Annotated in this window: 52 protein-coding genes (2 of these 52 only partly in view); 31 read left to right on the forward strand and 21 right to left on the reverse strand. The window is 61.0% G+C overall.

Annotated features, from left to right (window positions below):
- The 6 genes from ACI77H_RS21055 to pedF form a co-directional block, all read right to left on the reverse strand.
- Positions 1–1464, reverse strand: the 5' portion of a protein-coding gene (locus tag ACI77H_RS21055; protein WP_407013645.1) for an aldehyde dehydrogenase family protein. 57 nt of this gene lie to the left of the window's left edge; 1464 of the gene's 1521 nt are visible here — the first part of the coding sequence; its start codon is at positions 1462–1464; the stop codon falls past the left edge of the window.
- Positions 1465–1625: 161 nt separating this feature from the next.
- Positions 1626–3401 (reverse strand): PQQ-dependent methanol/ethanol family dehydrogenase, encoded by a 1776-nt coding sequence (locus tag ACI77H_RS21060; RefSeq protein WP_407013646.1) that lies wholly within the window; start codon positions 3399–3401, stop codon positions 1626–1628.
- A gap of 250 nt (positions 3402–3651) precedes the next feature.
- Complete coding sequence (locus ACI77H_RS21065; protein ID WP_407013647.1) at positions 3652–4590, reverse strand: quinoprotein relay system zinc metallohydrolase 1; 939 nt, start codon at positions 4588–4590, stop codon at positions 3652–3654.
- A 16-nt stretch (positions 4591–4606) separates the two neighbouring features.
- Positions 4607–5368 (reverse strand): quinoprotein dehydrogenase-associated SoxYZ-like carrier, encoded by a 762-nt coding sequence (locus ACI77H_RS21070; protein ID WP_407013648.1) that lies wholly within the window; start codon positions 5366–5368, stop codon positions 4607–4609.
- Positions 5365–6243, reverse strand: coding sequence for a substrate-binding periplasmic protein (locus tag ACI77H_RS21075; RefSeq protein WP_407013649.1), 879 nt, complete (start codon positions 6241–6243; stop codon positions 5365–5367). Before ACI77H_RS21075 ends, ACI77H_RS21070 begins: the two co-directional genes overlap by 4 nt.
- 3 nt (positions 6244–6246) lie before the next feature.
- A complete protein-coding gene (gene pedF / locus ACI77H_RS21080; RefSeq protein ID WP_407013650.1) occupies positions 6247–6708 on the reverse strand; it encodes a cytochrome c-550 PedF in 462 nt (153 codons plus the stop codon).
- 254 nt (positions 6709–6962) lie between these two features.
- On the opposite strand from pedF, the gene exaA reads away from it, so the two are divergent.
- Together exaA and ACI77H_RS21090 are read left to right on the forward strand one after the other, a co-directional pair.
- Positions 6963–8855 carry a quinoprotein ethanol dehydrogenase gene (gene exaA / locus ACI77H_RS21085; protein ID WP_407013651.1) on the forward strand — a complete coding sequence of 631 codons (1893 nt, stop codon included), beginning with the start codon at positions 6963–6965 and terminating at the stop codon, positions 8853–8855.
- Between the two features lie 98 nt (positions 8856–8953).
- Positions 8954–9604: a pentapeptide repeat-containing protein gene (locus ACI77H_RS21090; protein WP_407013652.1), complete on the forward strand. Its 651-nt coding sequence runs from the start codon at positions 8954–8956 to the stop codon at positions 9602–9604.
- A gap of 65 nt (positions 9605–9669) precedes the next feature.
- Here ACI77H_RS21090 and ACI77H_RS21095 read toward each other — a convergent pair whose 3' ends face one another.
- The 3 genes from ACI77H_RS21095 to ACI77H_RS21105 are packed head-to-tail and all read right to left on the reverse strand — an operon-like array spanning position 9670 to position 11692.
- Positions 9670–10308, reverse strand: a complete 639-nt coding sequence (locus ACI77H_RS21095; RefSeq protein ID WP_407013653.1) for a response regulator — start codon at positions 10306–10308, stop codon at positions 9670–9672.
- Positions 10305–11567 (reverse strand): histidine kinase, encoded by a 1263-nt coding sequence (locus ACI77H_RS21100; RefSeq protein WP_407013654.1) that lies wholly within the window; start codon positions 11565–11567, stop codon positions 10305–10307. Before ACI77H_RS21100 ends, ACI77H_RS21095 begins: the two co-directional genes overlap by 4 nt.
- Before the next feature lie 2 nt (positions 11568–11569).
- Positions 11570–11692, reverse strand: coding sequence for a hypothetical protein (locus tag ACI77H_RS21105; protein ID WP_263596733.1), 123 nt, complete (start codon positions 11690–11692; stop codon positions 11570–11572).
- Positions 11693–11849: 157 nt separating this feature from the next.
- On the opposite strand from ACI77H_RS21105, the gene ACI77H_RS21110 reads away from it, so the two are divergent.
- From ACI77H_RS21110 to ACI77H_RS21135, 6 genes are all read left to right on the forward strand, one after another.
- Positions 11850–13034, forward strand: a complete 1185-nt coding sequence (locus tag ACI77H_RS21110; protein WP_407013655.1) for an ABC transporter substrate-binding protein — start codon at positions 11850–11852, stop codon at positions 13032–13034.
- A gap of 35 nt (positions 13035–13069) precedes the next feature.
- Positions 13070–14029, forward strand: coding sequence for a YVTN family beta-propeller repeat protein (locus ACI77H_RS21115; protein ID WP_407013656.1), 960 nt, complete (start codon positions 13070–13072; stop codon positions 14027–14029).
- Positions 14026–14757, forward strand: a complete 732-nt coding sequence (locus ACI77H_RS21120; RefSeq protein WP_407013657.1) for an ABC transporter ATP-binding protein — start codon at positions 14026–14028, stop codon at positions 14755–14757. Before ACI77H_RS21115 ends, ACI77H_RS21120 begins: the two co-directional genes overlap by 4 nt.
- Entirely contained in the window at positions 14754–15545 is a 792-nt protein-coding gene (locus ACI77H_RS21125; protein ID WP_407013658.1) for an ABC transporter permease, read from the forward strand. The genes ACI77H_RS21120 and ACI77H_RS21125 overlap by 4 nt, the downstream gene beginning before the upstream one ends.
- A 242-nt stretch (positions 15546–15787) precedes the next feature.
- A complete protein-coding gene (locus tag ACI77H_RS21130) occupies positions 15788–16345 on the forward strand; it encodes a PQQ-dependent catabolism-associated CXXCW motif protein (RefSeq protein WP_407013659.1) in 558 nt (185 codons plus the stop codon).
- A gap of 56 nt (positions 16346–16401) precedes the next feature.
- Positions 16402–17067 carry a response regulator gene (locus ACI77H_RS21135; RefSeq protein WP_407013660.1) on the forward strand — a complete coding sequence of 222 codons (666 nt, stop codon included), beginning with the start codon at positions 16402–16404 and terminating at the stop codon, positions 17065–17067.
- A gap of 139 nt (positions 17068–17206) precedes the next feature.
- On the opposite strand, the gene nahK is transcribed toward ACI77H_RS21135, so the two are convergent.
- From nahK to ACI77H_RS21155, 4 genes are all read right to left on the reverse strand, one after another.
- Positions 17207–19840, reverse strand: a complete 2634-nt coding sequence (nahK, locus tag ACI77H_RS21140; protein WP_407013661.1) for a hybrid sensor histidine kinase/response regulator NahK/ErcS' — start codon at positions 19838–19840, stop codon at positions 17207–17209.
- A complete protein-coding gene (gene nosP, locus ACI77H_RS21145; RefSeq protein ID WP_407013662.1) occupies positions 19770–20933 on the reverse strand; it encodes a nitric oxide-sensing protein NosP in 1164 nt (387 codons plus the stop codon). The genes nahK and nosP overlap by 71 nt, the downstream gene beginning before the upstream one ends.
- A 251-nt stretch (positions 20934–21184) precedes the next feature.
- Positions 21185–22369, reverse strand: coding sequence for a porin (locus ACI77H_RS21150; protein WP_407013663.1), 1185 nt, complete (start codon positions 22367–22369; stop codon positions 21185–21187).
- A 175-nt stretch (positions 22370–22544) separates the two neighbouring features.
- Positions 22545–23351, reverse strand: coding sequence for a sulfite exporter TauE/SafE family protein (locus tag ACI77H_RS21155; protein ID WP_407013664.1), 807 nt, complete (start codon positions 23349–23351; stop codon positions 22545–22547).
- A 160-nt stretch (positions 23352–23511) separates the two neighbouring features.
- Here ACI77H_RS21155 and ACI77H_RS21160 point away from each other — a divergent pair, with 160 nt between their 5' ends.
- Positions 23512–24375, forward strand: coding sequence for an MBL fold metallo-hydrolase (locus tag ACI77H_RS21160; protein ID WP_407013665.1), 864 nt, complete (start codon positions 23512–23514; stop codon positions 24373–24375).
- Between the two features lie 33 nt (positions 24376–24408).
- Here ACI77H_RS21160 and bkdR read toward each other — a convergent pair whose 3' ends face one another.
- Positions 24409–24897, reverse strand: a complete 489-nt coding sequence (gene bkdR, locus ACI77H_RS21165) for a Bkd operon transcriptional regulator BkdR (protein ID WP_083376506.1) — start codon at positions 24895–24897, stop codon at positions 24409–24411.
- Positions 24898–25083: 186 nt separating this feature from the next.
- Here bkdR and ACI77H_RS21170 point away from each other — a divergent pair, with 186 nt between their 5' ends.
- The 5 genes from ACI77H_RS21170 to ACI77H_RS21190 all read left to right on the forward strand — a co-directional run bounded on the left by ACI77H_RS21170 (position 25084) and on the right by ACI77H_RS21190 (position 31282).
- Positions 25084–26319 carry a 3-methyl-2-oxobutanoate dehydrogenase (2-methylpropanoyl-transferring) subunit alpha gene (locus ACI77H_RS21170; RefSeq protein ID WP_407013666.1) on the forward strand — a complete coding sequence of 412 codons (1236 nt, stop codon included), beginning with the start codon at positions 25084–25086 and terminating at the stop codon, positions 26317–26319.
- A 1-nt stretch (position 26320) separates the two neighbouring features.
- The gene (locus ACI77H_RS21175) at positions 26321–27379 is read left to right on the forward strand and encodes an alpha-ketoacid dehydrogenase subunit beta (RefSeq protein ID WP_407013667.1); all 1059 of its coding nucleotides are present in this window, start codon (positions 26321–26323) and stop codon (positions 27377–27379) included.
- Complete coding sequence (locus ACI77H_RS21180; protein ID WP_407013668.1) at positions 27380–28651, forward strand: dihydrolipoamide acetyltransferase family protein; 1272 nt, start codon at positions 27380–27382, stop codon at positions 28649–28651. It begins immediately after the preceding gene.
- Between the two features lie 17 nt (positions 28652–28668).
- Positions 28669–30051 carry a dihydrolipoyl dehydrogenase gene (gene lpdA, locus ACI77H_RS21185; protein ID WP_407013669.1) on the forward strand — a complete coding sequence of 461 codons (1383 nt, stop codon included), beginning with the start codon at positions 28669–28671 and terminating at the stop codon, positions 30049–30051.
- Between the two features lie 211 nt (positions 30052–30262).
- Positions 30263–31282: a branched-chain amino acid aminotransferase gene (locus ACI77H_RS21190; protein WP_407013670.1), complete on the forward strand. Its 1020-nt coding sequence runs from the start codon at positions 30263–30265 to the stop codon at positions 31280–31282.
- A gap of 75 nt (positions 31283–31357) precedes the next feature.
- On the opposite strand, the gene ACI77H_RS21195 is transcribed toward ACI77H_RS21190, so the two are convergent.
- Positions 31358–32296: a LysR substrate-binding domain-containing protein gene (locus ACI77H_RS21195; protein ID WP_407013671.1), complete on the reverse strand. Its 939-nt coding sequence runs from the start codon at positions 32294–32296 to the stop codon at positions 31358–31360.
- A gap of 105 nt (positions 32297–32401) precedes the next feature.
- On the opposite strand from ACI77H_RS21195, the gene ACI77H_RS21200 reads away from it, so the two are divergent.
- Complete coding sequence (locus tag ACI77H_RS21200) at positions 32402–33010, forward strand: LysE family translocator (RefSeq protein ID WP_407013672.1); 609 nt, start codon at positions 32402–32404, stop codon at positions 33008–33010.
- Here ACI77H_RS21200 and ACI77H_RS21205 read toward each other — a convergent pair.
- Positions 33007–33771, reverse strand: a complete 765-nt coding sequence (locus tag ACI77H_RS21205) for an ArsR/SmtB family transcription factor (protein WP_407013673.1) — start codon at positions 33769–33771, stop codon at positions 33007–33009. The genes ACI77H_RS21200 and ACI77H_RS21205 overlap by 4 nt on opposite strands.
- An 82-nt stretch (positions 33772–33853) precedes the next feature.
- Here ACI77H_RS21205 and ACI77H_RS21210 point away from each other — a divergent pair, with 82 nt between their 5' ends.
- Positions 33854–34966: a cytochrome P450 gene (locus tag ACI77H_RS21210; RefSeq protein ID WP_407013674.1), complete on the forward strand. Its 1113-nt coding sequence runs from the start codon at positions 33854–33856 to the stop codon at positions 34964–34966.
- A gap of 116 nt (positions 34967–35082) precedes the next feature.
- On the forward strand, positions 35083–36114 hold the full coding sequence (locus ACI77H_RS21215; protein ID WP_407013675.1) for a D-cysteine desulfhydrase family protein: 1032 nt from the start codon (positions 35083–35085) through the stop codon (positions 36112–36114).
- Between the two features lie 131 nt (positions 36115–36245).
- Here the strand turns inward: ACI77H_RS21215 and ACI77H_RS21220 are convergent, their stop codons facing one another.
- Positions 36246–36584: an FKBP-type peptidyl-prolyl cis-trans isomerase gene (locus ACI77H_RS21220; protein ID WP_407013676.1), complete on the reverse strand. Its 339-nt coding sequence runs from the start codon at positions 36582–36584 to the stop codon at positions 36246–36248.
- Between the two features lie 164 nt (positions 36585–36748).
- On the opposite strand from ACI77H_RS21220, the gene ACI77H_RS21225 reads away from it, so the two are divergent.
- A complete protein-coding gene (locus ACI77H_RS21225) occupies positions 36749–37822 on the forward strand; it encodes a diguanylate cyclase domain-containing protein (protein WP_407013677.1) in 1074 nt (357 codons plus the stop codon).
- A gap of 24 nt (positions 37823–37846) precedes the next feature.
- Here the strand turns inward: ACI77H_RS21225 and ACI77H_RS21230 are convergent, their stop codons facing one another.
- Positions 37847–38152 (reverse strand): RcnB family protein, encoded by a 306-nt coding sequence (locus tag ACI77H_RS21230; protein WP_407013678.1) that lies wholly within the window; start codon positions 38150–38152, stop codon positions 37847–37849.
- A gap of 183 nt (positions 38153–38335) precedes the next feature.
- Between ACI77H_RS21230 and ACI77H_RS21235 the strand changes: the two genes are divergently transcribed.
- Together ACI77H_RS21235 and ACI77H_RS21240 are read left to right on the forward strand one after the other, a co-directional pair.
- The gene (locus tag ACI77H_RS21235; protein ID WP_407013679.1) at positions 38336–40144 is read left to right on the forward strand and encodes a monovalent cation:proton antiporter-2 (CPA2) family protein; all 1809 of its coding nucleotides are present in this window, start codon (positions 38336–38338) and stop codon (positions 40142–40144) included.
- A 173-nt stretch (positions 40145–40317) separates the two neighbouring features.
- On the forward strand, positions 40318–41427 hold the full coding sequence (locus tag ACI77H_RS21240) for a DNA alkylation repair protein (RefSeq protein ID WP_407013680.1): 1110 nt from the start codon (positions 40318–40320) through the stop codon (positions 41425–41427).
- Here ACI77H_RS21240 and ACI77H_RS21245 read toward each other — a convergent pair.
- The gene (locus tag ACI77H_RS21245; protein WP_407013681.1) at positions 41408–41980 is read right to left on the reverse strand and encodes a cytochrome b; all 573 of its coding nucleotides are present in this window, start codon (positions 41978–41980) and stop codon (positions 41408–41410) included. The genes ACI77H_RS21240 and ACI77H_RS21245 overlap by 20 nt on opposite strands.
- 204 nt (positions 41981–42184) lie before the next feature.
- On the opposite strand from ACI77H_RS21245, the gene ACI77H_RS21250 reads away from it, so the two are divergent.
- The 7 genes from ACI77H_RS21250 to ACI77H_RS21280 are packed head-to-tail and all read left to right on the forward strand — an operon-like array spanning position 42185 to position 48530.
- Positions 42185–42862, forward strand: coding sequence for a thermostable hemolysin (locus ACI77H_RS21250; RefSeq protein WP_407013682.1), 678 nt, complete (start codon positions 42185–42187; stop codon positions 42860–42862).
- On the forward strand, positions 42852–44333 hold the full coding sequence (locus tag ACI77H_RS21255; RefSeq protein ID WP_407013683.1) for an AMP-binding protein: 1482 nt from the start codon (positions 42852–42854) through the stop codon (positions 44331–44333). The genes ACI77H_RS21250 and ACI77H_RS21255 overlap by 11 nt, the downstream gene beginning before the upstream one ends.
- The gene (locus ACI77H_RS21260; RefSeq protein ID WP_407013684.1) at positions 44330–45004 is read left to right on the forward strand and encodes a TenA family transcriptional regulator; all 675 of its coding nucleotides are present in this window, start codon (positions 44330–44332) and stop codon (positions 45002–45004) included. The genes ACI77H_RS21255 and ACI77H_RS21260 overlap by 4 nt, the downstream gene beginning before the upstream one ends.
- Complete coding sequence (locus ACI77H_RS21265) at positions 44991–45800, forward strand: SDR family oxidoreductase (protein WP_407013685.1); 810 nt, start codon at positions 44991–44993, stop codon at positions 45798–45800. Before ACI77H_RS21260 ends, ACI77H_RS21265 begins: the two co-directional genes overlap by 14 nt.
- Positions 45797–46441 (forward strand): tetratricopeptide repeat protein, encoded by a 645-nt coding sequence (locus ACI77H_RS21270; protein WP_407013686.1) that lies wholly within the window; start codon positions 45797–45799, stop codon positions 46439–46441. Before ACI77H_RS21265 ends, ACI77H_RS21270 begins: the two co-directional genes overlap by 4 nt.
- Positions 46442–46452: 11 nt before the next feature.
- Complete coding sequence (locus tag ACI77H_RS21275; protein WP_407013687.1) at positions 46453–47115, forward strand: response regulator; 663 nt, start codon at positions 46453–46455, stop codon at positions 47113–47115.
- Positions 47112–48530, forward strand: a complete 1419-nt coding sequence (locus ACI77H_RS21280) for an ATP-binding protein (protein WP_407013688.1) — start codon at positions 47112–47114, stop codon at positions 48528–48530. Before ACI77H_RS21275 ends, ACI77H_RS21280 begins: the two co-directional genes overlap by 4 nt.
- 59 nt (positions 48531–48589) lie before the next feature.
- Here the strand turns inward: ACI77H_RS21280 and ACI77H_RS21285 are convergent, their stop codons facing one another.
- Positions 48590–49486 carry a LysR family transcriptional regulator gene (locus ACI77H_RS21285; protein ID WP_207284451.1) on the reverse strand — a complete coding sequence of 299 codons (897 nt, stop codon included), beginning with the start codon at positions 49484–49486 and terminating at the stop codon, positions 48590–48592.
- A 121-nt stretch (positions 49487–49607) separates the two neighbouring features.
- Between ACI77H_RS21285 and ACI77H_RS21290 the strand changes: the two genes are divergently transcribed.
- The 3 genes from ACI77H_RS21290 (at position 49608) to lldD (ending at position 54318) form a co-directional block, all read left to right on the forward strand.
- On the forward strand, positions 49608–51254 hold the full coding sequence (locus tag ACI77H_RS21290) for a GMC family oxidoreductase (RefSeq protein WP_407013689.1): 1647 nt from the start codon (positions 49608–49610) through the stop codon (positions 51252–51254).
- Positions 51255–51461: 207 nt separating this feature from the next.
- A complete protein-coding gene (locus ACI77H_RS21295) occupies positions 51462–53084 on the forward strand; it encodes an MFS transporter (RefSeq protein ID WP_407013690.1) in 1623 nt (540 codons plus the stop codon).
- A gap of 79 nt (positions 53085–53163) precedes the next feature.
- The gene (lldD, locus tag ACI77H_RS21300; protein WP_407013691.1) at positions 53164–54318 is read left to right on the forward strand and encodes an FMN-dependent L-lactate dehydrogenase LldD; all 1155 of its coding nucleotides are present in this window, start codon (positions 53164–53166) and stop codon (positions 54316–54318) included.
- A gap of 37 nt (positions 54319–54355) precedes the next feature.
- Here lldD and ACI77H_RS21305 read toward each other — a convergent pair whose 3' ends face one another.
- A complete protein-coding gene (locus ACI77H_RS21305; RefSeq protein WP_407013692.1) occupies positions 54356–54724 on the reverse strand; it encodes a DUF427 domain-containing protein in 369 nt (122 codons plus the stop codon).
- Between the two features lie 339 nt (positions 54725–55063).
- Here ACI77H_RS21305 and ACI77H_RS21310 point away from each other — a divergent pair, with 339 nt between their 5' ends.
- Positions 55064–56463 carry the 5' portion of a C1 family peptidase gene (locus ACI77H_RS21310; protein WP_407013693.1) on the forward strand. 829 nt of this gene lie beyond the right edge of the window, so 1400 of the gene's 2229 nt are visible here — the first part of the coding sequence; it begins with the start codon at positions 55064–55066; its stop codon lies off the right edge, out of view.

Raw genomic sequence — 56463 nt, forward strand, 5'->3', positions numbered from 1 at the left:
ATAATGGTCGAGCATCATCTTGTGGTTTTCACGGCCGACACCGGATTTCTTGTAGCCACCGAACGCGGCATGCGCCGGGTACAGGTGGTAGCAGTTGGTCCACACGCGACCGGCCTTGATCGCCCGGCCCATGCGGTACGCGCGGTTGATGTCGCGAGTCCACAGGCCGGCACCGAGGCCGAACTCGCTGTCGTTGGCAATCGCCAGGGCTTCGGCTTCGTCCTTGAACGTGGTGATGCCCACCACCGGACCGAAGATTTCTTCCTGGAACACGCGCATCTTGTTGTGGCCCTTGAGCAGGGTCGGCTGGATGTAGTAACCCGTCGACAAGTCGCCCTCCAGACGTTCCGCCGCGCCGCCGGTGAGCAGCTCGGCGCCCTCCTCCTGGGCGATCTTCAGGTACGAGAGAATCTTGTCGTATTGCTGCTCCGACGCCTGGGCGCCGACCATGGTTTCCGTGTCCAGCGGGTCGCCGCGCTTGATCTTGGCGATCTTCTTCATCACCACTTTCATGAAGTCGTCGTAGATCGATTCCTGCACCAGCGCTCGTGATGGGCAGGTGCAGACTTCGCCCTGGTTAAAGAAGGCGAGCACCAGGCCTTCGGCGGCTTTCTCGATGAACTGCGGCTCGGCGTTCATGATGTCTTCGAAGAAGATGTTCGGCGACTTGCCGCCCAGTTCAACGGTGCTTGGAATGATGTTCTCGGCCGCGCATTTCATGATGTGCGCACCAATCGGGGTGGAACCGGTGAAGGCGATCTTGGCGATGCGTTTGCTGGTGGCCAGCGCCTCACCGGCTTCGCGACCGAAACCTTGCACGATGTTCAGCACGCCGGCCGGCAGCAAGTCGGCGATCAGTTCGGCGAAAATCATGATCGACAACGGCGTCTGTTCGGCCGGTTTGAGCACGACGCAGTTACCGGCCGCCAGGGCTGGCGCGAGTTTCCACGCGGCCATCAGCAACGGGAAGTTCCACGGAATGATCTGCCCGACCACGCCCAATGGCTCATGGAAATGGTAGGCGGTGGTCAGCTCGTTGATCTCGGCGGCGCCGCCTTCCTGCGCGCGGATGCAGCCGGCGAAGTAGCGGAAATGGTCGGCGGCCAGCGGCACGTCGGCGTTCAGGGTTTCGCGCACGGCTTTGCCGTTGTCCCAGGTTTCGGTGACAGCGAGAATTTCGAGGTTTTGTTCAATGCGATCAGCGATTTTCAGCAACACCAACGAGCGGTCCTGCGCCGAGGTTTTGCCCCAGGCATCGGCAGCGGCGTGGGCGGCGTCGAGGGCCTTGTCGATGTCGGCGGCGCTGGAGCGCGGGAACTCAGCGATCACTTCACCGTTCACCGGCGAGGTGTTGGTGAAGTACTCGCCATTGACCGGCGCGACGAACTCGCCGCCGATGAAGTTGCCGTAGCGCGCCTTGAACGTCACGACGGCGCCAGGTGTTCCGGGTTGTGCGTAGATCATGGTGAGCCTCTGTCTGGGTCGATGCCTGTCGGGCAAACAGGCGATGAACCGATAGTAGAGAGCCCCGCGTGCCGAACGAATGCGCCGTTGGCAGGGGGGTTCTCGTTATTTGGTCGTAGGTTTGCGCGAATCCCCCTGTCGGAGGGGCGGTGGGCTGAAGGTCAGTGTTTGGCGACCAGGTCTTTCGGCAACTTGAAGGTCCAGAGCATGCCGCCCTGGTTGAAGTCCTTGATGCGCTTGGCCACTTCGCCGCCCCACAGCGGCACGGCGCCACCCCAACCGGACAGCACCGAGACGTACTGCTCGCCGTCCATTTCCCAGGTCACGGGCGAACCGAGCACACCGGAGCCGGTCTGGAATTCCCAGACTTTCTCGCCGGTTTTGGCATTGAACGCCTGGAGGAAACCTTCCGGCGTGCCGGTGAACACCAGGTTGCCTTTGGTGGTCAGCACCCCGCCCCACAGCGGCGCGTAGTTCTTGTGGCGCCAGACTTCCTTGCCGGTTTTCGGGTCGATGGCGCGCAGCACGCCGATGTAGTCTTCGTTCAAGGGCTTGATGGTGAAACCGGCACCGAGGAACGCCGCGCCTTTCTTGTAGGCGATGCCTTCGTTCCAGATGTCCATGCCCCACTCGTTGGACGGTACGTAGAACAACCCGGTGTCCTTGTTGTAGGCCATCGGCATCCAGTTTTTCGCGCCGAGGAACGCCGGGGCGACGAACACCGAACTGCCCTTGGCTTCGGTGCCCGGTGCGCCCGGACGGCTGGCTTCGTTGTAGATCGGCCGGCCGTCTTTATCCAGCCCGGTGGCCCAGGTGATCTTGTCCACGAACGGGAAGCCGCGAATGAATTTGCCGTTGGTGCGGTCCAGCACATAGAAGAAACCGTTACGGTCGGCGGTCGCGGCGGCTTTGATTTCTTTACCGCCTTCGGTGTAGTTGAACGACACCAGTTCGTTCACGCCGTCATAGTCCCAGCCGTCGTGGGGTGTGCTCTGGAAGTGCCATTTGATCGTGCCGTCGTCCGGGTTCAGCGCCAGACGCGAGGATGAGTAAAGGTTGTCGCCAGGACGCAGGTGCGAGTTCCATGGCGCCGGGTTGCCGGTGCCGAACAGCAGCAGATTGGTTTCCGGATCGTAGTAACCGCCAAGCCACGGTGCCGCGCCGCCGGTTTTCCACAGATCCCCGGGCCAGGTCTTGCCCGCTTCGCCACCGGAAATACCGTTCTCTACGGCTTTGCCGTCCTTGTAGACGTAGCCCATGTGGCCTTCGACGGTCGGGCGGGTCCACAGCAGATCACCATTTTTCGGGTCATAGGCTTCGATCTTGCCCACCACGCCGAACTCGCCACCGGCCACGCCGGTAATCAGTTTGCCGTTGATCACCAGCGGCGCGGCGCTGATGGAATAGCCTTCCTTGTGGTCGGCGACTTTCTTGCTCCACACCACCTTGCCGGTGTCTTTGTTCAGGGCCACGAGTTTGGCGTCGAGGGTGCCGAAGAACACCAGGTCGCCGTACAGTGCCACGCCCCGGTTGATCACGTCGCAGCACGGGCGGATGTCATCGGGCAGCCGCGCATCGTATTGCCAGAGTTTCTTGCCAGTGCGCGCGTCCACCGCAAACACCCGCGAGTAGGAGCCGGTCATGTACATCACGCCGTCCTTGATCATCGGCTGTGCTTGCTGACCGCGTTGTTTTTCGCCGCCGAAGGAGAAGGCCCAGACCGGCCGCAAGTCCTTCACGTTGTTGACGTTGAGGGTGTCGAGCGGGCTGTAGCGCTGGCCCTGGACGCCCAGACCATTGGTGACGATCTGCTCCGGGTTTTTGGGGTCCTGGAGAATGTCCTGGTCGGTGACGCCGGCCAATGCCGAGCCGGACAACAGCATGGCACTGAGCAACAGGCTCAAGACGAAGGGTTGGCGACGTGCGGGTTGGGTCATGACGGCTGCCTCTGCGGTTTTTGTTGTACCCGGGAAATTTTCCCGGTCTGGTGCAGATTCTTGGGCGCAGCCGCCGTTGCAACAATTGCCCGCAGTGCTGAGATTGCTAGTTCCTTAGTATCGGGTCGGACATCGAATGTGTGATTCACACAACCCTGTAGGAGCCAGCTTGCTGGCGATGGCGGTGTGACTGATACACCGCGTCGCCTGGATCGCCAGCAAGCTGGCTCCTACAGGGGATGGGTGTTGGTCATTTGTTTGCGGCGGAGTCGATTCGGGTCATCTGTGATCGCTCATAGTGCGGGTACAAATGACTGACGCTGCGGATCAGCTCATAGCGACTCAGGCTGATCCCGGCGAACCGTTCGGGAATGGGGCTGCGGATCATCTCGGCCATGTCACTGCCGTTGGCAGCGCCGTCGCGCATGAGTTGGTCGAGCCAGCTGAGGTAATCACGCATTTGTTCGAGCGGTTTTGTGTCCGTAGCAACCGGGCCGTGGCCGGGGACGATGAGCGTCCACGGCAAACCTTGCAGCGTGGCAATGTCCGCCAGCCACACCGACAATCCCGGACTGTTGGGCGTGGTCAGCGCCCGCTGATAAAACACCAGATCCCCGGCAAACAGCACGCCGGTTGTCTGGTCGAGAATAGCCAGATCCGCGCCCGTGTGCCCACCCAGGCTCAGCAGGCGCAGATCGTGATTCCCAAAAGTTCGCACGCCCGGCGTCAGCGTCTCGGTCGGCAACACCACCTCAGTGCCACGCATCCAGTCGCCCACCAGCCGGTACATGTTCTCGGCCATGGCGTCGCCCTGCTGCTTCAACAGCTCGGCTGTACCGCCCAACGCGCCGATCGGCACGTCGCGGAAGGCCTGATTGCCCAGCACATGATCGGGATGATGATGGGTCAGCAGCACCTCGATCACCGGTTTGTCGGTGGTCGCGGCAATTGCTTTGCGCATCGCTTCGCCGTATCGCCTGGACGGCCCGGTGTCGATCACCACCACACCGCGTTCGGTGACGATGAACGCGGTGTTGACGATGTTGCCCCCGTTGCCCTTGGCAAAATTGTCGGTGCTGCCTTCCAGCAGCCAGGTGTCTGCGGCGATCTGCCGGGGCTTGAGTGAATAGTCGAGATCGGCCAGCGCAGGAAGGCTCAGGCTCATGAACAACAGCAGCATCCAGCGCATCGCGCGCTCCTTTGAGTCAGGGTATGGCCGCATCGAATTCGTTGCCGCTGTTGTCGCGCAGCAACAAGCGCGTCTGCCCTGCCCCTTCGATGTCGAACGCCAGGCTGGGGTTTTCGCTGACGGCGGGAAACAGTTCGAGCCGGGCCAGCAACTGATCGTTGTGATCGCGCAGCTCGGCATGGTTGATGAAGAATTCCGGGATGCCGCCGACCATGCCGTTGTCCATCGGGTGGGCGACCTGCAAGCGCAAGCGGCTGAATTCACCACGGGGATAACGCCCGCCGAGGACTTCGCCAATGTGCTCTTCCCAGCCCGGTTGAGTGCGCACCACGCTGGGCGCCGTGCATCCACTGCCCGCCGCATCGATCAGGGTCGAGCCGACATGCCACAGCCCATCGCGGGTCAGGACCGCTGCACGCAACGGCGTGGCTTGTTCGATACGAATGCGGATCGACAGCCACGGCAGCACGCGATCCAGCGGCTGAAAATCGACAATTTTCGGTAACGGATTGAGCTCGGCCCACGCAAGAATTTTCACCACTTCGCCCTTGAACGCCCGGGCGTCGATTTCCAGCGGCACTTGCCGGGCGTCTTCAGCGAACGGCGGCGCCAGCAGCTTGACCCGCTCGTCGAACACGAACGGCGCATCGCCGAGCATTTGCTTGTGATAGAAGGCCCACATCACCGACGGCACCGGGTCTTTGCCCGGTTCGATGGCTGCCGCGTGCGCGGCCAAGGGTAGCCAGCAGGCCAACAGGCAACATGCGCTCCAGTTCACTGTTGATACATCTCCGGGACGTCATAGCGCAGGCCGTATCGGGCATAAATAGCTTTGACCGAGCCTTCACGGATCAGGGTTTCCAGGGCTTCTTCCACGGCATAGGACAATTGACGATTGCTCTCGTGCACCGCCATGCCGATCTCCCAGAGTTGCTTGCCCATGTTCGGATAGGCGTTTTCCGCCAGCGCGAGTTGCGGGTCCGCCGCCTCGTGAACCTGCCAGTCGATCTCGCCGCGCATGGCCATGACCGCGTCGACTTCACCGGCCTTCATGGCCGCAAACGCCTGAGGCACGCCGGGGTAGTGGCGGGTTTTGCCGGCGAGCATGCCGTTGAATACCGAGGTCAGGTAGAACGACGGTACGCTGTCCACCTCGACGCCGATCGGGTGGTGCTCGAACACCGCGACGCTGGCCACCGATTCCAGCCGACGGCGGTCATAGGCGACTTGCCATTGTTCGTTCTGGTACGGACCGAACATCACCACGTGGCCGTTTTCCAGTTCACCCAGTTCGTTGCGCTTGCGCGCGTAATCCTGGTCATAGGGCACGCGCATCATCAGGTCGGCCAGTTGCAGATCGTGCAACTGGCTGGCGCGCCAGATGTAGTCGCGCAGGTCGTCGTCGAGCTTCTCGCCGGCAGGCGCCCAGATCAGTTTCAAGTGCACGCCAAGGGCTTTGGCCAAGGCTTCGGCCAGTTCGACATCGACGCCACGAGGCTGGCCGGCGCCTTCGAAACTGTAGGGAGCGAAGTCTTTGTAGACCGCCACTTTCAGCTCCCCGGCGGCGATCATTTCGTCATAGGTACGGACCTGCGCCTGCACCGCCTGGCAGCACAGCAACACAGCGCTGATCAACACAGCGAGCAGGCGCATGGATTACTCCTCGACGTGAACGCTGTCCAGGTAAGAGCGCACGGCCCACAAGGCTTCCTGGCTCAGGTAATCAGCCATTTTCGGCATGTACACCCGACCGTCCCTTACGGCGCCGTGGCGGACCCGTTCGACGAACCATTCGTCACCGGCCTCGCCGACGTCGAGCATGCGCAAATCGGGGGCGATGCCGCCCGATTTGGCTTCCAGGCCATGACAGGCCGCGCAGTTCTGGTTGTAGGCCGATGAGCCGATCTCGACGGCTTTATCGTGCTCCGGGGAAGTGCGGTAAGGGTTCACCGCCGCCCACCCATCGCCATCGACCTGCACGCCGGCGTCCTTGATCGGGGTCAGTCCCTTGGTTTCGACGGCTTGTGGCACCACGTTGCCGTGGGCCCAGACCGAACCTGCGCTGATAAAGCCGGCCAGCAGTCCGGCAACGAGCAAGGCGTTGCGTTTTGTTGTCATTGTTATGCCCTCAGGATTGCACGCAAAACCTCTTGGCAGAGGCTATGGCAACCATCTTAGGAAGCGTTTGACGCAAGCCCCATGCTGCTTTGGTGGCCGCCACCCAGTACCTTGGTAGTAGGGCTTGTGGCGCACACCTAAATCAGGCGCCGCCTGGGAAATATTCCCGGCAACAGCGGGACTTTTTCCGTATTCGCCACCCCGTCGGACGCACCACCCTGTGCAGGCCAAAACCTCCACTGGGAACTGCAACCATGACAATAAGATCGCTACCCGCCCTTTCCCCTTTGACCCTCGCCGTGCAAGCCTTTTTGCTGGTGAGCAGCCTGTCCCTGAGCGCTGCCAGCCAAGCCGCGACCGAACCGGCGAAGCCGACGCACAACGTGAGCTGGGAAGACATTGCCAACGATCACCTGACCACCAAGGACGTTCTGCAATACGGCATGGGCACCAACGCCCAGCGCTGGAGCCCGCTCGCTGAGGTCAACGACAAGAACGTATTCAAACTGACGCCGGCCTGGTCCTATTCGTTTGGCGACGAGAAGCAGCGCGGCCAGGAATCCCAGGCCATCGTCAGTGACGGCGTGGTCTACGTCACCGGTTCGTACTCGCGGGTGTTTGCCCTCGACGCCAAGACCGGCAAGCGCCTGTGGACTTATAACCATCGCCTGCCGGACAACATTCGCCCGTGCTGCGATGTGGTCAATCGCGGGGCGGCGATTTATGGCGACAAGATCTACTTCGGTACCCTCGACGCACGCCTGATCGCGCTGGACAAGAACACCGGCAAAGTGGTGTGGAACAAAAAATTCGGTGACCACGCCGCCGGCTACACCATGACCGGCGCTCCCGTGCTGATCAAAGACAAGAGCAGCGGCAAGGTGCTGCTGATTCATGGCAGTTCCGGCGATGAGTTCGGCGTGGTCGGGCAACTGTTTGCCCGCGACCCGGACACCGGCGAAGAAGTGTGGATGCGCCCCTTCGTCGAAGGCCACATGGGCCGCTTGAACGGCAAGGACAGCACGCCGACCGGCGACGTCAAGGCACCGTCCTGGCCGAACGATCCGACCACCGAAACCGGCAAGGTCGAAGCCTGGAGCCACGGCGGTGGTGCCCCTTGGCAAAGCGCCAGTTTCGATCCGGAAACCAATACGATCATCGTCGGCGCCGGCAACCCTGGCCCATGGAACACCTGGGCGCGAACCGCCAAGGACGGCAACCCGCACGATTACGACAGCCTCTACACCTCGGGCCAGGTCGGCGTCGACCCGAGCACCGGCGAGGTGAAATGGTTCTACCAGCACACGCCGAACGATGCCTGGGATTTCTCCGGTAACAACGAACTGGTGCTGTTCGACTACAAGGACAAGGACGGTAAAACGGTCAAGGCCACCGGCCATGCGGACCGCAACGGCTTCTTCTACGTGGTCGACCGCAACAACGGCAAATTGCAGAACGCCTTCCCCTTCGTCGACAACATCACCTGGGCCAGCCACATCGACCTGAAGACCGGGCGGCCGGTCGAGAACGAAGGCCAGCGCCCAGCGAAACCGCTGCCGGGCGAAACCAAAGGCAAACCGGTTGAAGTTTCGCCGCCGTTCCTTGGCGGCAAGAACTGGAACCCGATGGCCTACAGCCAGGACACCGGGCTGTTCTACATTCCGGGCAACCAATGGAAAGAGGAATACTGGACCGAAGAGGTCAGCTACAAGAAAGGTTCGGCCTATCTGGGCATGGGGTTCCGCATCAAGCGCATGTACGACGATCACGTCGGCACCTTGCGTGCGATGAACCCGACCACGGGCAAAGTGGTGTGGGAGCACAAGGAGGCGCTGCCACTGTGGGCCGGCGTGCTGGCGACCAAAGGCAACCTGGTATTCACCGGCACCGGCGACGGTTTCTTCAAGGCCTTCGACGCGAAAACCGGCAAGGAGCTGTGGAAGTTCCAGACCGGCAGCGGCATCGTCTCGCCGCCGATCACCTGGGAACAGGACGGCGAGCAGTACATCGGCGTGACCGTCGGCTATGGCGGCGCGGTGCCGTTGTGGGGCGGCGACATGGCCGAGCTGACCAAACCGGTGGCTCAGGGCGGGTCGTTCTGGGTGTTCAAGATTCCGAGCTGGGATAACCAGACCGCGAAACGCTGATTGCCCCATCGCCAGCAAGCCGGCTCCTACAGATTCACGCGACCTGCAGGAGCCAGCTTGCTGGCGATAGCGCCCTCCCACTCGATGAGACCTGCGCCATGAAATACCTGCCTCTTTTACTACTACTGACCACACTCCCTGCCTTCGCCACCGATGACGGCGACGACGCCCCGTTGATCATCAACGGCTGCACCCTCGCCGAGCACAGCCAATGCCCCGGCGCCAATCTCAAAGGCGCCAATCTGAGCAATCAAGACCTGCGCAACATGAACCTCAGCGGCGCCGACCTGCGCGATGCCGACTTGCGCCACGCCCGCCTCGACCTCGCCAATCTGGAAAAAGCCCAACTGCAAGGCGCCAACCTGACCCGCGCCAGCCTGCAGCAAAGCAACCTGCGCCTGGCCGACTTCAGCGGCGCCACGCTGATGGCGATTCAGGGTTGGGGCCTGTTTGCCCAGGGCGCGCAGTTTCAGGACGCCAACCTCACTGGCGCCTACCTGCAATTCGCCCGCCTCTCCGGGGCCAAATTGCACAACGCCAACCTGCAGGCAGCCGATCTGGAAATGACCTGGTTGAGCAAGGCCGATCTCAAAGGCGCGAATCTGCGCGATGCCAATCTGCAGGAAGCCAAGTTCGGTGAAAGCAACCTGGAGCAGGCAAATCTCAATGGTTCGCGCCAGCATTATGCGAACTTTCAGGATGCGAATATGGAGGGGTGCACGGGGTGTCCGACCACTTGGAATAAATGAGCCGACCACGCGCCTATTGTAGGAGCTGGCTTGCCAGCGCCTACAGAGGTGGTGTGTAAATTCGATTACCCTGCCTTGCGCACCAGCCCCATATCAATCGCCAAATGCACCAGCTCGGCATGGGAGCTGACCTGCAATTTGCTCTTGAGCAACGTCAGGTGATTGGAGACGGTCTTGCTGCTGATGTTCAGCTGTTCGGCAATCAATCGGGCCGGGGTGCCTTTGGCGAGCATCACGAAAATCTCCAGCTCACGCTGGGTCATGCTCTGCAAACGCGGGTCGCTGGCGTCCTTTTGCGGGTGACAGACCAGTTGAGTCGCCAGCGGTTGTTCGATGTAGGCGTGGCCGGCAAGGATGCGCCGCACGGCCTCGATCAACACATCTGGCGCCGAGCTTTTGGTCAAGTAACCCGAAGCACCCGCGTCCAGTGCCTGGCGTACCAGCGGCAGCTCGTCGTGCATGCTGAAAAACAGCACGCGCAATTGCGGCAGACGCTGTCGCAACCGGCGCGTGGTTTCCAGCCCGCTGATCCCCGGCAAACCGAAATCCATGATCACCAGATTCGGCACGGCTTCCTGAACCCTGATCAGCGCCTCTTCGCCCGTCGCGGCTTCACGCACTTCCATCGCCGGCAACAACGCGCGCAACAAACTGGCGTAGCCCTGACGGACCACCGCATGGTCATCCACCAGCAGAATATTCATGACGCCTCCAAAGGCATGCTCAAGGCCAGCGCCCAACCGGCGCCGGGGTGGCTGATGACGCGCAACTCGCCGCCCAGACTGCGGGCGCGTTCGAACATCGAGTACAAACCGACACCCGGCCGCGGTGGTTGGCGGGCGCCGCAGCCGTTGTCGCGAATCAGCAAGCGCAACTGCCCGCCGCGATGGTGCAGGCGCACCCGCACTTTACTGGCGGCGGCGTGGCGGGCGACGTTGGTCAAGGCTTCCTGTAACAGGCGGTAGAGGTGGGTCTTGTTCGGCGCGGACAACGGCGGCAAGTGCGCGCTGACCCGTAACCGGCAATCAATCCCTTGTCGCGCTTGCCATTGCTCCACCAGCAACCCGAGGGCTTCGGCCAGCGGCAGGTGCTGCAACACCACCGGATAGAGGTCGTGCACCAGCGCTCTGAAACCTTGTTGCAAGTGTTCACAGTTGTGTTCCAGCTCACGCACCGTGCGCTCAACGGTGTCAGGCTGATCGGCGACCAGGCGCAACAGACAGGCCTGAGCCCGAATCCCCGCCAGGTATTGGCCGAGATCGTCGTGCAGGGTCTGCGCCAGATGAGTGCGCTCCTGTTCCTGCACCGCCAGTAACGTCTGGGTCAGTTGCGTGTTGTCGGCGCGTGCCTGTTCCAGTGCTTCGGTCATGCGGTTGAAATGCGTCGCCAGTTGCCGCGCTTCCGGCAGCCCCTGCGCACGCAATCGCACCTTGAGCTGGCCGCCGGAGACCTGCCGCAACGCGCGCAGCAACTCGTCGAGCAACCCCATGCCCCGGCGCACGGCCCAGCGAATGGTCAACAGACTCAACAACAACGCCAGGCCACACAGGCTCAGTAATTGTTGCAGGGAATCCCAGACTTCATCGATTTCATCCCGTGGGTCGACCGCGATCTGCACGCGCCGACCATCCTGCAGATCCAGCACCCGTACGTGGTGCCGAGCCTCGGCAAACAGCAAACGTCCGAGCCAGGCGTCGAGGCCATCCTGCATCGGCGGTTGAGCCGCCTCGCCCGGTTCAAGCCAGTGCACCCGCACGTGACGCAGACTTTGCGTCAGCCGTGGTTGCAGGCTGACGGGGTCACGCACGGCGGTTTCGCTCAAGTATTCGACCACCGCCTCGGCGGATTGCAGCTCACGCTCCACATCGGCCAGCGCCTGATGCACCAGCAAGCCCATGCACGCCAGGGTGACCAGGGTGAAGAATCCGCAAACCCACAGGTTGATCCGCCACAGCGTTGACATGCCTAGCGCCCCGGTGTCGCGGGTAAGACTGGCAACGACGCGGGGCGCGGGCCGTGGAGTTTGTCGATGCCGATCAGGCTCAGGATCAGCAGCAACGGCAGGAGCAGCGCTTTGAGAATACGCATGGTCGATCTCCTCCAGAGTGATGGCCGTTGTTGTCCATGCTAAAACCGCGCCGCTCTCAGTGAGTTACTACCTTGGTACTGCCTCACTGGTACTTTCTGCATATTTCATCCTGTCCTCAGGCTTCCTATGCTGGCGCTAACCGTCGTGGAGTGCCTTATGCGCCAGCTTGCCCCTTACGCCTTGATCTACCTGCTGGCGATTGCCTGCGCTGCGGGGCTGGCGACTCAGAGTCAGGCGGCCGACGCGCCCTTGCAGGTGCAGATCGGCTACCTGGGTTATCGCCCTGATCCGGGACCGCTGCTGTCCAACGTGATTCCCGAGCCGGTCGATGCCGGAGGCCGTGGCGCCGAACTGGCGATCACCGACAGCAACAGCACCGGGCGCTTTCTCAATCACAGTTACAGCCTGACCAGTGCCAACGTCGACAGTCCCGAAGCCTTGCTTGAAGCGGCCAAGGCTCAACACACGCAAGGTCTACGGCTGTTTGTGGTGAACGCGCCAGTTGCCAGCCTGCGCCAACTCAGCGCCGCCCTGCCCGACAGTTTGCTGTTCAACGCTGGCAGCCCGGATGACAGCTTGCGCACCACCGATTGCCTGCCAAACGTGCTGCACACACTGCCGAGCCGGGCGATGCTGGCCGATGCGCTGGCGCAGTTTTTGGTGGTGCGCAAATGGCAACGGGCGCTGTTGATCGTCGGCCCGACCGCCGACGATCAAGCCTATGCCGCCGCCCTGCGTCGCGCGGCGAAGCGTTTCGGCGTGCAACTGGTCGCGGAAAAAGCCTGGAGTTTCGATAACGACCAGCGCCGCAGCGCCCAGGCCGACATGCCGCTGTTCACCCAGACCGCCGAGTACGACGTGGTGCTGGTGGCCGATGAACGCGGTGACTTTGGCGAATACGTGCCCTACCAGACCTGGTATCCGCGCCCGGTGGCCGGCACTCAAGGCCTGACCCCGGTGGGTTGGCACAAGACCGTGGAAACCTACGGCGCCGCCCAATTGCAGAAACGCTTCGAAGCCATGGCCGGGCGCTGGATGAATGACCGCGACTTTGCCGCGTGGATGGCCGTGCGCAGCATCGCCAGCGCGGTGAGCAAACTGCGTCAGACCGATCCGATGGCGATCCGCAACCTGGAAATCAGCGATCAATTGCCGCTGGATGGTTTCAAGGGGCGCAAGCTCAGCTATCGCCCGTGGAACGGCCAGTTGCGCCAGCCGATCCCTATCGTGCAGCCGCGGGCGCTGGTCAGCACCTCGCCGCAGGACGGCTTTCTGCACCCCTTCAACGAAATGGACAGCCTCGGTTACGACAAGCCCGAAGTCAGCTGCCGCTTTCCCTGATCTTCCACAACAACGACAACAATAAGGAATCCGCCATGCGCCGCACCCTGCTTTCATGCGCCCTGCTGCTCGCTGCCGGGCACGCCGCGGCCAGTACCGCGTGGGTCTCCAACGAAAAAGACAACACCCTCAGCCTGATCGACATGCAGACCTTGCAAGTCACCGACACCCTGCCCGTCGGCCAGCGCCCGCGCGGTTTGTTGCTGTCCCACGACAGCAAGTTGCTGTACATCTGCGCCAGTGACTCGGACCGGGTTCAGGTGATGGACGTGGCCACGCGCAAGATCATCAAGGAACTGCCTTCGGGCAAGGATCCCGAGCAATTCGCCCTGCACCCGAACAATCGCTGGCTCTACGTTTCCAACGAGGACGATGCGCTGGTGACAGTGATCGACACCGAAACCTCCAAGGTGCTGAGCCAGATCAACGTCGGCGTCGAACCTGAAGGCATGGCGGTCAGCCCCGATGGCAAATGGGCGGTGAACACCAGCGAAACCACCAACATGCTGCACTGGATCGACACCAGCACCCAGACCCTGGCCGACAGCACGCTGGTGGATCAGCGCCCGCGTTTCGTCGAGTTCGCACCCGATGGCAAGCAACTGTGGGCCTCGGCGGAAATCGGCGGCACGGTGACCATTCTCGACGTCGCGTCACGCCAGGTGCTCAAGACCCTGACCTTCCAGATCAAAGGCGTGCACCCGGACAAGGTGCAACCGGTGGGCATCAAGCTCAGCGCCGATGGCAAGTACGGTTTCGTCGCACTGGGCCCGGCCAATCATGTGGCGGTGATCGACGCCAAAACCTTTGAAATTCTCGATTACCTGCTGGTCGGCCGGCGTGTGTGGCAGATGGCGTTTACCCCGGATCAGAAGCAATTGCTGGCCACCAATGGCGTCAGCGGCGATGTGTCGGTGATCGATGTCGACAGCCTCAAAGTGAGCAAATCGGTCAAGGTCGGGCGTTATCCGTGGGGCGTGGTGGTCACGCCATGAACGCACTGGAAGTCCGCGATCTGAGTTTCGCCTACGGTGCCCGGGAGGCGTTGCGCTCGGTGAGTTTCAGCCTGGCGCCCGGGCGCTTTGCGGCACTGCTGGGGCCCAACGGTGCAGGCAAATCGACGCTGATCGCCCTGCTGACCCGGCTGTATGACTTGCAGCGCGGCGACATTGTTGTCGGCGGCTGTTCGCTGCGTAACGCACCGCGTCCGGCGCTGAGGCAATTGGGTGTGGTGTTTCAGCAAAGCACCCTGGACCTCGATCTCAGCGTCGAGCAAAACCTGCGTTATCACGCTGCGCTGCATGGAATGTCACGCCGCCAGACCAGCCTGCGGGTCGACGCCGAACTGGCCCGGCAAACGCTGACCGAACGCCGTCGCGAACGGGTTCGCGAACTGAACGGTGGCCATCGTCGCCGGGTGGAAATCGCCCGCGCGCTCCTGCATGAGCCACGCCTGTTACTGCTCGACGAGGCCAGCGTCGGCCTCGATCCGGCCAGTCGCTTAGCGCTCAATCAACACATCCGCAGCTTGTGCCGTGAGCACCGCATCAGCGTGCTCTGGACCACGCATTTGCTGGACGAGGTGCAACCGAGCGATGACTTACTGATTCTCCATCAAGGACGCTTGGTCGCCAGTGGACAAGCCGATGCGCTGAGCCTGGAGCACGGTGGCGACCTCGGTTCGGCATTCGCGCGTTTGACCACCTCGGGAGCCGTGCGATGAATGCTTACTGGCAATGCTTCAGCGGCATCGTGCTGCGTGAATGGCTGCGTTTTGTGTTGCAGCGCACGCGGTTTCTCAGTGCGCTGGTGCGGCCGCTGCTATGGCTGCTGGTGTTCGCCGCCGGTTTTCGCGCGGCACTCGGGATCGCGATCATTGAGCCCTACGACACCTACATTCCCTACGAGGTCTACATCATTCCAGGGCTGGCCTGCATGATTCTGCTGTTCAACGGCATGCAAGGTTCGCTGTCGATGGTCTACGACCGGGAGATGGGCAGCATGCGCGTGCTGCTCACCAGTCCCTTGCCCCGCACGTTTCTGCTGTGCAGCAAACTGTTGGCCACGTCGCTGATTTCGCTGTTGCAGGTGTACGCCTTTCTGGCGATTGCCTGGGTGTACGGCGTGCAACCGCCCGCCATGGGTTTGTTGATCGCCTTGCCGGCGTTGCTGCTGGTGGCGTTGATGCTCAGCGCGCTGGGCCTGTTGCTGTCGAACGCCATCCGCCAGTTGGAGAACTTCGCCGGGGTGATGAATTTCGTGATCTTCCCGTTGTTTTTCCTGTCGTCGGCGCTGTATCCGCTGTGGAAGATGCGCGAGTCGAGCGAGTGGTTGTATTGGCTGTGCGCGGTGAACCCGTTCACCCATGCAGTGGAATTGGTGCGATTTGCCTTATATGAACGCTTCAACCCGTTGGCGCTGGCGGTGTGCATCGGCCTGACGCTGCTGTTTTCGCTGCTGGCGGTACTCACCTTCAACCCGCAACATGCGGCCTTACGCAAAGCCAACTGACAATCCCCCCCCTGTGGGAGCGGGCTTGCCCGCGAAGAGGCCATCACATCCGGCATTTATGTTGACTGATACACCGCCATCGCGGGCAAGCCCGCTCCCACATTTAATCTCCGTTGACTACAGGATAGGTGCACCAAGCAGGCAAAATTACTACTTTAGTACCGGTTTACCTGTCTATCGTCGCATTCCCAATGCCCCGCGACTGGCATGTAATGGGTTCATAACTATAAGGATTGAACCCCATGCCGCGTGCCCGACGTTGTCTGCTGCGCCCTGCGCTCGCCGTGCTATCGCTGAGCCTGTTGCTCGGTGCGGCGCAGGCTGAAACTGCGCTGTTCTCCGCTGATGGCTACCGTATTGGTCTGTACCGCAGTCCCACGCCGAATCAGGCCGAGGGGGCCGCCATCATCGACACCGCCGCCCTGCAAACCCTGCTCACCCAGGCCCCACGCCCGATATTGATCGATGTCTATCGCCGCCAATGGCTACAAGGGCGCTTCATCGAAGACCAGCCCCATGAGAACCTGCCCGGCAGTCACTGGCTGGCCAATACCGGCGACGGCGATTTGGCGCCCGACTGGCAGGACTACTTCGCGCGCAACCTGGATAAATTCACCGCCGGCAATGCGCAGCAACCGCTGGTCTTCTATTGCCGCTCCGATTGCTGGTTGAGCTGGAACGCGGTGAAACGTGCCGCCGCCATGGGCTATAAGACTCTGTATTGGTATCGCGATGGCCTGGATGCCTGGCAAGCGGCGAACCTGCCCGTGACACCCGCCCAGCCCGAACCCTTCCCCTGACCTTTACGCGTGCGTGTTGTTGCCACACCATAATCAAAATAACGAGGTGAAAGGCTATGTACAAAATTCTGATTGCCGATGATCACCCACTGTTTCGCGAAGCCATCCACAACGTCATCAGCGATGGCTTCCCGGGCAGCGAGGTCATGGAAACCGCCGACCTCGACAGCGCCCTCGCGCTGACTCAGGACCACGACGACCTGGACCTGATCCTGCTCGACCTGAACATGCCCGGCATGCACGGCCTCAATGGCCTGATCAACCTGCGCAACGAAGCACCGACCATCCCGGTAGTGATTGTCTCCGCGGAACAGGACAAGCAGATCGTGCTGCAAGCGATCACCTATGGCGCGGTGGGTTTCATCACCAAATCCTCGCCGCGGGTGCAGATGACCGAGGCGATCCAGCAGATTCTCAACGGCAACGTCTACCTGCCGCCGGACATTATCCGCACGCAGAAAAGCGGCACCCACCGCCGAATGAACGATAACCCGAGCTTCCCGGCGGAACTGCTCCAGGCCCTGACCCGCAAGCAACTGCTGGTGCTGGAACGCATGACCAAAGGCGAGTCGAACAAACAGATCGCCTATACCCTGGAAATCGCCGAAACCACGGTCAAGGCCCACGTTTCGGCGATCCTGCGCAAACTCAACGTGCACAATCGGGTGCAGGCGATCCTGAGTGCCGGGGATATTGATTTCGGCTCGTATCTGCGGCGTTGATTCTGGTACACCGAGTCGCTCCCCATCGCGGGCAAGCCCGCTCCCACAGGATTTGTGTTGGAACATAGTGTGTTTGAACACTGCAGAAGCTGTGGGAGCGGCGGTGCGACGATTCGACTTCCCCAACACATCGCGAGCCTCAAGGCCGGCCGAGCAAGTGACTCATCGCCGTCTTCAGCTTCATCGGCCGCACCGGCTTATGCATCAAGGTGTGCCCCAACTCCCGAATCTGCAATTTGAGCTCATTGCTGTAATTGGCCGTGATCATCATCGCCGGAATGGCTGAACCGCGCCGGGCGTTGATCCGCGCCACGGCATCCACACCGTTCTGCTCGTCATCCAGGTGGTAATCGGCAATCAGCAAATCCGCTTCGGCGTGATAGTTGTCCACCTGCCGCGCCAGGTCCTGCTCCGACAGCGCCGTCACCACCAGACACCCCCACCCTTCGAGCAAGGTGCGCATGCCGGCACAAATCGCCGCGTCGTTATCCAGCACCCACACCCGCGCGCCGCGCAGACGCTCGAGCATCGGCTCACTCATCATAAGGTTCGGCAGTGCCTTGGGTGCCGTAGCGCTCAGCGGTACTTCGACGGAAAATACCGAGCCCTTGCCCGGCCACGATCGCACGTGAATACGGTGCCCGAGAATCCCGGCAATTTTCTCGACGATTGCCAACCCCAGCCCCAAGCCGCGATCCTGGTCCGGACGTTGCACATCACCGCGTTTGAATTCCTGAAAAATCTCTTCCAGACGGTTTTCCGCGATGCCCATGCCGCTGTCCCAGACTTCGATCGACAGGCGCTGATGATGCCGCCGACAACCGAGCACCACACGGCCACTGTAGGTGTAGCGAATCGCGTTGCTCAACAGGTTGCGCAGGATCCGCGCAAGCAATTGAATGTCACTGCGCACCAGCGCCGAACAGGGGATGAAATGTAGCTCCAGCCCTTCACTGCGCGCCACTTGGGTGTACTCGGCGGCGAGGTTTTCCAGCAACTCGCTCAAGGCGAACGGCGCGATGTCGGCCTTGATCACCCCGGCATCGAGTTTGGAAATGTCCACCAGGGTACCCAGCAGGTTCTCCACGTCTTCCAGGGAATTGCTGACGTTGCGCACCAGAATCTCGTTGGCCACCGGCTCCCGGCGCTCAAGCAAGGCACTGGTGAACAGACGCGCGGCATTCAGCGGTTGCAGCAAGTCGTGGCTGACGGCGGCAAGAAACTTGGTCTTCGACAGGTTGGCTTGTTCGGCTTCGAGCTTGGCTTCGCGCAGGCGTGACTCAACTCGGCGACGTTCGTCGATCTCGCGCAGCAACTGGTCATTGAGGTTCGTCAGTTCCGCCGTACGCTCACGCACCCGCAGTTCAAGGTTCTGATAGGCCTGGTGCAACGCCTCGGCAGTGCGGCGGCGCTCGGTGATGTCGCGGATCAACACGAAAATCCCCACCACCTCCCCGGTAGCCAGCCGATTCGGCACATAGGAGCGCAGCATGTAGCGCTCCTGATTGTTGATGTTGGTTTCGGCAAACTCGAACGTCACGCTTTCACCGGCCAGCGCCCGCGCCACGTAGGCTTCCAGGCGCTGATAATGTTGCTCGCTGTGCACCTCCCGCAGGCTCTGCCCGAGCATCACGCCGCGCGGCCAGCAGTACCATTCTTCGTAAACCTTGTTGGTGAACTCATAGACCAGATCGGCGTTGAGGTAGGCGATCAGCGCCGGTACGTGGTCGGTGATCAGGCGAATCCAGCGCTCGCTTTCGCTCAGCGCTTCGGCGTGCTGGTAGCGTTCGGTGATGTCGGTGAAGGTGTTGACGAAACCGCCGGTGGGCAACGGATGGGTGCGGATTTCCAGGACCCGGCCATCATAAAGACGTTGCTCGCATTCCTGCACCGGGCGCCCGTTGCCGTCTCGGCTGGCCGGGGTCAGCAGGTTCAACTCGCTGTCGGCGATCACTTCGGCGAACGGCCGATGCGCCGCCACCGGCGCCAGGCCGCTGAGCTCAAGGAAGCGCCGGTTCCACAATTCCAGAACGCCCTCGGCGTTGACCATCGCCACGCCTTGGGACAGGTTGTCCACGGCCCGTTGCAACAAATGCGATTTTTGCGCCACGGCCTGCTCGCGGCGCACGGTTTCACTGAGTTTGACGTCGGTGATGTCGGTGAACAGGATCACCCGCCCACCCTCTTGCGTCGGCCGTTCGCTGACTTGCAGCCAGCGACCGTCCTGCAAGCGGAACAGCAGGTTTTCGTCGGCCTGCCCGCGCGGTTCCTCGGTGAACAGGCCGGTGGACAGCATCAGCCGCTTGACCTCGGCCAGACGCATGCCGGCGTTGATCCGCACCCGGCTGTTACCCCAGAACGCCTTGAAGCGACTGTTGAACAGCACGATCCGCTGCTCCGCGTCGAACAACACAAAAGCATCGGAAATGCTCTCGATGGCGTCGATCAAGTGTTGATGCGCAGTTTCCGCGCGCAGGCGCGCTTCGCTGAGCAAATGGTTGCCTGACTTCAGTTCAGCCATGGCCTGATTCAAGGCATCGGTGCGCTCACGCACTTGTTCGGCCAACACCACCGAATGCTGGAATGCCGCGTACGGGTCGTTGCCGCGGGTGATTCCGGACTCGATCCGTTCAATCAGCGCGCCATTGATACGCTGCAATTTGTGATTTTCGTGCCGCAGGCCGGCGATCTCTGCCTGAAGCTCAGCGATGTCCAGGGGACCGGCCTCGGGCAATGGCAACCCCGGTGAAGGTCTGGTTGATGTGCATGCCATTGAACTGTTCTCCGTAGGTGTTGAAACCCATCACCCGCTGGTCACGCAAAAACGTACCGATCTGCTCCAGGCTGCCGCCGTCTTCCAGCTCCAGACGCCTGAGAAAACAATCGCAGCCGATGGTCAGCAACAGGTCACCGAGGCGTTCCTGCAAACCCTCGAACAGATTTTTCAGGTTCGGCAGCATCGGGCCGGGCGTCATGACCGTGAGGACGATGCCGTTTTCCACCGCACAGTAAAAACTCAGGCTCAGGTCCGGATGAACCTGCTGGATCGCCCGTACGTAGTACTGATCGTTGATCCGCACCGCCAGCGGGTGTGCGGCGAAGACCCGGTGATCGAGCTCGGCCACGGGCACGCCGATGTGCCGGGCGTACTCCTCGGCGGCGGGTTCGGCATTCAATTCGAAAACCCGGCGCGAAGCGCTGTCGGCCCCGGTAACGACCAGTTTTTCCGCCCGCGGCAGGATGTGGTGGGTGGTGAAGACTTCGAAATCCAGCCAGGTGTTGACCAGCACCACCACCGCCGCGCCACTGTGGAACTCGCCATTGAAATAGACGTGGGTATGGGTCAGGTAATTGTCGTCGCCGGCCGAGCCGCCGAAATGCGGAATGTCGCCCAACGCCGCGCTCAGCGCCGCGAGGACCATTTCTTCACGACTGGACAAACCATCAAGCAAGGTCAGGGCAAAGCTGTTGCCCTTGATCGGCGCCACGGTGTTGCTGCGACAGCCACTGACCAGACGTTCGACCATTTGCTGGGCGTCGATCAGGCTGAAGTGCTCCATCTCGGAGATCAGCTCGGCGTCGATGGAAAAATGCCGATGGTCGAAACCTACTGCCGTCACGCAGTTGCGACCGTAGCCCAACGGGGTGATTTCACCGGCGCTGGTGCAGCCGACCAGGCGAATACCACCGAAGCTTTGTTGCAAGGCCTGACCCAGCGCCTGCAAGTCGTACTCGGCGGAACAGAAAAACAACACGAAGCCCAAATGCGGGTGCAATAGCTGCCGCGCCAGCTCCTGAGCCACCTGCTCGGCATCGGTCGACTGGGACATTGCACTGACGACACCTTCGCTCTGAACCTGCTGCATCGTCGCCTCCCGCAGGTGCGCATGTATGAGGTTGGAGTGTACGAAGGCGGCGGGCCGCTACGTATGCTACTTGGGTAGCGGTCAGGCGCTTCGATGGGATGAGAGATCTATCGGGATCGACCAAACACCGCAAATCCCTGTAGGAGCCAGTTTGCTGGCGATAGCGGTGGGTCAGGCAACAATGATGGTGGCTGACACACCGTCATCGCCAGCAAGCTGGCTCCTACAGGGGATCTGCGTTGAGTTCTGGATCACCAGGTCAGCACGGCCCCCACTGCAAAGGTGTCGGTGTCTTCGTTCTGCGCGCTGGTGTTATGGCCGTTGATTTCGAACTGGTTGTACTCGGCCACCAGCTTCAGGTTGTCGTTGACGTCATGGAACAGCGCAATGCCGCGAGTCTCATAATCCGCGCCGCTGCCAACCACGCCGTTGCCGTCGTCCTTGGTTTTGCCGTAGGACAAGGCCAGGCGGTTTTTCCCCAGCTTGTACGAGCCCTGCAACAGGTAGCCGTCGCTGTCGACATTACGCAGCGTCGGTTCGCCGGCGTTGTTGGTGAAGAACGGGTTGATGCCTTTGGCCTGGAAACCGGAACCGGTCAGCGACAAACCGCCCATTTTCGCTTGAACGCCGTAACCGACACCTTTGGAGGTCACGGATTGCACCGTGGAATCGGTGTTTTCCGACGTCTGATAGCTGCCGTTGACCCAGCTGTAAATTTTCGCCCCGGCAAGGTCGAACTGATAGGTGATCTCGCTCTCGGTGCGCGGGTTTTCCTGATAGGCCTTGCCGGTCGGGCTGCTGTCGTTGGTGTCCACCGGGTCCATGATCCCCACCGCCACCCGCAGGCCGTCCATCACCGGGGTGCGGTAGGTGATCTGCGACGTCGGGAACGGGTACGGATAGCCGCTGCCGATGTTGCCGAACGACACCCCGCCACCGTCCACCAACCCCAGGGTATCGCTGACCTGACCGTAACCGGCGAGCAATTCATCGAGCAGGATGTTGGAGCGGGCAAACAGGCCGAAGTCCTTGCCGATCAGCACTTCGCCCCATTCCGGGTTGGCTACCGTGCCGTAGAACTGCCGCACATCGATGGCCGTGTCGGTGCCGTTGGTTTCGCTGTCATTGATCGTCACCCAGAACGACGCCCGGGCGCCGAGCTTGAGATCATCGACCTGCTTGCCCATGTTGAAGCCCAGGTAGTTGGGCAGAAAGCCCATTTTGACCCGCGCCTGTCGACGGTCGTATTGATCACCGGCGCGGTCCACATCGCTGTTCACATAGAAAGCGTTGATGTAGCCATCGGTGGAGAACGTAGTCTGTTCCTTGTCGTACAGCATGATCTCGGCTTCGGCTACCGAGCTCAAACCGAGGGTCGACAGGCCGGCGATCAAGGCTGGCAAGTAACGATGCTTGAAATTCTTATTGTTGTGCATGACGCGCTCCGCAGCGGGGGACTGGATGTCGGAGGCGATTATCGAAAGCTGACCGGCGGCGTCATACGCTGCCTTGGGGGCGGTTTTGAAGTGCTTTGGCGGGGCCGGTGGCGTGCAGCAAGTTCGACGTAAGACCGGGCCACAACGAGGGCCCGGAACTTAGGGTGTAAGACGGCTAGACGCCAGCCTTGAACAGCATGTAAGCAGCGACCACGACGCAGACGGTGGCGAAGCTGATCTGCAAGGCTCTGGCCGGGACTCGGGCGCTTAGTTGTCGGCCAATGATCATGCCGACGATGCTTGCGACGATGAACGACACGCCCAGACCATCGATCCGCACCCCGGCATGAAACGCACCGATCACACCGATGGCAGAAATCAGGCTGATCACCATCAGGGACGTCGCCACAATCCCGCGCATCTGCACATCGGTCAGTTGCTTGAACGCCGGGACAATCAGGAAACCGCCACCCACCCCGAGCAGCCCGGAGACCACGCCAGTCACCGCGCCGAGTGCGGCCAGGGTAGCGGTGCATTTGGCGGTCCAGGAAAAGCGCCCGGTCTGTTGATCGAGCATGCAGTTTTTCTGCCCCCAGTTGGCGTGGCCGTGGTCGCTCGGCCCGTCTTCCTGGCGCTCGCGGCGCAGCATCCGCCAGGCCACCAGGACCATCAGCAGGCTGAACAGAATCATCAGGCTTTTTTCCGGCAACTGGTGGGCGAAATAGATGCCAAACGGGGAAAAGATCGCCCCCAGCAGTGCGATCAACAGGGCTGCGCGGTAGCGTACCAAGCCATGCCGCAAACCATCGAGGGCGCCGACAGCCGCCGCGCTACCGACGGCAAACAACGCGACGGGAGCCGCTTGGGTCATGGTCAAACCCAACCCCAAAACCAATGCCGGAACCGCAAGAATGCCGCCACCGGCACCGGTCAATCCGAGGACCAGGCCCATGACCACACCAAAAAAACTTGCCAGCAACATAAAACGCTCGTGATCCGTGAAAAGAGCCGGGAACGCCCGGTATCGATGACTGACAGGATAGAGCCCACGCAGCTTTTTTCCTGCATTGAATTGATCGGGGCTGGTCAGCGCAGGGAAAATGAAACTACCCTGAACGCCTGTCCCGAAAGAAACGGCCACCATGCCCGCCTTGATTGAAGCCTTCCTCGACCCCGCCTCGTCGACCTACAGTTACGTGATCTACGAAGCCGACGGCGGCCTGTGTGCGATCGTCGACCCGGTGCTCGACTACGACCCGGCCGCCGGGCGCACCGCCACTACCCAGGCCGATAAAATCATCGCCTTTGTGGGTGAACATCGGTTGCAGGTGCAATGGCTGCTGGAAACCCACGCCCACGCCGATCATATGTCTGCCGCGCCTTATCTGCGTCGGGAGCTGGGCGGCAGGATTGCGATTGGTCAGTCGATCAGCAAGGTGCAGGGCGTCTTCAAAGGCCTGTTCAACCTTGAGCCGGAATTTGCCGTGGACGGTTCGCAGTTCGATCACCTGTTCGCCCCGGACGAATCGTTCATGATCGGCAACCTCAAGGCCACGGCGTTGCACGTGCCCGGTCATACGCCGGCGGACATGGCCTATTTGATCGGCAGCAGCGTCATTCTGGTGGGCGATACGTTGTTCATGCCGGATGTCGGCACCGCGCGCTGCGACTTTCCCGGCGGCAATGCCAATCAATTGTTCGCCTCGATCCAGAAGCTGCTGGCGTTTCCGGCCAGCGTGCGGCTTTACGTTTGTCACGACTATCCGCCTGAAAATCGCGAGCCCCAATGCCAGACCACGGTGGGTGAGCAGCGCAAAAGCAACATCCACGTTCACGACGGCATCGATGAAGCCGCGTTTGTCGCGATGCGCACCCAGCGCGATGCGGGGTTGGGGATGCCGACCCTGTTACTGGCGGCGATTCAGGTCAATGTGCGGGCGGGCCATTTGCCGCCGGCCGAAGACAATGGCGTTACCTACCTGAAAATCCCTTTGAACAAACTCTAACCTTCGATCGCTCCCCGCAGCGTGTGGGAGCGATCAACCCCCTAACGTCAACCCATTCGCCGGCAACGGCAGCGCGGTTTTATAACGCACCTGCTTGAGCGCAAAGCTTGAGCGGATGTTCGCCACACCAGGCACTTTGGTGAGGAAGTCCATCATGAAGCGCTCCAGCGACTGAATGGTCGGCACCAGCACCCGGATCAGATAATCCGGATCACCCGCCATCAAATAGCACTCCATCACTTCCGGGCGATCCGAGATCGCTTCCTCGAAATGCTGCAAGGCCTCCTCCACCTGTTTCTCCAAACTGACATGAATGAACACATTCACATGCAGCCCCAGCAGGTCGGCGTCCAGCAGCGTCACTTGCTCGCGAATCAGCCCCAATTCTTCCATCGCCTTGACCCGGTTGAAGCACGGCGTCGGCGACAGATTTACCGAGCGTGCGAGGTCGGCGTTAGTGATGCGGGCGTTCTCCTGAAGGCTGTTGAGAATGCCGATATCGGTACGGTCCAATTTACGCATGAGACAAAACCACCTGTTTTTTATGTTTATGAAGATTTTTTATCCTCAAATGATCATCAACGCAACGAAACAGAGAGAAATATTCTCCGGCGCCGAGCCTATGATGTTTGTAGGACAAGATTTCCATAACCCGTGGAATGACGGTCAGCTCACTACAAGAAATTCACAAGATCGAGCGTAGAAGCCATGAACCAAGCGTACGAACCGCTGCGCCTGCACGTCCCCGAACCCTCGGGTCGCCCAGGCTGCAAAACCGACTTCTCCTACCTGCGTCTGACCGACGCCGGCACGGTGCGCAAACCCGCCATCGACGTAGAACCCGCCGATACCGCCGACCTGGCCAAGGGCTTGATTCGCGTGCTCGACGATGAGGGCAATGCCCTCGGTCCGTGGGCCGAAGGCGTCCCGGTCGAGATCCTGCGTAAAGGCATGCGCGCCATGCTCAAGACGCGGATCTTCGACAACCGCATGGTCGTCGCCCAGCGTCAGAAAAAAATGTCGTTCTACATGCAAAGCCTTGGCGAAGAAGCCATCGGCAGCGCCCAGGCCCTCGCCTTGAACATCGACGACATGTGTTTCCCGACGTACCGCCAGCAAAGCATCCTGATGGCACGTGAAGTGCCGCTGGTCGACCTGATCTGTCAGTTGCTGTCCAACGAGCGCGATCCGCTCAAGGGCCGTCAGTTGCCGATCATGTACTCGGTCAAGGAGTCCGGCTTCTTCACCATTTCCGGCAACCTCGCCACCCAATTCGTACAAGGCGTGGGCTGGGGCATGGCCTCGGCAATCAAGGGCGACACCAAAATCGCTTCAGCCTGGATCGGCGACGGCGCCACCGCTGAGTCCGACTTCCACACCGCCCTCACCTTCGCCCACGTTTACCGTGCGCCGGTGATCCTCAACGTAGTCAACAACCAGTGGGCGATCTCGACGTTCCAGGCGATTGCCGGTGGTGAAGCGACCACGTTTGCCGGTCGTGGCGTCGGTTGCGGCATTGCCTCCCTGCGGGTTGATGGCAACGATTTTGTCGCGGTCTACGCCGCCTCGGCCTGGGCCGCCGAACGCGCCCGCCGCAACCTCGGCCCGACCATGCTCGAATGGGTCACCTACCGTGCCGGTCCGCACTCGACGTCCGATGACCCATCCAAATACCGCCCCGCCGACGACTGGAGCTATTTCCCGTTGGGCGACCCGATTGCGCGCCTCAAGCAGCACCTGGTGAAAATCGGTCACTGGTCCGACGAGGAACACGTCGCCGTCAGCGCTGAACTGGAAGCCGAAGTCATCGCCGCACAAAAAGAAGCCGAGCAGTACGGCACCCTCGCCGGCGGCCAGATTCCGAGCGCCGCGACCATGTTCGAAGACGTCTATAAAGAGATGCCGGAGCACTTGAAGCGCCAGCGTCAAGAGTTGGGGATCTGACATGAACGATCACAACAACAATATTCAGCCGGAAACCGCCATGACCACGACCACCATGACCATGATCCAGGCCCTGCGCTCGGCCATGGATGTGATGCTTGAGCGTGACGACGACGTCGTGGTGTTTGGTCAGGACGTTGGCTACTTCGGCGGCGTGTTCCGTTGCACCGAAGGCTTGCAGAACAAGTACGGCACGTCCCGCGTGTTCGATGCGCCGATCTCTGAAAGCGGCATCGTCGGTGTTGCCGTGGGCATGGGCGCTTACGGTTTGCGTCCGGTGGCCGAAATCCAGTTCGCCGATTACGTATACCCGGCGTCGGACCAGATCATTTCCGAAGCCGCCCGCCTGCGTTATCGCTCGGCCGGCGAATTCACCGCCCCGATGACCCTGCGCATGCCTTGCGGCGGCGGCATCTACGGTGGCCAGACCCACAGCCAGAGCATCGAAGCGATGTTCACTCAGGTCTGCGGCTTGCGCACGGTGATGCCGTCCAACCCGTACGACGCCAAGGGCTTGCTGATCGCCTCCATCGAAAACGATGACCCGGTGATCTTCCTTGAACCAAAACGCCTGTACAACGGCCCGTTCGATGGTCACCACGAACGTCCGGTCACGCCATGGTCGAAACACCCGGCCGCGCAAGTCCCGGACGGTTATTACACCGTGCCGCTGGACGTCGCCGCCATCACCCGCCCGGGCAAGGATGTGACCATTCTGACTTACGGCACCACCGTTTATGTGTCGCAAGTCGCCGCTGAAGAAACCGGGATCGACGCGGAAGTCATCGACCTGCGCAGCCTGTGGCCGCTGGACTTGGACACCATCGTCAAGTCGGTGAAGAAAACCGGCCGCTGCGTGGTCGTTCACGAAGCGACCCGCACTTGTGGTTTTGGCGCCGAACTGGTCGCCCTGGTGCAAGAGCACTGCTTCCACTACCTGGAAGCGCCGATCGAACGCGTCACCGGTTGGGACACCCCCTACCCGCACGCGCAAGAGTGGGCGTATTTCCCTGGCCCGACCCGTGTGGGCGCGGCTTTGAAACGGGTTATGGAGGTCTGAATGGGCACGCACGTTATTAAAATGCCGGACATTGGTGAAGGCATTGCAGAAGTTGAACTGTCGGTATGGCACGTCAAAGTCGGCGACATGGTCGTCGAAGACCAAGTGCTGGCCGATGTGATGACCGACAAGGCGATGGTCGACATCCCTTCGCCGGTGCACGGCAAGGTGATTGCGCTGGGTGGCGTGCCCGGCGAAGTCATGGCGGTTGGCAGCATCCTGATCAGTATTGAAGTCGAAGGCGCGGGCAACGTTAAAGAGTCGGCTCAGCCTGTGGTTGCCGCCGCGAAAGAAGCAGCGGCGCCGAAAGTCGAAGCCGTTGTAGCAACCAAACCCGCGCCTGCTGCAGCGCCACGAGCGGCCGCCTGCCCGGGCCCGATGGTGGCTCGCGAGGCTGACGAGCGTCCGCTGGCTTCCCCGGCTGTGCGCAAACATGCACTGGACCTCGGCATTCAATTGCGCCTGGTGCGTGGCACCGGTCCTGCCGGTCGCGTATTGCACGAAGACCTGGACGCCTATCTGGCGCAAGGTCAGTCGAATGCCTCGGCAAGCACCGCCGCTTACACCCAGCGTCACCACGAAGAACAGATCCCGGTGATCGGCATGCGCCGCAAGATCGCCCAGCGGATGCAGGACGCCACTCAGCGCGCCGCGCACTTCAGTTATGTCGAGGAAATCGACGTCACGGCCGTGGAAGAGTTGCGCGCCCACCTCAACGAAAAACACGGCGCGACCCGTGGCAAGCTGACCTTGCTGCCATTTTTGGTCCGCGCCCTGGTCGTCGCCCTGCGTGACTTCCCGCAGATCAACGCCCGTTACGACGACGAAGCCCAGGTCATCACCCGCCTCGGCGCGGTGCATGTGGGCATCGCTACTCAAGCCGACATCGGCTTGATGGTGCCGGTGGTGCGTCACGCCGAAGCCCGCAGCCTGTGGGACAACGCCGCCGAAATCTCCCGTTTGGCCAGCGCCGCGCGTAACGGCAAGGCCAGCCGCGATGAGTTGTCCGGCTCAAGCATCACCCTGACTAGCCTCGGTGCGTTGGGCGGGATCGTCAGCACTCCGGTGCTGAACTTGCCGGAAGTGGCGATCGTCGGTGTCAACAAAATCGTCGAACGCCCGATGGTAGTCAAAGGCCAGATTGTGATTCGCAAGATGATGAACCTCTCCAGCTCCTTCGATCACCGCGTGGTCGATGGCATGGACGCGGCGCAATTCATCCAGGCCGTGCGTGGCCTGCTCGAACACCCCGCCACCCTGTTCGTGGACTAATTATTAATGGAGCAGGCATGCAATCTCTGAACACCACACTGTTGATCATCGGCGGCGGCCCTGGCGGTTATGTGACGGCGATCCGTGCCGGTCAGCTGGGCATTTCGACCATTCTGGTGGAAGGCGAATCGCTGGGCGGGACGTGCCTGAACATCGGCTGTATTCCCTCAAAGGCGCTGATCCACGTTGCCGAGCAGTTCCACCAGACGCAGCACCACAGCCAACACTCAGCGTTGGGCATCAGCGTTTCCGCGCCGACCCTCGATATCAGCAAAAGCGTGGAGTGGAAGGACGGCATCGTTGATCGCCTGACCACCGGCGTCTCGGCGCTGCTGAAGAAAAACAAGGTTCAGGTTATTCAAGGCTGGGCGAAGGTGATCGACGGCAAGACCGTTGAAGTCGGCGACACGCGAATTCAATGCGAACACCTGGTGCTCGCCACCGGCTCGAAAAGCGTCAACCTGCCCATGCTGCCAATTGGCGGGCCGATCATTTCCTCCACCGAAGCCCTGGCGCCAACGTCGGTGCCGAAACGACTGGTGGTAGTCGGTGGCGGTTACATCGGTCTGGAACTGGGGATTGCCTATCGCAAGCTGGGTGCCGACGTCAGTGTGGTCGAGGCGCAGGATCGCATCCTGCCGGCCTACGACGCCGAACTGACTCAGCCTGTTCACGATGAATTGAAAAAACTCGGCGTAAAGCTTTACTTGAAACATAGCGTCCAAGACTTTGATTCTTCAAGTAATACTCTCGACGTTCTAGAGCCAAGCGGCGAGACCCTGAACCTTGAAACCGATCAGGTGCTGGTGGCTGTGGGCCGCAAACCGAACACTCAGGGCTGGAACCTCGAAGCGCTGAATCTGGACATGAATGGCTCGGCGATCAAGATCGACAACCGCTGCCAGACCAGCATGCGCAACGTGTATGCCATCGGCGACCTGAGCGGCGAACCGATGCTTGCGCACCGGGCCATGGCTCAAGGCGAGATGGTGGCCGAGTTGATCAGCGGCAAAACCCGCGAGTTCAACCCGACCGCAATCGCCGCCGTGTGCTTCACCGACCCGGAACTGGTGGTGGTCGGCAAGACCCCGGACGACGCCAAGGCAGCGGGTCTGGACTGCATCGTTTCGAGCTTCCCGTTCGCAGCCAATGGCCGGGCGATGACGCTGGAATCGAAAAGTGGCTTCGTGCGGGTCGTCGCTCGTCGGGACAATCATCTGATTGTTGGCTGGCAAGCCGTAGGTGTGGGCGTTTCGGAGCTGTCGACCGCGTTTGGCCAGAGCCTGGAAATGGGCGCTCGACTGGAAGACATCGCCGGCACGATCCATGCGCATCCGACCTTGGGCGAAGCCGTTCAGGAAGCGGCGTTGCGGGCTCTGGGCCACGCGTTGCATCTGTGAGCCAAAGCGTACGCTGACCTGTAGGAGCCGGCTTGCCGGCGATGGCGATACGTCTGGCACACCGCGTCGTATCGATCGCCGGCAAGCCAGCTCCTACAAGGAATGCATTCCGGGCTGCGAAATGGGCCCGGAATGAAGTATTGTTGTCCCCATCCAAAAAACGTCAGAAGCCTTGAACCGTTTCGACGGTTGTTAAGTGATAGAGGGTGTCATGGGTAACGAAAGCATCAATTGGGACAAGCTGGGTTTTGACTACATCAAGACCGACAAGCGCTATCTGTCGCACTACCGTAATGGTGAGTGGGACAAAGGCACCCTGACCGAAGACAATGTGCTGCACATCAGCGAAGGCTCGACTGCCCTTCACTATGGCCAGCAGTGCTTCGAAGGCATGAAGGCCTATCGTTGCAAGGACGGCTCGATCAACCTGTTCCGCCCGGATCAGAACGCCCTGCGCATGCAGCGCAGCTGTGCGCGCCTGCTGATGCCGTTCGTGGAAACCGAGCAGTTCATTGAAGCCTGCAAGGCCGTGGTCCGCGCCAACGAGCGTTTCATTCCGCCTTACGGCACTGGCGGCGCGTTGTACCTGCGTCCGTTCGTGATCGGTGTAGGTGACAACATCGGCGTGCGTACCGCCCCCGAGTTCATCTTCTCGATCTTCTGCATCCCGGTCGGCGCCTACTTCAAGGGTGGCCTGACCCCGCATAACTTCCTGATTTCCAGCTATGACCGCGCGGCCCCACAAGGCACAGGCGCGGCCAAGGTTGGTGGCAACTACGCGGCCAGCCTGATGCCTGGCTCCCAGGCCAAGAAGGCACATTTTGCCGACTGCATCTACCTGGACCCGATGACCCACACCAAAATCGAAGAAGTCGGTTCGGCCAACTTCTTCGGGATCACCCACGACAACAAGTTCGTCACCCCGAACTCGCCGTCGGTGTTGCCGGGCATCACCCGTCTGTCGTTGATCGAATTGGCGAAATCCCGTCTGGGCCTGGAAGTGGTTGAAGGCGACGTGTTGATCGACAAACTGTCGGACTTCAAGGAAGCCGGCGCTTGCGGCACCGCTGCCGTGATCACCCCGATCGGCGGTATCAGCTACAACGACCATCTGCACGTGTTCCACAGCGAAACCGAAGTCGGCCCGGTCACCCAGAAGCTCTACAAAGAGCTGACCGGCGTGCAAACCGGCGACATCGAGGCGCCAGCAGGCTGGATCGTCAAGGTTTGATCCAGCGTTTCAGGCACTAAAAAAGCCCACCCCTCGCGAATGCGTCGGGTGGGCTTTTTGTTGGTCGGCCGTTTTTCAGCGCCGGTCACTTGCTGGCGAATCACCTTGTGATCCGCCCCCCACCCGACCGGCATCCTTTTCGATCCGGGTAAACAACCACTCAACAAACACCCGTGTCTGCGCCGTCACATCCGGCGCAACACCGTAGTAATAACGCGGCAACGGCATCCGCAACTCGGGCAACGGGCAAATCAGGCGACCGCTCGAAAGGTGGGTGCCCAGCAAGGAGGTCGGGCACAAGGCAATGCCCTGTCCATCCACGGCGGCCTCAAGCACCAGGTGCATGTGATCAAACTGCCGGGTGACCTGAGTGGCTGACTGGGTTTGACCAAAGTGCAGGGCCCAATTGTGCCAATCTTCGCGGCGCGCCTTGGCGGTCAGTAACGTGTGCCGGCTCAGGGACGCGAGGTCTTCAAGGGCCAGGCGCTGGATGAGCGAGGGGGCCGCGACCAGCAACAGCTCGTCTTCGAAGAGGGCTCGCGCCTCAATCGCCGGAGCCCAATCGTCACGACCACGGCGTATGACGATGTCAAAGCCGTCGCGTGCATGATCCGGTGCCTGGGTCTGGGTAATTACCTGCGGCTTGATGTCCGGGTGTTGCGCAATGAAATCCTCCAGCCTGGGCATCAGCCACAGCATGGCAAAGGAGGGACGAACATTGATTTTTACGGTCGGCAGCGAGGCATGTTGCTTGAGCGCGGCGGCGGCGTTGGCGATCTGCGCCAGTCCGGCACTGACTTGCTCATAAAAGCGCTGACCGGCCGGCGTCAGCACCGATTGACGGACACGCCGCTCGAACAGCAGCACCCCCAAGTGTTCCTCAAGCAATTTGATATGCCGGCTGACGGCACTGTGACTGACATGCAGCTCCTCGGCCGCCAGGCTGAAACTCTGATGGCGAGCAGCAACGGAGAAGGCGCGAACAGCATTAAGCGGTGGTAGTTGATTAGTCATGCGTCTAATTTAGTCACACATGCGTTGCATTAAAAGTGTTTGTCACGTCCACGCCGTCACGCCAATCTGCCAACACGCAGCCAGCACCACCTGACGGAGCAAGACATGAACAGCTACGGTCTCTTTCTACTGTTTGCCACCCTGACCATTTTGAGCCCAGGACCTGGCGTGGTGCTGACCCTTTCCAACGCGGTGCGCCACGGATGGACAGGGGCGGTGCCGGGCATTCTGGGGATCGCGTCGGGGGCGTTTGTCGTAGCCACCATCAGCGCCACGAGTGTCGGCCTGATCCTCAGCACCTCTGCCAACGCCTTTACCGCATTGAAATACGCAGGGGCCGTCTATTTGTTGTACCTGGGTTACAAAAGCTGGCGCTCGGATCGTTTCAGTACGCGGCTTGAAACGCGCCCCTCAAGTCCGGGCTATCGCTTCCTTGAAGCGGCTTCCATCCAGTTCTTGAACCCCAAAGCGGTGTTTTTCTTTCTGGCGGTGTTCCCGCAATTCATCAACACCTCGGCGCACTTCTCCACCCAGTTCTTCAAGCTCGTCGCCTCCTACGCCGTACTGGTTGTCCTGGTGCATGGCAGCTATGCCTTGCTCGCCAATGCCGCCAAAGGCTGGTTATCGAACCCGAAAGGTTCCTGGCTGGCGGCGAAAGTCTCGGGCGTGACCTTCGCCGGTTTCGGCGTGCTGATGGCCTCGGCCAGTCGTTAAGGCGCAGAACTGGCGATCGCGCGGCGCTTGGTCTCGGTGGACGCGGGTTGTGCTGTCGTTACCTGAACCGGCAGTTCAACGGCAAACCGGCTGCTGAATTCCTTTCGCCCCGTTGCCGTCAACGTCAGCGCCCGACTGTCCAGGTTCTGCGTCACCCATTTGCGCTGGATCGCCGTCTGCAACAACGCCGCCCCCAGTGAACCGCCCAGATGCGGCCGGCGCATGCTCCAGTCCAGGCAGGGACAGGCGAACCGCCGGCGCAGGGTGTTCAGGTCCTTGACCTCAATGCCCAATCCTTCAAACAACACTTCGCCGCTGTCGCTCAGCCGATAAGCCTGCTCATCGGTTTCCAGCAACCAGCCTTTTTCCAGCAGCCGGTCATGCAGCAACACCGCCAGCGTGCCAGCCATGTGGTCGTAACAGGTGCGGGCAAATTGCAGGCGGGCCGGGGTGCGCGGGCTGAAGGTCGGCGCGCTGTTTTGGCCGATCACCATCAGTGCTTCCAGCGCCTGGGCCACGCGTTTGTCCGCGAGGCTGTAATAGCGATGGCGCCCCTGAACGTGCAGACGCAGCAACGCCAGTTCCTTGAGTTTGGCCAGGTGCGCGCTGGCTGTGGAGGCGCTAACTTCGGCAATCGCCGCCAGCTCGGTGCTGGTGCGGGCGTGGCCGTCCATCAACGAACACAACATTCTGGTCCGGGCCGGTTCGGCAATGGCCGCCGCCACGTGTGAAACACCGAGGTCGTGTGGTTCTGCGTTCATATTTCGTTCCCGGACGAATCAAGCCCCTTTCGGACTGGAGATAGTAGCAACACTTTCCCCACCACGAACAAGGCTGCGCCCCATGGACCCGATCATCGCTGCGACCCATGCCGATCCTTATCCTTATTACGCGCATCTGCGCGCTCAAGGTGGACTGGTGTTTCATCAGGGACTGAAACTGTGGGTGGCCAGCAGCGCCAAGGCGGTGGCAACAGTGCTCGCGCATCCTGACTGTCACGTTCGGCCGACGCATGAGCCCGTACCCAAGGCGATTGCCAGCGGCATGGCCGGCAAGGTTTTCAGGCAGTTGATGCGGATGAACGAGGGCGAATCCCAGCGTTGCCCGAGGTCGGCGATTCAGCCGGGGCTGGCGCTGATTGACGTGGAGGACATCAATGCGTTGGTCAGCGCGCGTTGGCTCAGCCCGGACGCCGAAGGGCTGCACAAGGCAATGTTCCGTGGCCCGGTGTGCGTGGTGGCAGCGTTGCTGGGTTTTTCGCCCGCACAGGCTCGGGTGATCAGCGAGCTGACCGGGGATTTTGTCGCGTGCCTGACACCCCTCAGCGATCAGCCGCAACTGGACGCTGCGCATGCGGCGGCGGAACAGTTGCGTGGCTATTTCATTGAGTTGCTGGCTGACCCGGACAATCAAAGCACCCTCCTTGCCGGTATTCGCCAACGGTTTGCGGCAACCTCCGACGCCGGCGAGTCCTTGATCGCCAATCTGATCGGCCTGTTCTCCCAGACGTATGAAGCCACCGCCGGATTAATCGGCAATGCATTGCTGGCGTTGATTCGAAACCCGCAGTGGCTGAACGACTCGATCAACCTTGACGACCTGTTGGCCGAAGTCCAGCGCTTCGATCCGTCCGTGCAGAACACCCGTCGTTTCGTGGCTGCGTCGTGTGAAATCGATGGCGTGAACTTCAACGCGGGCGATGTGATTCTGGTGCTGCTGGCGTCGGCCAATCGCGATTCGCAGCTCAACGACCATCCTGACGCATTCATGCTCGAACGTGCGCAGCGTCGCAGTTTCGCCTTCGGCGCCGGTCGTCATCAATGTCCGGGGCAGGTGCTGGCCATGAGCATCGCCCATGCCACGTTGAGGCAGATCCTGGCGTTGAAACCCGCACTGGAGCACTTGACCTGGTGCTACCGCCCTTCCTTGAATGGCCGAATTCCGCTGTTCACATGAAGTGCACCGCCGCGCATTAGTTACATCAGGTTAAGGGTGTAATGACTGGCGATGCGTTTATCGCGAGTGACTTTCTCCATAGAGTCACTGTGATCAATGTCAGCGAGGCGCCATCGATGCAAACCCAACTGGACAAATCCCTGAGTGCTTTTGCGCGTGCAGACCTCATGCAAGGCCCCACGCCCATTCAACGCGCCGAACGCCTTGAGCAGCTATTGGGCCTGCAGGCGCGAGGAATTCGCCTGTTTCTCAAGCGTGACGATCACATGTTGCTCGGCGGTGGCGGTAACAAACTGCGCAAACTCGAATTCCATATCGGTGCTGCGCAGCAGGCCGGCATTGATACAGTCATTACCGTCGGCGGCGTGCAGTCCAACCATGCACGACTGACCGCAGCGGTCTGTGCGCGTTTGGGCATTGACTGTGAATTGATCCTCACCCGCTCCGTCCCCAAATCCGAGGTGGATTACGAACTCAACGGCAACGTGCTGCTCGACCAATTGTTTGGCGCACAGCTACAAGTGCTTGCCGCAGGCACCGACTCACTCGCTCGGGCCGAGACTCGCGCGGGTCAACTTCGGGAATCGGGGCACAAGGTGCTGGTGATTTCAATGGGCGGCTCAACCCCGCTGGGCAGTCTCGGTTATGCGCGTTGCGCCGCGGAAATTGCGCAGCAGGAGACGGCACTCGGCCTGACCTTCAATCAGGTCGTGGTGCCCAACGGCAGCGCCGGCACCCACGCCGGACTCGCGACCGGATTCCAGTTGCTCGGCCGAGGCACCTCGATCGTCAAGTCTTACTCGGTGTTATCGGATCGGGATTCGTCAGCGACCCGAACCCTGAAACTGACCCAGGACACCTTGGCACTACTGGGCAGCAGCGCCAGCGTACGACCCGAGGAAATCGTGATCGACGGCAGTCAACTGGGCGAAGGTTACGGCCTGCCGACCCAGGCCATGCAAGACGCCGTACGTCTGATGGCCCGCGCCGAAGGTCTGTTGATCGACCCGGTGTACTCCGGCAAAGCGTTTGCCGGCCTGGTGGCCGATCTGAAACAAGGTCGTTTCCGTGACGGCGACAACGTGCTGTTCGTGATGACCGGCGGGACACCGGGGTTGTATGCGTATCGGGAGACGTTTCAGGGTTGACGTCAACCTGCGGAACCCTCGATCGACCTCGTGATCGTACATCGTCGGAAATTTTCCCCACCAGAATATAAAACCTGCCATCACCTCTAACCTAGATGACAGGTTTGTATTTTCAGGCCACAACCTACAAATCAATCATCCCGCGTCAGCACTTCCAGCAATTCAATCTCGAAAATCAGGTTCGAATTCGGCGGGATCGCCCCCATCGTGCGTTCGCCGTAGGCCAGATGCGCCGGCACCAACAATTTGCGCTTGCCACCAATCTGCATGCCTATGATCCCCTGATCCCAACCCTTGATCACGCGACCGGTGCCAATCACACACTGAAAAGGCTTACCCCGACTGTAGGAAGAATCGAACTCGCTACCGTCTTCCAGCCAGCCACGATACTGGGTGGTGATCAGCGCACCTTTGACGGCAGCTTTGCCGCAGCCCGCTTCAAGATCGATTACCTGCAGTTCATCATTCATCACGTTCACTCTATTGTTCACTCGCCCAATTGGGCGTAACAGGCGCCGTTTTCCCAGAACCGTGCAGAATTGGCAACCCATGCGATCTGTTTCCGCCATTAGCCGTGAATTAAGATAGGCAGCACCTACCCCAAGGATCAAAACGCCATGATGGCAACCACTGCATGATTTATGTCTGGACCGGCGCAGCCATTTGCGCGTTGCTGCTTGCCCTGATTATCGCGCTGATCTGTCGCGAGCGTTCGCTGCGAAAGCAGCTCGACGAACATCGCGCACTCATCACCCAGCTGTCCGAACGGCAAACCATTCACCAGGATGGCGATGCCGAACGCTTCAAACGCAGCCAGTATTTTGCCCGGATCGGCACTTGGGACTGGGATGTCGATACCGATCGGCTCTACTGGTCCGATGCGATCTACGGCATGTTCGGCTTCAAGATCGGCGAAGTGACGCCCTCCTACGCCTTGTTTTGCGCCTGCGTGCACCCCGACGACCGGATCAGGGTGCGGGCCGGTGAGTTGCGGTGCCTGGAAACCGGCGAGAATCATGACGAGGAATACCGGGTCGTCTGGCCCGACGGCACCATTCGCTGGCTACGCGAGACCGGCAACGTGGTGAAGAACGACCACGATGAAACGATCAAGATGATGGGTGTGGTCCGCGACATCACCGAGGAAAAAGCCTCCGCCAGTTACTTGCAGCACCTGGCGCACTTCGACCCGTTGACCGGCCTGCCCAATCGGTTGGTGCTCGAAGAACGCCTGTCCCAGGCACTGGAGCAGGCGCGGATCAATGGCACGCGAGTAGCCCTGGTGTTCGTCGACCTCAATGGCTTCAAGGCCATCAACGACCATTACGGCCATGCCGCCGGAGACCGCGTACTCGTTACCACCGCTACTCGCCTGAAGCGAATCCTGCGCGCAACCGACACCGTCGCCCGCATCGGCGGCGACGAATTCGTGGTCATCCTCCAGGGCCTGCCTCAAGGTGGCAGCCTGCAAGACGAAGCCCGGCGCATCTGCCAGAAAATCTTCGTCGAACTTTCACCGCCGGTGACCATCGGCAACGACCAGCGCCACATCGGCACCAGCCTGGGCGTCGCGGTGTTCCCGGACCATGCGCCGAGCATGGACCGGTTGATTCATATTGCCGACCTGGCGATGTATGCGGCCAAGCGCAGCGGGAACAATCAGTACCGGTTGGGTGAGCAGGGGTTAAGCCACAGTCGGGTGGAGTGAACCGCTAACGGTGTCACTGACGGCCTACCGCTCTACCGGCGTGATATCCATGATCGTCCCATTGGTGATCATCACCATCATGTACTTGCCATTGATCTGCACCCACTGCGCCTGTTCTTTGGGTGCTTTCAGGCCCTTCGCCTTCCAGTTGCCGATGGCCTTCTCGCTGCGTTGATAAACATCCGGGGCGCGGTCGCCGACCACCAGTTCGCGGGTGTTGTTGACGCCGGGCTGGACGGTTTTTTGCGGTTCATCGGCTAGAACGACCGGGCTGATACCGGCGAGGCCTGCAACGAGGGCGAGGCTGGCGATAAGGGTCTTGCTGTTCATCGGTGAACCTCCAGTGATGTGCGATACCTGAACTCCGACTGCGGCGGCACAGAAACATTCCTTATGGTTGCGTGACATCGGCAACGACGCGCCATTCATACAATCATTGCAGGTCAGGCTGACGCCTGCCGTCACAGCCTTTATCCTTGTGCCCCCCGCCGTACCGAGTTCTGGAGTTTCGCCATGCCCCATGAAGGCAACCTGTTGCAAGCCGCTGTTGTGTTTCTGTTCGCGGCGGTGCTCACCGTTCCTCTGGCCAAGCGCCTGCAACTGGGCGCGGTGCTCGGCTATCTGTTTGCCGGGGTGATCATCGGGCCGTCGGTGCTTGGGTTGATCGGCAATCCGCAAAGCGTCAGCCATATTTCCGAACTCGGCGTGGTGTTGCTGCTGTTCATCATCGGTCTTGAGCTGTCGCCACGGCGCTTGTGGGTGATGCGCAAAGCGGTGTTTGGCGTCGGCTTGGCGCAGGTGCTGCTGACCGGATCGGTGATTGGCGTAGTGGCGCTGTTCGTGTTTGGCCAGCCGCTGAACAGCGCAATTGTGCTGGGGCTCGGCCTGGCGCTGTCCTCCACGGCTTTCGGCCTGCAAAGCCTGGCCGAGCGCAAGGAGCTGACCAGTCCTCATGGACGGCTGGCGTTCGCGATTCTGCTGTTCCAGGACATCGCGGCGATCCCGCTGATCGCCATGGTGCCGCTGCTGGCGGGCGGCGATCACACCAGCAGTGCTGCCGATGACTTGAATCACGGTTTGCGCGTGCTGGGCAGCATCGCCGTAGTGGTGATCGGCGGACGTTATCTGCTGCGCCCGGTGTTCCGCGTGGTGGCCCGGACCGGTCTGCCGGAGGTTTCCACTGCCACCGCGTTGCTGGTGGTGATTGGCACGGCGTGGCTGATGGACCTGGTTGGCGTGTCCATGGCGCTGGGGGCGTTCCTCGCCGGTTTGCTGCTGGCGGATTCCGAATATCGTCACGAACTGGAAGCGCAGATCGAACCATTCAAGGGCTTGCTGCTCGGGTTGTTTTTTATCAGCGTCGGCATGGGCGCGAATCTCAGTCTGTTGCTCAGCGCTCCGATCACGGTACTGGGCCTGACGCTGCTGCTGATCGCCATCAAGTTGCCGCTGCTGTTTGTCGTGGGGCGACTGGCCGGTGGCTTGGGCAAGGTCAGTGCGATTCGCCTCGGCATCGTACTGGCGGCGGGCGGTGAGTTTGCGTTTGTGGTGTTCAAGATCGGCCGCGATCAGGGTTTGTTCGAACCGCGCCTGTACGATTTGCTGGTGCTGACGATCACCCTGTCCATGGCGGTGACGCCGCTGTTGTTGCTGATCTGCGCACGACTGGTCAGCCCGAAAGTGCAGCCGGTGGTGGTGCCGGAGAAATTCCGCGAGATCGACACCGACGAACCCCGCGTGGTAATCGCCGGTATGGGCCGAATGGGGCAGATCGTCGCCCGTATTCTGCGCGCGCAGAACATCAAGTTCGTCGCCCTCGACACCTCGGTGGAAACCATCGAGCTGTCACGCAGCTTTGGCGGCGTGCCGGTGTTCTACGGCGACCCGATGCGCCCGGAAATCCTCAGCGCAGCCAAGGTCGAACAAGCGGAATACTTCATCATCGCCACCGATGACCCGGACACCAACATCAAGACCGCCGAGGTGGTGCACAGGTTGTACCCGCACATCAAGATCATCGCCCGCGCCCGAAACCGTCAGCATGTGCACCGGTTGGTGGACCTGGGGGCCGAGGCGATTCGGGAAACCTATTATTCGAGCCTGGAAATGAGCCGGCGCACGCTGGTCGGGCTGGGTCTGACCCAGGCGCAGGCGGATGCACGGATCAAACGTTTCAAGCATCACGACGAACAAGTGCTGGAAGCTCAGCATGCGGTGTATGACGATGCGGCGAAGGTGCTGCAGACCGCGCAGGAAGCCAGGGCGGAACTGGCGAAGCTGTTCGAGTCGGATCAGCTGGAAGAAGAATCCAGTAAGCGTTGAGGTGAATTTGAGGGCCTCATCGTCGGAACGCCGCCCGGACCAAGCCTGCTCCCATAGGGTTCGTGGGTATACGCAAAATCGGAGTTACCCCGAATCATCGTGGGAGCGGGCTTGCCCGCGATGAACGATGACGAGGTGTATCTGGATAAATAACGATTTCAAAGGAATCCACAATGGCTGCCGATCAACCTTCTCCCGCCCTCAAGGAAATCTTCAACGCCGAGCGCCTCAAGCACATCGCCACGGAGATGACCGCGGTCTACCCCGACTTCAACGCCAGGGCGTTCTTGAAACGGGCCAACGACGGGCTGGCCGAGCTGTCGATCATGCAGCGCATGGCCCGGGTCAGCGAATCCCTGCACGCGGTGCTGCCGTTGAGTTTTGAAGAGTCGCTGGAGGTACTGCGCGCCCTCGCCCCACGCCTGAACAGCGGTTTCGTCAGCATCTCGCTGCCTCACTACGTCGCGACCTATGGCGCCCATGCTTTCGAGCCGTCCATGGCGGCGCTCAAATACTTCACCACCTTCGGCTCCGCTGAATTCGCGATCCGCTATTTCCTGCGCACTGACCTCAAACGCACGCTGGCCGTGATGCACGATTGGTCGCTGGATAAAAATGAACATGTCCGGCGCCTTGCCAGCGAAGGCTGTCGCCCGCGGCTGCCGTGGTCATTTCGCCTGGAGCAGATCCAGGCTGACCCGAGCCTCGCCGCCGCGATCCTCGACAATCTCAAGGCGGACGACAGTCTTTACGTGCGCAAGTCGGTGGCCAACCACCTCAACGACATCACCAAGGACCACCCCGAGTGGGTACTGGACCTGATCGAAGGCTGGTCGCTGGAGAACAGGCACACCGCGTGGATCGCCCGACATGCACTGCGCAGCCTGATCAAACAGGGCAACCAGCGGGCGCTGGCGATCATCGGCGCGGGCGGCAAGCCTGAGGTCGAGATCATTGAGGTGAAGGTCGAACCGGCGGTAATTGCCCTTGGCGAGAAAATCACCTTGTCTTTCAGTGTTAAATCGACGGTCGAGGACAGTCAGCGACTGGTGATCGACTACGCCATCGATTACGTCAAGGCCAACGGCAGCACGTCGGCGAAAGTATTCAAACTTAAAGCGCTGACGTTGCCCGGCAAGGCCTGCGAGCGCATCGCCCGTGGTCAGCACATCAAGGCGCTCACCACCCGCAAGCACTACGCAGGCACGCATGCAGTGCATGTGCTGGTGAACGGTGAACGCCTGGCCAGCACCGCCTTCGAGATTACCGCTGACGCTGATTGATCCCATTGCCGGCCCTACCGGGCAACATGCGCGTCAGGGTGTTGTCGCGGACCCAGTAGTGATGGAACAACCCCGCCGCCGCGTGCAACCCGATCAGCCAGTAGCCGCTGCTACCGAGCAGCTCGTGCCAGTACTTGAATTGCTTGGCCAGGTCCGGATCGACCGCTACCACTGAAGGCAGGTAGAAACCGAACCAAGGCATCGGCTTGCCACCTGCCGACAGCATCAACCACGCCAGGAGCGGCGTGGCGATCATCAGCCCATACAACGCCAGGTGCATCAGGTGCGACAGGCCGGTCTGCCAATGGGGCAGCGCCGGGCTAATCGGCGGTCGCGGCGTCAAACGCCCGAGCAACCGCAGCCACACCAACACAAATATGCTCAGGCCGAACACGCCGTGCAGGCCGAGAAACAATCCCTTCAGTGCGTGCCCCTTGGGCAACAGGCCTTTGATTTCGATGCAGGCATACACGCCCACAAACAGCGCCAGCATCAGCCAGTGCAAGGTGATCGACAGTTTTCCATAACGCTGGGTGGTTGAATCGCGGGTCATAAAGGGCCTCATGAAGTCATAACCGGCTGCCGACTCATTCGCGCAGCCCGGATCCGGTGCGTGACCGAACCGACGGACGCCACCTTGCCCGCCCAGTCTTAAGACAATCTGAAGACAGCCCGAGCAAACCTTTCGCCACCTTCAGACTTCGTTAAGAAATGCCTTCGATACTTCTCCCACATTCACTCCGGGAGGCGTCTTCCAATGCCCGATAACGACTGGAACATCCCTCTGCCCCTGCACTTCGGCCATGCAGAAACACCGCAACTCACTCTTGCCAGAGCGTTGCCCGACGAGCCCCAGCGTCCAGTCTTCGAAGCTTTTATCCAGCAACGTTTCCGCAAGGCCCACGGCGCCGACATCCGTCATTTCATGCCGGAACTGTTCGGCATGCACAACGCTTCCGGTGAGCTTTGTGCGGTGGCCGGCGTACGCCTGGCCAGCGCCGGACAATTGTTTCTGGAGCACTACCTGGACGAACCGATTGACCCGCTCATCAGCGCTGCGGCCGACCAACCGGTAGACCGTGCGAGCATCATCGAAGTGGGCAACCTGGCCGCCAGCGACACCGGCAGTGCGCGCATGAGCATCATCGCCATCACCTACCTGCTGGCCATGGGCGGTCTGGAATGGGTGGCGTTCACCGGCAACATCGGCTTGGTGAACAGCTTCCATCGCCTCGGTTTGAAACCCGTCACCCTCTGTGCAGCCGACCCCGCGCGGCTGGGCGATGACCGTCACAGCTGGGGCAGTTACTACGAGAGCAAGCCGTGGGTACACGTCGGCAACATCCGCGCCGGTTTCATCCACTTGCGCAATGCCGGCCTGTTCAATCGCCTGGGGTTGCCGTCGTCCCTCGAGGAGTCCAGCCATGTCGCCTGAACTGGAGCGTTTCAAACAGATCCTGCGTAGCCATGCCGAACGCAAGCCCCATGCCCTCGCCGTGTGGGGTGATCAGTTGAAACTGGACTACGCCACGCTTTACACCGAAGTGGAGTATCGCCAGCAGCGTCTGCGCGATGAACAGGTCAAGGTGGTCGCACTGGCCCTGGACAACGGCGTCGAAGCGATGCTTTGGGACCTCGCAACGCTGTTCGAAGGCCTGACCTGCATGACGCTGCCCCCCTTCTTCAGCCCGGCGCAACGCAAGCATTGCCTGGAACAAAGCCAGGCAGAAAGGGTGATTGCCGAACCTGAGCTGGCAGCTGAAATGCAATCGGCCGGGTACGAGCAAACCGGTGAGTTCTGGCGTCGAACCTTCGATGGGCCGAACCGGATACCCGCAGGCACCGCGAAACTGACCTTCACCTCCGGCACCACCGGCACACCGAAAGGTGTGTGCCTGAGCGCCGAAAGCATGTTGCGCGTCGTCCATGAGCTGGATCAGGCCAGCAAACCGACCAACCCCCAGCATCATCTCGCGTTGCTGCCCTTGGCGATCCTCCTGGAAAACCTGGGCTGTTATGCCGCGCTGTACGCCGGGGCGACCTTGAGCCTGCCGAGCCAGAAAACCCTCGGCATTCAGGGGGCCAGCGGTGTTGATGTACCGCGACTGCTGGGCTACCTCGCCGCCCGTGCCCCGCAAAGCCTGATCCTGGTGCCGCAGTTGCTGCTGCTGCTGGTCAGCGCCGCCGAACAAAAAGCCTTCTCGCCCGCCTCGTTACGCTTTGCCGCCGTGGGTGGCGCGCGGGTGTCCGAGGAATTGCTGCATCGCGCGCAACGTCTCGGCCTGCCGGTCTACGAAGGTTATGGGCTGTCGGAGTGCGCGTCGGTGGTGTGCCTGAATCGGCCGCAAGCCCAACGCCCCGGCAGTGTCGGCAGACCCCTGCCGCATGTGGAGATTCGCCTGGCGGATGACGGTGAGGTGCTGATCAAGGGATCAACCTTGCTGGGCTATCTGGGCGAAGCGCCACACACCGACGAATGGTGGCCCAGCGGTGATCTCGGCGAGTTCGACGCCGAAGGCTTCCTTTACCTCAAAGGGCGCAAGAAGCATCAATTCGTCAGCAGTTTCGGGCGCAACGTCAATCCTGAGTGGGTCGAGGCCGAGTTGACTCAACGCCGTCACATCGCTCAGGCCTTTGTCTACGGCGAAGCCATGCCACGTAACCACGCACTGCTTTGGCCGCATCGCCCGGACTGCAGCGACGAAGAGCTCGCCGCCGCCGTAGCCGAGGCCAACGAGGCGTTGCCCGATTACGCCCAGGTCCATCACTGGACGCGCCTGGACCAACCCTTCACACCTGCCAACGGGCTGCTGACCGCCAATGGTCGACCGCGCCGCGACGCCATCATTGCGCTTTACCGCGCGCAACTGACTGAATCGACACTTACCGAGGAATCGGCATCATGAGTTTTTTCGACACCCTGCAAGAAGCCACGCAACAGGAACGTCACGAACTGTTCAACCTGCCCATCATCCGCGACGCGCTGGAGGGCAACGTCAGTCTGGAAAGCTACCGGGCCTTTCTGACCCAGGCCTACTACCACGTGCGCCACACCGTGCCGTTGATGATGGCCTGTGGCGCGCGGCTGCCCCTGCGGCTGGAGTGGCTGCGCGAGGCGGTATGCGAGTACATCGAGGACGAATACGGTCACGAAAAATGGGTACTCGACGACATCGAAGCCTGCGGCGGCGACAAAGCAGCGGTACGTGATGGTCGTCCGTCCTTGCCGATCGAGTTGATGGTCAGCTTTCTCTACGACCTGATTGCCCGGGACAACCCGGTCGGCCTGTTCGGCATGGTCAATGTGCTGGAAGGCACCAGCATCGCCCTCGCCACCCACGCCGCCGGCAGCATTCGCCAGCGTCTGGACTTGCCCGAAACCGCTTTCAGCTACCTCAGCTCCCACGGTTCACTGGACATCGAGCACATGCAGACCTACCGCCGTTTGATGAACACCCTCGACGATCCGGCCGACCAGGCCGCGGTGATTCACGCCTCGAAGGTGGTTTACAAACTCTACGCTGACATGTTCCGTGGCCTGCCGCGTGACGGGGAGAATCTGCATGCGCCTGTCTGAGGCTCGCGTGGTGTTGACCGGTGCCAGTGGCGGCATCGGCCTTGCCATCGCCGCGGCGCTGTGCGCCAGTGGCGCAAGGGTGTTGGCGGTGGCCCGGCATCGGGATTCCCTGGAGCCATTGCTCGCGCGCTATCCACAGCACCTGTGCTGGGTCGGTGCCGACCTGACGTTCCTCGCCGACAGACGCAAAGTACTGGTCGCCGCGGAAGCCATTGGCGGCATCAACCTGCTGATCAATGCCGCCGGGGTCAATCACTTCGCCATGCTTGAACAGCTGGATGACAGCGACATCAACGCGATGCTGGCAGTCAACATCAGCGCGCCCATCTGCCTGACCAAACTCTTGCTACCGCTGCTCAAGCAAGCCGACAGCGCCATGGTGGTGAACGTCGGCTCGACCTACGGCTCGATCGGCTACCCCGGTTACGCCAGCTATTGCGCGACCAAATTTGCCCTGCGCGGATTTTCCGAAGCCCTGCGCCGAGAACTGGCGGACACCCGGGTCGGCGTTCTGTACGTCGCTCCCCGCGCCACCCGCACGAGCATGAACAGCCCGGCGGCGCAGGCCCTGAATGACGCGCTCAAATCCAATGTCGATGATCCGCAAACCGTCGCCTCGGCGGTGATCCATGCGATTGCCGGCGACCGCCGCGACTTGTACCTGGGCTGGCCGGAACGCTTTTTCGTGCGCCTGAACAGCCTGCTGCCCAATCTGGTGGACCGTGGCTTGCGCAAGCAATTGCCGCTGATCCGTCGCCTGAGTCAGAAGCCCGACAACGAGAACCTCAAACCATGAAAAAATTCGCCGTTTGCCTGCTGCTGGGCGCACTCAGCCAGAGCGTCTGGGCCCTGGACAACGCAGATCAGCAACGCCTTTCCGGCATCCAGCAAAGCTGGGCGCACATTCAATACGAGCTGCCCGCCGATCAACGCACCGCCGCGTTCGAAAAGCTCGCCGCCCAGGCGACAGCGTTCACTCGGGAGCGCCAGTCGGTGGCCGAAGCCTGGATCTGGTCCGGCATCGTCACCAGCAGTTGGGCCGGTGCCCAGGGCGGGCTCGGTGCGTTAAGCAAGGTCAAGGACGCCAAGACCGACCTGGAAAAAGCCCTGACCCTGGACCCAAAAGCCCTGCAAGGCTCGGCCTATACCAGTCTCGCCGCGCTGTATGACCGTGTGCCGGGCTGGCCCATCGGTTTCGGCGACGCCGACAAGGCCGAGCAATTGCTTAAACAGGCCTTGCAACTCAACCCGAATGGCATCGATAGTCTGTACTTCTGGGGCGATCACCTCTACCGTCAAAAACGCTACAGCGAGGCCAAAGGTGCGCTGCAAAAAGCGCTGCAAGCAGATCCAAGGCCGGGCCGGGAAACCGCCGACGCCGGACGTCGCAAAGAAATCGAAGCGTTGCTGGTGGACGTCAACAAGAAACTCGAGTGACAGGAGTCCGTGTGCGTTTATTACTGATCGAGGATGACGTGGCCCTCGGCGAGGGCATCCATCAGGCCCTGTGCCGCGAAGGCTACACCGTCGACTGGTTGCAGGACGGCAGCAGCGCGTTGCATGCGCTGCTCAGTGAAACCTTTGACCTGGCCGTGCTCGACCTCGGCCTGCCACGCATGGACGGGCTCGAAGTGCTGCGCCGCTTGCGTGACAGCGGTTCCAACTTGCCGGTACTGATCCTTACCGCCCGAGACGCCACCGAAGACCGCATCGCCGGGCTGGATGCCGGGGCTGACGACTACCTGATCAAGCCCTTCGATCTGGCCGAACTCAAGGCCCGCCTGCGGGCCTTGTTGCGGCGCAGCGCCGGCCGCGCCCAAGTGCTGATCGAGCACGCCGGCATCAGCCTGAACCCCGGCACGCAGCAAGTCAGCTACCAGGGTGAGCCGGTGGCGCTGACACCCAAGGAATATCAATTGCTCCACGAACTGCTCTCGCCACCGGGCCGGGTCATGACGCGCGATCATTTGATGCAGTTGTTGTACGGCTGGAATGAAGAAGCGGAGAGCAACACCCTGGAAGTCCATATCCATCACCTGCGCAAGAAATTTTCCACCGATCTGATCCGCACGATCCGCGGTGTCGGTTATTTGGTGGAGGAGCGCCGATGACGTCTATCCGACGCCGCACCCTGACGCTGATCATTGGCTTGATGCTCGCCGGCCTGGCCGTGATCAGTGTGTTCAACCTGCACGACAGCAACCACGAAATCGCCGAGGTCTACGACGCCCAACTCGCCCAGAACGCGAGGTTGCTGCAAGGCGTGATGCGTATGCCCTTGGCAACCAAGGAGCACGCCGAGCTGTATCAGGCGTTCAACAAGGCGCTGGGTGAAGCAGAGCCAAGGGTCGACGGCCATCCGTATGAAACCAAGATTGCCTTTCAAGTCTGGAATGCCAAGGGCGAAGTGCTGGTGCATACCGCCAGTGCCCCCTCCTTCATCGCGCCCCCGGCGAAACCGGGTTACAGCGATGTCGTGGACCTGAACAACCGCCACTGGCGTGCGTTCATGCTCGAAGACAAACAGAACAACCTGCGCATCTGGGTCGGCGAGCGGGACGATGTGCGTTCGGACCTGGTGGGCCGGATCGTTCGTCATACCCTGTGGCCCAATGTGCTGGGCAGCCTGATTCTCGCGGCGATGGTCTGGATGGCCATCGGTTGGGGCCTCAAGCCTCTGGCCGACATGGCGGCCACCTTGCGGGCACGGCACAGCGGTTCATTGGAACCTCTGCAATTGAATCCGTTGCCCAGTGAGCTGGAACCGATGCAAGCCGCACTCAACCGCATGCTCGCGCAGATACAGGAAGTGCTCGGTCGCGAACGTCGCTTCATCGCCGACGCGGCCCATGAAATGCGCACGCCCCTGGCGGTGCTGCGGGTGCATGCGCAAAACCTGCTGGAGGCCGGCACCGAGCAAGAGCGTCGGGAGTCTCTGGCGTTTCTGATCGCCGGGGTTGATCGCACCAGCCGCCTGGTCAATCAACTGTTGACTATGGCCCGCCTGGAACCCAAAGCCACCGCCCCGGTGTTGCATGGCATTGACCTGTGCGCCACCGTGCGCGCCAGTCTGGTTCAACTCACGCCCTGGATACTCAGCAAGGACCTTGAATTGGCATTCGACGTCAGTGAGCAGCCCTTCGAAATGGTCGCCGACGCCGCCGTGATCGATATTGCCTTGAACAACCTGATCAGCAACGCCGTAAACTTTTCCCCTGAACAAGGCGTTATCACGGTGAAGCTCAGTCAGGCGGACGGGTTTTATTCGCTGAGTGTCGAGGACCAAGGGCCCGGCATCAACGAATCGGATCGCGGGCGATTGTTCGAGCGTTTTTATAGTCGCGGGAATGCGCAAGGAGCGGGATTGGGCCTGACCATCGTCAACACCATCGCAACTCGACTGGGGGGCCGGATCACCCTGGCCAACCGACCCGAAGGCGGGTTGTGCGCAACCTTGTCGATTCCGGACGGCCATCCTCGCAACCCATTGCAGCGCACCACCCGAGATCTGCCGCCGAACACCTGAAACCGCTTGAAACGCCGCTGCTCCCAGAACTGGCTTTCCGGTGCGGTTCAAGACGGTATCTACAAGGGATCGGGGCCTCGCAGTAAATCCTGTTCACGCTCACACAACTCCACCACGTAATCCCACAACACCCGCAGCCGCACGGATTTGTGCAGCTCGCGGCGGGTGCTGATCCAGTAGCTGCGCTGGATGCTTTCATCCGGCAACAGCGGCACCAGTTGCGGATCGGCGCTGGCCATGTAGCACGGCAGCACCGCAATCCCCAACCCAGAGCGCGCCGCCTGTTGCTGGGCGATCACACTGGTGCTGTGAAACACCACCTGCGGGTTGCGGCAAAAGCTATTGAGAAACATCAGCTCCTGGCTGAACAGCAAGTCATCGACATAGCCGATCCACGCGTGACGCCCGAGGTCTTCGCGGCTGCGTAGCGGTGGCGCCCTGTCGAGGTAGGCCTGGCTGGCGTACAGCGCCAGGCGATAGTCGGTGAGCTTGCGCGTGACCAGCATGTCGGCCGCCGGGCGTTCGAGGTGGATGCTGATCTCCGCTTCGCGATTGAGAATGCTGACAAACCGCGGCACCGCCACCAGCTCAACTTCCAGCCCCGGATAGCGTTCGAACAAGCCGTTCATGCGACTGGCGAGGAACATGATGCCCAGGCCTTCGGTCACCCCGACGCGAATCTTGCCCAGTGGCGCCGTCGATTGAGTGATTTCTTCCTGAGCCAGCAGCGCGACGTTTTCCATCGCTTCCGCGTGTTTGAGCAGCGCTTCACCCGCTGGCGTCAATTCATATCCCTGAGCGTGCTGGACGAACAGCGCCGTGCCGAGGCTTTTTTCGATGGCCTCGATGTGCCGGGCCACGGTGGCGTGGGTGGTATTCAAACGTCGGGCAGCGGTGAGCAAACGCCCGCTGCGCTGCAATTCGAGAAAAAACCGCAGGTCATTCCAATCGAACATGAACCGTCCTTAGGGCTACGCTGTTTAAAAACGCACAGCGGCTGCGCAAAAACTAACATTCTTTTGACGAAAGCTAACAACTAGGATGACCGACAACAAGAACAACAATACGAGGTCAGGGATGCAGACTTCCCTTGATGAATACGACTACATCGTGGTCGGGGCCGGGCCGGCGGGGTGTTTGCTGGCCAATCGATTGTCGGCTGACCCGCAACACCGGGTCCTGCTGCTCGAAGCCGGCGGCCGCGATAACTACGCGTGGATTCACATCCCCGTGGGTTACCTGTTCTGCATCGGCAACCCGCGCACCGACTGGTGCTTCAAGACCGAAGCGCAACCCGGCCTGCAAGGTCGCGCCCTGAGTTACCCGCGCGGCAAGGTGCTCGGTGGCTGTTCCTCGATCAACGGCATGATCTACATGCGCGGCCAGGCCGGTGACTACGACGGCTGGGCGGCCGATGGCAATCCCGGCTGGCGTTGGGACGATGTGCTGCCGCTGTTCAAGAAAAGCGAAAATCATTTTGCCGGCGACTCGCAATTTCACGGCGCCACCGGGGAATGGCGGATCGAGCGTCAACGGCTGTCCTGGCCGATTCTCGATGCCTTCCGCAGCGCAGCCGAACAAAGCGGCATCGCCAGCATCGACGACTTCAATCAGGGCGACAACGAAGGCTGCGGCTATTTCCAGGTCAATCAAAAGGCCGGGATTCGCTGGAACGCGGCCAAGGCATTTCTCAGGCCGGTGCGCCATCGTCCCAATCTCACCGTGCTGACCGACGTTGAAGTCGACCGCGTGCTCCTGGAAAACGGCCGTGCAGCGGCGGTCAGCACACGCTGGCAGGGTCAGGCGAGAACCTTCAAGGCGCGCAAGGAAATCATCCTCTGCGCGGGCGCCGTCGGTTCGCCGACCCTCCTGCAACGCTCCGGTATCGGCCCCCGCCCGCTCCTGGAAAAATTGGGCATCGGGGTCGCCCATGAGCTGCCCGGTGTGGGCGGCAACCTGCAGGATCACCTGCAACTGCGGTTGATCTACAAACTGCAAAACGCGCGCACACTGAATCAGATCGCTGGCAGTGTGTGGGGCAAGATGGGCATGGGTTTGCGTTACCTGTACGACCGCAGCGGCCCGCTGTCCATGGCACCGAGTCAGCTCGGTGCGTTTGCCCGCTCAGGGCCGGAGCAGACCTCGGCGAACCTCGAATACCATGTGCAACCCTTGTCGCTGGAGCGTTTCGGCGAGCCATTGCACGCCTTCCCCGCCTTCACCGCATCGGTCTGCGACTTGCGCCCGCAAAGCCGTGGCCGAATCGACATTCGCTCGGTCAATCCGCAGGACGCGCCGCTGATTCAACCCAATTATTTGAGCCATCCGCAAGACTTGCGCGTCGCGGCCGACGCCATACGCCTGACCCGACGCATCGTTTCCGCACCCGCCCTGCAAGCGTTCAAGCCGGTGGAATACCTGCCCGGCGACAGTCTGCAGAGCGAAGAACAACTGCACGAAGCCGCCGCCCGCATCGGCACGACGATTTTCCATCCGGTCGGCACCTGCCGCATGGGCAACGACACCGACGCGGTGGTCGATGCGCAGCTCAAAGTCCATGGCATCCCCGGCCTGCGCATCGCTGATGCGTCGATCATGCCGCGCATCACCTCGGGCAACACCTGTTCGCCGACGCTGATGATTGCCGAGAAGGCCGCGCAACTCATCCTCAATCCCGCCACAAGGAGCCCGGCACCGCCCATGGAACTGGCGACGAATACCTGACCGCCAAACACGAACATAGTAGGAGCCAGCTTGCTAGCGATAGCGACCGATCAGCCAGCATCAGAGTCACCTGACACGCCGCCATCGCCAGCAAGCCGGCTCCTGCAATAAGGGTTACACCCCGATGCACGGACAGTAGCGGCACCCACCCACAAGGCCGGTGCCGACAGTGGAACAACAAAAACAATCACTGTGAGGGAAACCGATATGTCAGAACATGTTCAGCCTCTGGAAATCACGCGCAGCAGCGACGCCGGCCGTGAAACCCGCAAGGTCATCTTCGCTTCGTCACTGGGAACGGTGTTCGAGTGGTACGACTTTTTCCTTTATGGCGCCCTCGCGGCGGTGATCAGCAAACAGTTTTTCGCCGGGGTCAACGACACCACGGCATTCATCTTTGCACTGATGGCATTCGCCGCCGGTTTCGTCGTACGGCCCTTTGGCGCGCTGGTTTTCGGGCGTTTGGGGGACATGATCGGGCGCAAATACACCTTCCTCGCCACCATCGTTCTCATGGGTGTCGCGACGTTTTGCGTCGGGCTGCTGCCAACCTACGCGAGCATCGGCATCGCCGCGCCGATCATTCTGGTGGTGCTGCGCATGCTTCAGGGCCTGGCCCTGGGCGGTGAGTACGGTGGCGCTGCGACCTATGTCGCGGAACACGCGCCCATTGGCAAACGCGGTTTCCACACCAGCTGGATTCAGTCCACTGCAACCCTTGGCTTGCTGCTGTCGTTGCTCGTGGTGCTGGGATGCCGCTATTTCACCGGCGACCAGTTCGAAGTCTGGGGCTGGCGGATTCCGTTTCTGTTTTCCATCGTGCTGCTGGGCATCTCGACCTGGATTCGCCTGAGCCTGCACGAATCACCCGCGTTCGTGAAAATGAAAGAGGAAGGCAAACTCTGCAAGTCGCCTTTGCGCGATTCCTTCGGTAAATGGGAAAACCTCAAAGTCGTGCTGATCGCGCTGTTCAGCATCAACGCCGGGCAAGCGGTGACGTTTTACGCGGCGCAGTTTTATGTGCTGTTCTTCCTCACCCAGTTCCTGAAAATGGACCCGGCCCTGGCCAACAGCCTGCTGATCGTCAGCGTGATCATCGGCGCGCCGTTCTTCATCTTCTTTGGCTGGCTGTCGGACAAGGTCGGGCGTAAACCGGTGTTGATGATCGGCCTGTTGCTGGCTACCGCGTTGTACTTCCCGATCTTCAAATCCATCGCCCACTACGCCAACCCGGCCATCGACCAGGCCAGCCGCCAGGCGCCGATCACCGTACTGGCCGACCCGGCCACTTGCACCTTCCAGTTCGATCCGGTGGGCAAGGCGAAATTTGACAGCCCGTGCGACAAGGTCAAAACCTTCCTGGTGAAACAGGGCCTGCCCTACAGCAGCGAAGCGGCCCCGGCCGGCAGCGGCGTGCAGGTCAGCGTCGGTGACGTGAAGCTCGATGGCTTTGACGAAGCAGCCCTGCGGGGCGCAGTGACCCTGGCCGGGTATCCGTCAAAAGCCGATACGCAACAGGTCAACAAGTCGATGATCGTGGCGCTGATGGTTGTGCTGATCATCATCTCCGCCATGTGCTACGGCCCGCTGGCGGCGCTGATGGTCGAACTGTTCCCGACGCGCATTCGCTACACCTCGATGTCCCTGCCTTATCACATCGGTAATGGCTGGTTTGGCGGGTTTCTGCCGACGGTGTCGTTTGCGTTGGTGGTGTATACCGGGGACATTTTCTACGGGCTTTGGTACCCGGTGGTGATTACTGCGGTGAGCCTGGTGGTGGGGATGATCTGTTTGCGTGAGACCAAGAACGTGGATCTGGATAAAAACTGACATCATGCCGCAGAACCTGTAGGAGCGAGCTCGCTCCTACAGACCGCCATCGCCCCGCCACTCACCCGACCGAGGCACCATGATCATTTCATCCGCATCCGACTACCGCGAGGCCGCCCGCCGCAAACTCCCGCGATTTTTGTTCGACTACATCGACGGCGGCGCTTATGCCGAGCACACCCTGCGGGCCAACAGCGCCGACCTGACGGGCATCAGCCTGCGTCAGCGCATTCTGAAAAACGTCGAAACCCTGAGCCTTCAAACCACCCTCTTCGATCAGCCCCTTGCAATGCCGATTATCCTCGCGCCGGTCGGCCTGACGGGCATGTTCGCCCGTCGAGGCGAAGTACAGGCGGTGAAAGCGGCGGAAAACAAAGGCATTCCCCTGTGCCTGTCAACGGTTTCGGTGTGCTCGATCGAAGAAGTGGTGGCGAACAGCCAACAATCCATCTGGTTCCAGCTGTACGTGCTAAAAGACCGGGGCTTCATGAAAAATGCCCTGGAGCGGGCGAAGGCCGCCGGGGTGAAGAACCTGGTGTTTACCGTCGACATGCCCACGCCCGGTGCGCGCTACCGGGACGCGCACTCGGGCATGTCCGGGCCTTTTGCGTCATCGCGGCGCATCCTTCAGGCGATGACCCGACCCGACTGGGCCTTCAACGTCGGCGTCATGGGGCGCCCGCATGACCTGGGCAACATCTCGAAGTACCTTGGCAAAGCGGTCACCCTCGAAGACTACATGGGCTGGCTGGCGAACAACTTCGACCCGTCGATCAGCTGGAGCGATCTGGAATGGATTCGTGACTTCTGGAAAGGCCCGATGATCATCAAAGGCATTCTCGATCCTCAAGACGCGCGTGACGCCGTCAGCTTCGGCGCGGATGGCATTGTGGTGTCGAACCATGGCGGGCGACAACTGGACGGCGTGCTTTCCACCGCCAAGGCCTTACCACCCATCGTACAAGCGGTGGGGAATGATCTGACGGTGCTGGTCGACTCCGGGATCCGCTCGGGGCTTGACGTCGTGCGGATGCTGGCGCTGGGCGCGAAAGGTGTATTGCTGGGACGTTCCATGGCCTATGCGCTGGCCGCCGACGGTCAGCGCGGGGTGGAAAACATGCTGGATATTTTCGCCAGGGAGATGCGCGTGGCGATGACGTTGACCGGGGTGACTTCGATTGGCCAGATTGATGAGTCGACGCTGGTGCAGGCGGTTCGTGAGCTGAACGCCTGACCGTAAAATCGCCCTGTCAATGCAGGGCGTTTTTCAATCACTCGACGTCTTTGAGAATTTCGAACGTCACCTGATCGGGATAGAACGCCACATAATTTTTGATCTGCTCCACCGATATTTTGGGGTCTTCATAGCTCCACACTGCATTGGCTCCCTCATGCCCCGGGATCTGCAGGCTGAAATAGCTCGCATCACCCTTGTAGGGGCAATAACTCGTGTGGTCGGTGCGGGCGAAATACTCCTCGGCAATGTCCTCCCGAGGCACGTAATACACCGGAGGGTAATTGGCTTCCAGCAGCACCAGCGCGCGCGTCGACGCCGCCACCTGAATGCCGTGAAACTTCACCAATAGACAGCCGGGTTGCTCGGCGATGGTAATGACAGGGCTAGGACCGGAGCTTTTCATGAAATGCGTTCCTCGGGACGGTGAAAAACCTGTGGGAGCGTGCGATGCGGCGATCCGACTGGCCCGCGATGGGTCGCGCGGCGGTCCCGAAACTTTGAGACCGCACGTGTCAGGTATAACCCAGATTTCGTCGGTACGACGGCTTCGCAGCCGAACGGAACCATGACGGTTATCCGTCTACAGACTGACTACCGCCTCCACTCTTCTTCGTCTAATAGACCAACGGCTCAACTGCGCCGAAACATCGTCTACGATCAATAGCACCGTTGACATCCCTGCTTCGCAGTCAGGTCGTCGTGGCGTGGGGGTTCGAGTCTCAGAAGCTTGAGGGTCACCAACATGCCGGCCAGCCGTTTTTCCCTCGATAAAACGATGATCACCCTCGACGCACGCCCGGATCGCCTCGATCTGCGTGATCGCCTGTTCACCCCACGAATCCAGTCACTGCCGCCCTCCTGGCCCGCCGACAAGGACATCGACGCCGAACTGTCGGGGTACCTGGCCAGGGACATGGTGCTGTTCCAGGGCAACGAGGGCGCTTGCACCGGGTTTGGCCTGGCGGCGGTGGTCAACTTTCTGTTGTGGCGGAGAGACCGCACGGCCACCAAAACCAGCCCTCGCCAGCTCTATCATCTGGCCAAGCTGTATGACGAATGGCCCGGCGAGGATTACTCGGGTTCAAGCTGTCGCGGTGCGCTGAAGGGCTGGCACAAACACGGTGTCTGCGCGCAGGAATTATGGCCCTACACCGTCAAACCCGACGGTTCTGTGCCCGCGTTCGAGGCACCGGACGAACATTGGGCCGCCGATGCCGTGACCCGGCCGTTGGGTGTCTACTATCGCGTGGAAAAGAACGATGTCACCGCGATGATGGCGGCGCTGTATGAAGCCGGTGCGCTTTACGTCTCGGCCAATGTGCATCAGGGTTGGGCCCTGATGCGGCCCAAAGGCAAAAAAAGTCCGGTGGCGGCGTTCGAAAGCATGTCGCAACTGCCCGTGATCAAAGGGTCATCGAACAGTCAGGGCGGTCATGCCTTTGCCCTGATCGGTTACACCAGCCAAGGCTTCATCGTGCAAAACTCCTGGTCGACCGACTGGGGGTTTTCCGGCTTCGCGATCCTGACGTTCGAAGACTGGCTGGCCAATGGCACCGACGCCTGGACCGTAGGCCTTGGCGTACCGATCGAGCACGGCGGGCTCTCCCCGGACTCACGCCCGTCGCGCGCCAGGGCTGATGCTCAATCACCCTTTCGCAACGCGCTGTCGAGCTCCATTGCCAAGCGTGAAGGCTTTTCGTTGTTCACCGCCAGCACGCGGGATTCAGAACGCAAAGGCCCTACTTTGCTGACCAAGGATCAGGCGTACGGCCTGACCATCGTCATGGAAAACAACGGCAGCATCGGCCCCCGGCTGACCGACGTCGAGAACGTCCGCGCCGGTGTCAAACGGATCGTCTATGAGGCACCTCGCGCCTGGTACGACAAGCTGCCGGCAGCCAGCAAACCCGCGGTGCTGCGCATCGCCATTGTGGCCCACGGCGGGCTTAACTCCGAACAGGACTCCATCAACCGGATCTGTGCGATGGCGCCCTACTTCCTGGAAAACGGCATCTATCCGTTGTTTATCACCTGGCGTACCGGCGCGCTCGAAACACTCGCGGACATCATCCAGGACACGCTACCTGGCGTGTTCGAAGCCGGCGGCCTCAGCGACGTGCTGAAGTTGATCAAGGACAAAAC

It is taken from the genome of Pseudomonas sp. O230, assembly GCF_045447035.1.
Taxonomy (GTDB): Bacteria; Pseudomonadota; Gammaproteobacteria; order Pseudomonadales; family Pseudomonadaceae; genus Aquipseudomonas.

What these genes read in the sequence shown, in the direction of transcription:
- ACI77H_RS21220 (WP_407013676.1), bottom strand. Translation starts at nt 36,584, where the DNA reads ATGAATGATGAACTGCAGGTAATCGATCTTGAAGCGGGCTGCGGCAAA.
- ACI77H_RS21195 (WP_407013671.1), bottom strand. Translation starts at nt 32,296, where the DNA reads ATGACTAATCAACTACCACCGCTTAATGCTGTTCGCGCCTTCTCCGTT.
- ACI77H_RS21155 (WP_407013664.1), bottom strand. Translation starts at nt 23,351, where the DNA reads ATGTTGCTGGCAAGTTTTTTTGGTGTGGTCATGGGCCTGGTCCTCGGA.
- ACI77H_RS21100 (WP_407013654.1), bottom strand. Translation starts at nt 11,567, where the DNA reads ATGTCAACGCTGTGGCGGATCAACCTGTGGGTTTGCGGATTCTTCACC.
- ACI77H_RS21250 (WP_407013682.1), top strand. Translation starts at nt 42,185, where the DNA reads ATGCCCGATAACGACTGGAACATCCCTCTGCCCCTGCACTTCGGCCAT.
- ACI77H_RS21170 (WP_407013666.1), top strand. Translation starts at nt 25,084, where the DNA reads ATGAACCAAGCGTACGAACCGCTGCGCCTGCACGTCCCCGAACCCTCG.
- ACI77H_RS21290 (WP_407013689.1), top strand. Translation starts at nt 49,608, where the DNA reads ATGCAGACTTCCCTTGATGAATACGACTACATCGTGGTCGGGGCCGGG.
- ACI77H_RS21225 (WP_407013677.1), top strand. Translation starts at nt 36,749, where the DNA reads ATGATTTATGTCTGGACCGGCGCAGCCATTTGCGCGTTGCTGCTTGCC.
- ACI77H_RS21280 (WP_407013688.1), top strand. Translation starts at nt 47,112, where the DNA reads ATGACGTCTATCCGACGCCGCACCCTGACGCTGATCATTGGCTTGATG.
- ACI77H_RS21245 (WP_407013681.1), bottom strand. Translation starts at nt 41,980, where the DNA reads ATGACCCGCGATTCAACCACCCAGCGTTATGGAAAACTGTCGATCACC.
- ACI77H_RS21205 (WP_407013673.1), bottom strand. Translation starts at nt 33,771, where the DNA reads ATGAACGCAGAACCACACGACCTCGGTGTTTCACACGTGGCGGCGGCC.
- lpdA (WP_407013669.1), top strand. Translation starts at nt 28,669, where the DNA reads ATGCAATCTCTGAACACCACACTGTTGATCATCGGCGGCGGCCCTGGC.
- ACI77H_RS21215 (WP_407013675.1), top strand. Translation starts at nt 35,083, where the DNA reads ATGCAAACCCAACTGGACAAATCCCTGAGTGCTTTTGCGCGTGCAGAC.
- ACI77H_RS21175 (WP_407013667.1), top strand. Translation starts at nt 26,321, where the DNA reads ATGAACGATCACAACAACAATATTCAGCCGGAAACCGCCATGACCACG.
- ACI77H_RS21285 (WP_207284451.1), bottom strand. Translation starts at nt 49,486, where the DNA reads ATGTTCGATTGGAATGACCTGCGGTTTTTTCTCGAATTGCAGCGCAGC.
- nahK (WP_407013661.1), bottom strand. Translation starts at nt 19,840, where the DNA reads ATGGCATGCACATCAACCAGACCTTCACCGGGGTTGCCATTGCCCGAG.
- ACI77H_RS21210 (WP_407013674.1), top strand. Translation starts at nt 33,854, where the DNA reads ATGGACCCGATCATCGCTGCGACCCATGCCGATCCTTATCCTTATTAC.
- nosP (WP_407013662.1), bottom strand. Translation starts at nt 20,933, where the DNA reads ATGCAGCAGGTTCAGAGCGAAGGTGTCGTCAGTGCAATGTCCCAGTCG.
- ACI77H_RS21295 (WP_407013690.1), top strand. Translation starts at nt 51,462, where the DNA reads ATGTCAGAACATGTTCAGCCTCTGGAAATCACGCGCAGCAGCGACGCC.
- ACI77H_RS21240 (WP_407013680.1), top strand. Translation starts at nt 40,318, where the DNA reads ATGGCTGCCGATCAACCTTCTCCCGCCCTCAAGGAAATCTTCAACGCC.
- ACI77H_RS21110 (WP_407013655.1), top strand. Translation starts at nt 11,850, where the DNA reads ATGCGCCAGCTTGCCCCTTACGCCTTGATCTACCTGCTGGCGATTGCC.
- ACI77H_RS21115 (WP_407013656.1), top strand. Translation starts at nt 13,070, where the DNA reads ATGCGCCGCACCCTGCTTTCATGCGCCCTGCTGCTCGCTGCCGGGCAC.
- ACI77H_RS21060 (WP_407013646.1), bottom strand. Translation starts at nt 3,401, where the DNA reads ATGACCCAACCCGCACGTCGCCAACCCTTCGTCTTGAGCCTGTTGCTC.
- ACI77H_RS21125 (WP_407013658.1), top strand. Translation starts at nt 14,754, where the DNA reads ATGAATGCTTACTGGCAATGCTTCAGCGGCATCGTGCTGCGTGAATGG.
- ACI77H_RS21075 (WP_407013649.1), bottom strand. Translation starts at nt 6,243, where the DNA reads ATGCGCCTGCTCGCTGTGTTGATCAGCGCTGTGTTGCTGTGCTGCCAG.
- ACI77H_RS21130 (WP_407013659.1), top strand. Translation starts at nt 15,788, where the DNA reads ATGCCGCGTGCCCGACGTTGTCTGCTGCGCCCTGCGCTCGCCGTGCTA.
- ACI77H_RS21090 (WP_407013652.1), top strand. Translation starts at nt 8,954, where the DNA reads ATGAAATACCTGCCTCTTTTACTACTACTGACCACACTCCCTGCCTTC.
- ACI77H_RS21105 (WP_263596733.1), bottom strand. Translation starts at nt 11,692, where the DNA reads ATGCGTATTCTCAAAGCGCTGCTCCTGCCGTTGCTGCTGATCCTGAGC.
- ACI77H_RS21180 (WP_407013668.1), top strand. Translation starts at nt 27,380, where the DNA reads ATGGGCACGCACGTTATTAAAATGCCGGACATTGGTGAAGGCATTGCA.
- ACI77H_RS21135 (WP_407013660.1), top strand. Translation starts at nt 16,402, where the DNA reads ATGTACAAAATTCTGATTGCCGATGATCACCCACTGTTTCGCGAAGCC.
- ACI77H_RS21270 (WP_407013686.1), top strand. Translation starts at nt 45,797, where the DNA reads ATGAAAAAATTCGCCGTTTGCCTGCTGCTGGGCGCACTCAGCCAGAGC.
- ACI77H_RS21200 (WP_407013672.1), top strand. Translation starts at nt 32,402, where the DNA reads ATGAACAGCTACGGTCTCTTTCTACTGTTTGCCACCCTGACCATTTTG.
- ACI77H_RS21160 (WP_407013665.1), top strand. Translation starts at nt 23,512, where the DNA reads ATGCCCGCCTTGATTGAAGCCTTCCTCGACCCCGCCTCGTCGACCTAC.
- ACI77H_RS21120 (WP_407013657.1), top strand. Translation starts at nt 14,026, where the DNA reads ATGAACGCACTGGAAGTCCGCGATCTGAGTTTCGCCTACGGTGCCCGG.
- ACI77H_RS21265 (WP_407013685.1), top strand. Translation starts at nt 44,991, where the DNA reads ATGCGCCTGTCTGAGGCTCGCGTGGTGTTGACCGGTGCCAGTGGCGGC.
- pedF (WP_407013650.1), bottom strand. Translation starts at nt 6,708, where the DNA reads ATGACAACAAAACGCAACGCCTTGCTCGTTGCCGGACTGCTGGCCGGC.
- ACI77H_RS21065 (WP_407013647.1), bottom strand. Translation starts at nt 4,590, where the DNA reads ATGCGCTGGATGCTGCTGTTGTTCATGAGCCTGAGCCTTCCTGCGCTG.
- bkdR (WP_083376506.1), bottom strand. Translation starts at nt 24,897, where the DNA reads ATGCGTAAATTGGACCGTACCGATATCGGCATTCTCAACAGCCTTCAG.
- ACI77H_RS21255 (WP_407013683.1), top strand. Translation starts at nt 42,852, where the DNA reads ATGTCGCCTGAACTGGAGCGTTTCAAACAGATCCTGCGTAGCCATGCC.
- ACI77H_RS21235 (WP_407013679.1), top strand. Translation starts at nt 38,336, where the DNA reads ATGCCCCATGAAGGCAACCTGTTGCAAGCCGCTGTTGTGTTTCTGTTC.
- ACI77H_RS21190 (WP_407013670.1), top strand. Translation starts at nt 30,263, where the DNA reads ATGGGTAACGAAAGCATCAATTGGGACAAGCTGGGTTTTGACTACATC.
- ACI77H_RS21095 (WP_407013653.1), bottom strand. Translation starts at nt 10,308, where the DNA reads ATGAATATTCTGCTGGTGGATGACCATGCGGTGGTCCGTCAGGGCTAC.
- ACI77H_RS21305 (WP_407013692.1), bottom strand. Translation starts at nt 54,724, where the DNA reads ATGAAAAGCTCCGGTCCTAGCCCTGTCATTACCATCGCCGAGCAACCC.
- ACI77H_RS21260 (WP_407013684.1), top strand. Translation starts at nt 44,330, where the DNA reads ATGAGTTTTTTCGACACCCTGCAAGAAGCCACGCAACAGGAACGTCAC.
- ACI77H_RS21150 (WP_407013663.1), bottom strand. Translation starts at nt 22,369, where the DNA reads ATGCACAACAATAAGAATTTCAAGCATCGTTACTTGCCAGCCTTGATC.
- exaA (WP_407013651.1), top strand. Translation starts at nt 6,963, where the DNA reads ATGACAATAAGATCGCTACCCGCCCTTTCCCCTTTGACCCTCGCCGTG.
- ACI77H_RS21230 (WP_407013678.1), bottom strand. Translation starts at nt 38,152, where the DNA reads ATGAACAGCAAGACCCTTATCGCCAGCCTCGCCCTCGTTGCAGGCCTC.
- lldD (WP_407013691.1), top strand. Translation starts at nt 53,164, where the DNA reads ATGATCATTTCATCCGCATCCGACTACCGCGAGGCCGCCCGCCGCAAA.